Below are 57,671 nucleotides of genomic sequence, written 5' to 3'. Positions count from 1 at the left end.
TTAATAAAAGTTTTGCTATTGGGAATTCGTATTCTTTGGCCTTCTTTTATCACTGAGTGCCCAGAAATAGCCTTTTACATCTTCTACCCACTGATCATACATAAAGATAAGTGTAATTTCCTCAATAGTTTCCAAAACGCCTAAAACAATCATTACATAGAACAACCAATAAACTGGTCCAAAAAACAACAACCATAAAATAAAAATCCCTTGGGTAATGGCCGAAATTTTGGCCAAATAGGTATGAAATGCAGTTGCCTTTCCATATTTAACAAAGGCAATAAACATTTGAACCAGATATGGGACAAATGCCAAAAGTATTAGAAGATAATTTGCTTTGATAAAAGTATTTTCAAAAAAGACTAGACCGATCAACCCAATAATCAAGGTTATTTGATCTCCAAGAGAATCGAGTTGTGAGCCCCTGGCACTTGTAATTTTTAACCTCCTTGCCAAAAAACCATCAATTGCATCCGTACTATAACTTATAAGCAACATCCAACTAAACCATTCACGTTCCCCAACCCAAATTAGGCCAAGTAATATGGGAACGGCCATAATCCGATAGAAGGAAAACCAATCGGCGATATTGAAATATTTAAAATTATACATATTTATTAATTAGCATTCCGGAATCCGACTTTAAAATAACTACTGCGATGTATACAATTTTATTAACGGATTTAATTCATTAATGATTTTACCCACATACAAGGGAGTTTCATCCAAAATGGATTCCCCCGTAATTGCGTCTATTCCTTCCATTTTGTAAGTCCCTTCACCCGAGGTTGTCAGGACAACCATTTTACCCCTATCGTCTACGGTTCTGTCCATGAACGATTTTATAGATGCCGGTGGTTTCCACATCTCCCAGGTATGGATTATTAACAGGGCATTGTAATTGGTAGGATTAACATCTGCCAATGCCGAAACATCTATTATTTTAATATAAATAGACTCCGATTTATAATACTCCACAATAGCGGTAGTAATTGTATTTTTAAATGTACTGCCCTGTGTTGCGATAAGTAATTTGGAATTCTCCATGGGAGAATTTACCTCATACTCCTCGGCAATGTCCATGGCATATTCATTTTGATACCAAAGCATAAACAGCAAGAACACCACTACTATGGATAAAAATATGAGCGAAAACTTTTTTACCTTATTCATAATAATCCTTTAATTCAAATTCTACCCCTAATATTAGTTGTGATATATATCGTATCATAATCCGTTGCACATCCAATTATTTCATGAACTGGCTTAGATGCTTTCCTAAAACTTTAAATCATAAAGCTATTCCTTAACTGTACACCACCCTATGACCTTTGTCAGTTATAGTTGCACATGTAGAAATAGGAGCTGTACAACACAAGGATATATCCAAATAATAATCAGTAATAAAGGAGCATAGCAATGGTCAGATCCCTCTTATCAAAAAATTGAATATCAGCCATATAGGATATGATTAATATCATTTGATATTATTGGAATAGTGACTTTCTTTATTGGATAGGAATCATCCAAATAACGTATAAAAATGAAACCACTACATCTTTACGTCCTAGCACTTACCCTTTTTACTTCTTGTGTAAGCCAAAAAAAATATACTGCTATGCAAGATCGGGCCGCAAATTGCGAAAATGAATTAAATACAACCAAGAATCAAAATAATTTGCTTGAAGCCGGATTGGCCAATGAGAAAAACAGATCTAAATCCTTGGAGCAACAAATGGAATACTTCAAAAGTACCAATACGGACCTGTTGGCCAGACTTTCCGATCTTTCAGTTGTGAGCAAATCTGGAGCAGAAAGCATTAAAAAATCTTTGGAAGCCCTAAACGAACAGAATAAATACATAAAAGATCTTACAAGTTCCATACAGCGAAAAGACTCCATTAATTTAGTATTGGTGATGAACTTAAAAAGATCCTTGGACAATTTTGAAGATGAGGATATTAACATTGAAGTGAAGAAGGGAGTGGTGTATGTATCAATTTCAGACAAGATGCTTTTCCGTTCTGGAAGTTACAACATAAGTAACAGGGCGGAGGAAGTTATTGGTAAAATTGCCAAGATCATCAATGACCATAAGGAACTGGATATTTTGGTGGAGGGGCATACAGACAATGTTCCCATTTCTACCGAATGCATGGTCGATAACTGGGATTTAAGTGTAAAAAGGGCAACGTCCATTGTACGATTAATGCAAACTAAATTTGCTGTTCAACCCCTAAGAATGACTGCTGGAGGCCGTTCTGAATACCTTCCAAAAACTACCAATGCAACAACGGAAGGTAGAGCCATAAACCGCAGGACCGAGATAATTATTTTACCTAAACTAGATCAATTCTTTGAATTACTGGAACCGCCAACCACAAATGTCGAGGGCCAGGGAAAAGGATAGGAGACATAACAGGAAACAGGAAATTAAGCAATCCTATTTTCTTTTTTAAAAATCGAAAAAAAAACACACCCAACTGATATATATCATTCCGAATCCAATATGATAATTATATATTGGTATTATTATAAAGCAATAGTTCTTTGATAGATATTAAAATAAAGTTTCTAAGCAGTAATGCCTTAGCGACTATACTCCGGAGCCCATGTAACTTCTTGAGCCTAATCGCCCAAACACCCTGTTCGGATGTTGCAATTGCAACTCGCCGTCCAAGACTTGGATTAGTGTAAAAGAGCTACTTGCCCCGGACATAAAGGATTGGGATATTTAGATATCCCAATCCTTTTTATTATATAGAGTCCCTGTTATATAAAAGGTCCACTTTACCTTATTTATGGCATAGACCGAATTAAATGGATTAAAAAAATTGAATATTATTTACCAAGTTTGAAACCGGAGGCTTTTGCTTCCTATTCTTGTTTTTTAAAAACCCGATAAAAATATTATTATGGAGTATTATTTTAATAAAACAATTGGAAATATACCTTTCGACAAGGCAGTGGAAAAAACAAAATTGGCCCTACAGGAAGAGGGCTTTGGCGTGCTAACGGAAATAGATATGAAAGCTACCCTAAAGAAGAAATTGGACGTAGATTTCTATAATTATATGGTCCTGGGCGCATGTAACGCTCCCTTTGCCCACAAAGCACTACAGGCCGAAGATAAAATTGGTACCATGTTGCCCTGTAATGTAATTGTTATGGAAAAGGAACCAGGACTTGTGGAAATAGCAGCAGTAAACCCCATGGCATCCATGCAGGCCGTAATTAATTTGGATTTAATGAATATAGCGGATGAAGTGGGCGAGAAATTAAAGAAGGTGGTAGAAAAGATCCACTAAATTCTATGACCCATATTTCTTAATAATGGCCATTTGACCAGAATGATAGGTGGTATGGGAAACTATTCTTCCAAATGCCTCCGCCTTTGTCTTTGTTCCAAATTCTTTGGTTGTAATAGTTGTTTCCCAATCCTTATCTTCCTGCTTTTCTATTATAGTCTTTATCATTAAAAATGAATGTTGTACGTATTCCAATAATTCCTCCAAATTGGTCCACTCGCCCGTATCCTTTTGAGCAATGACCGTTTTTGCAATTACCTTTATATCCTGCGCTCCAAATACATTTTTGGCAAAAAGTAGTTCAACATCGCCTATATGTCGAATAAGAAATCCTATACTATTGGGGGCCGGCAATAACTTTTTGTTTAAATCGTCTTCCTTTAAATTGGACAATTGATTTGAAAACCGGGTTCTGGCTTCTTCCCACAACTCGATAAACAACTGTGTTTTTGATATCATGAAATATTAAATTAAAATATTTATCTTAAGGGATAAGGTAGGTTTTGGAAATAATTCAGGTTACTAGAGTCCAATTTAAAACATTTGCATCACACTTTTTCAAACTCTTCTGGAATACTTTTTTAACAAATAGGTTATTGAATAAATACTGGCATAAATAAAAAGAGCGATGTATAAGGTCATAATATTGGTTATTAGAATATTAAATTATTAAAAATCATTCCTTTAAGATTTTTTGGAAGGCTATCCCGGATGTCGGCCATTTCTCCTTGGGAAACATATTTTCGTAAATAAATAAAGGTAGTGTTTACATATTCTTCTGCCACTTCATCACTGTATTCAAAATCGTTTACTGCAGCTGGTCCGTCAAATTGTCTAACCAGGTCCAAGAATTCGGGCATGTTTTTAATTTTGGGTTTTTCTTGTTTTAAGGACCAACCAGTTACATAGACCCCTTTTAAAAACATGGGTAACTGCGCAATAAATTGCAGTGATTCTGCAACCGGAATAATTTCCCTTAAGGCATGGAGTATGGAGGTAAGAACCCGTCCGGCTTTGTCGGTATCCTTGCCCATATCCATTTGTTTAGTGTAATCTTTTAAGAAGGTATGTCCCTCTGTTGCATACTGATTAAAATTGAGTGCCATGATTGCTTAATTTTGGGATATATACAAAAATGGCTTTATCTTTTGGTTTGTAAAATGATCTTGGTCATATTGGTAATATTGATAACCTAAGTTAAATTGAGTTTTTACTGGAAATACCCCATCGGGCGACCAAAAATTCTCCTTTTCCTTAAAATAAGAGGCATAATTAATGTACGGAGAATCAATAAAATAGATAGTCGATTCCCTGCCTTAGGCAATATTAAGGGCAATATCTATCATGTCCTGAAAAGTGGTTTCCCTTTCTATGGAATTTGATTTTTGACCCGTCACTAAAGAATCCGAAATAGTCAATATCGTTAGGGCCTTAATATTAAACTTGGCGGCAATGGTATATAATCCGGCCGCCTCCATTTCTACACAAAGGACCCCGAATTTTGCCCACAATTTATAGGAATTTGGATCATCCTCATAAAATTCATCCGAAGAAAGAACATTACCTGCCTTAATGGCAATACCCTTTTCCTTTGCGTAAAGTGCAGCCTTAAGAAGCAAGTCAAAATCAGCGGTTGGGGCATAGTCGGCGTTAATAAATCTTGAATTATTAATTCCCGAGGTGGTGGAAGCTGCCATCGCTAATACGATATCACGTATTTTAACCTCTTTTTGATAAGAACCGGCAGTACCTACGCGAATTAGATTTTTCACCCCATAATCATTAATTAACTCCTGATAATAGATCAGAGCAGAAGGTATGCCCATACCGCTTCCCTGAACCGAAATACGTTTGCCCTTATAGGTTCCTGTATATCCCAACATACCACGAACCTGATTATAACAGATAGGATTTTCAAGAAAGCTATTCGCTATCCATTTAGCCCTTAACGGATCCCCTGGCAATAATACAGTTTCTGTAATTTCACCCTTTTTCGCTTCAATATGTACGCTCATATTTACTTCAATTTTTATATTCAAGCCAATTCCAGAGGAAAGTCAACTTTATTGGTCCGTTACTATAGCAACTCCAGAAGATGTCCCTATTCGGGAAACTCCTAAATCTATATATCGTTTGGCTGTGGCAGCATCTTTAATTCCCCCAGATGCCTTTATTTTGATTTTGTTCTTTATCACTGACTTCATCAGAACCACATCTTCAAGAGTTGCCCCTCCGGGACCAAAACCGGTTGAAGTCTTTACAAAATCAGCCTTGGCATTAACTGCCAATGTACAGGCCATCCTTTTTTCCTCCTCGGTTAAATAACAGGTTTCCAAAATAACTTTTAATACATCGCTACCCAGCACCTTTTTCACTTGGGTTATTTCATCTTCTACAACTGAAAATTTACCAGATTTAAGCCATCCAATATTTAGGACCATATCCAGCTCATCGGCTCCTTGTTCCATATAATCCTCCGCTTCCTGTACTTTCGCCCTAGTGGACATAGCCCCTAAGGGAAACCCTACTACTGCAACCAGCTTTACCTTAGTGCCTCTTAACAATTCTTTTGCAAGGGATAGGTAACAACCTTTGATACATACGGCATAAAACTTATAATTTAAAGCTTCGGCGCAAAGAAGCCTAATATCTTCCTCTGTTGCCGTAGGTTTTAATAGTGTATGGTCTATAAAATTTTCAAATTGCATATGGAAAAGTATATCATTTTGGTAATTCTGTGAATGGATAACACCCTATTTTACCAAAAGTAAACTTCTTTTCCATGTTATTTTATGACAAGAATCATCAAAAGGAAAGCCTGTAATAACTTCCAATTATCACCAATTCTTCTAGCAATGTAAAATTTGGCAATGATTGCCGTTGTCAACAATGACTCACTCGAAATTTTTTGTAAACGCCTTTGGGTATGGCTACGGGAAAGTTGCCACGTTAGTGTTACAAAAAAACATTTTTTAGTAATAATTAGGCAAGGGTTGTTTCACCTCTGCCTTCATTCTGCATATTTGGACTTAACGTGGAAAGAAATTTGAAATGTCTGATGGGGTAACCAATTCTCCAAAGTTCTTGTTTTACCTGTTCCAGTGCAATTGGACTGTAGTAAAAGAAAATAAGTCTTCCGGTATCAACCTCCAGATTTATTATTCTAATATCCATAATGCGACTCAGGTTGCGAAGAATTACTCTTTTATCACTTTCAGAGATTAGGTTTCCTATTTTTGCTATGGCTTTCATCAGGTCTTTGTTAACAACACTTATCAATTAAATTATTTGTTTACAACGATCAACAATATACGCTGGCAAATTGGTATCTGAAATGACCAAGATCAGTTAACATAAATTTAGGGCCAAGGATTCCCATAGGTATTCCGCACATAAGTTAGGATTTTTGAAAAGCGATTTTTTACCATATAAAGAATGAAAGGATATAATGGGTATGACCAATATCATTGTTATTATCAACAATAGCTTATAGTTTTAATCTTTAAACAAAGTAACTATGAAGACGATACTTTACGCCTCCGATCGCACAGAACACTCTGTACCGGCATTAAAATATGCATATCACTTAAGCAGAACACTTAAAGCTAAACTGCTGGTTCTCTATGTTCACGAAATTGATCCAATAAGAGTTTCCGTTTCACGCCCAACATCCCAAATTGAATATCATGTAATTAAGGAACAGACAGAAATTTTGGAATCTTATTGTGAAAAGCATTTGGGCGTATCCGTAGATGGAAACAAATTGCAGGTGGAAGCCGTTCACAACGACTCGGTTTCCAGTGCCATTCTTGAGAAGACCAAGGACATTTCTACCGATCTTATTATCATTGGCAGGAAGGATAGACATACGGACCGTGGCCTCTTTGTTGGTAATATAGGAAAGGGACTTCAAGAAAAAGCGCCTTGTCCCTTGCTTATTATACCAAACACTATCGAGGAAAAGTCCATTAAGAGTATTTTATATGCAACGGATTTTGAAGAGGCAGATGTGCTGGCTCTTAAAAAATTGGTCCCAATGGCAAAAGCGCTAGGTGCCAAAATACAAATGGTGCATATCTCAAAAGGGAAGGAAGATGCCGTAAATGAGCAGATGACATGGTTTAAAGACTTGGCCCAGCAAGAGATAAACGATTCCTCCATAGACTTTACCGTATTATACTCGGATATGATCGAAGAAAAACTTAAGGACTACGCCCGTACCATAGGCGCCAACCTATTGGTATTATTGGAAAGGGAAGAAACTGGGTTTTTTCAAAAAATATTCCACAAAAGCCTGGTAGCAAAAATTGAAGAACATATCGCTATCCCCCTGCTGAGTTATAATGAGGTTAATTTATAGTTTTCACTGAAATACAACCACAAGCACTTAGGTGATCCACGGCTGATAACGCTTACCGCTAATTGCCTCCACGTTTTTAAGGAATTTATTTAGGCGGAGTTTAAGAAAATAATAACGCTCAGTTTTTTAATATCTGCCCGTATAATTATAATTTCACTTAAAACTAAACAACATGAATGATTTAAAAAATAAAGTGGTCTATATTACAGGAGGTTCCAAGGGAATAGGATATGGCATTGCTTCCAAACTACTGGAGGCAGGAATGAAAGTAGCCATTAGTAGCAGGCTATTGGAAAGTGCCGAAAAAGCTGCAAAAAGCCTTGGATCGGCCGACAATGTACTGGCCATTGCCTCGGATGTTTCAAAAATTGGGGATGAAAAGTCGGCTGTAAAAAAGATTTTGGATAAATGGGGGAAATTGGATGTGGTCATCGCCAATGCAGGAGTTGGACATTTTGCTCCAGTAGATCAAATTTCCGACACTCTTTGGCACGAGATGGTAAACACTAACCTAAACGGAGTATTTCACTCACTAAAAGCTTCGGTAGAGGCCCTGAAGAAATCTAAGGGGTATTATATTACTGTGGCAAGTTTGGCCGGCACCAATTTCTTTGCCAATGGTGCAGGATACAATGCCACCAAATTTGGTGTAGTAGGTTTTACCCAAGCCGCCATGTTGGATTTAAGGCCTTATGATATTAAAGTATCTACAATAATGCCTGGTTCTGTAGCCACAAATTTTAATGATAATGAACCGTCCAAAGAGGATGCTTGGAAGATACAGCCAGAAGATATTGGCGAGTTGGTTTTGGATCTTTTGAATATGAATCCAAGGACGTTGCCCAGTAAAATAGAGGTAAGGCCTACACGACCTGATAAAAAATAACGCTATACCTCCTTTTCTGTAAATGGTACTAAAGGATTACCAATTTCAGAAATTAAAATTCTAATAGATTCCATAAAATGGGCAATAGTTTCTTGGGTAATGGAATTATCCTTGTTTCTACTGCCCTTCTTTTCTTTTACTGCAAATTTTAGCAGACCCGAACTTAAATTTTTAAATGAAATTATTCCTGCTTCTATTTTACCAATGGCTTGATCGTTGTTGTACATAATAGCATAGCATAACAATTGAAAGGCTTTGCTGTAGTTGTAGTCCTGTATGGCGTCCTCCCATTCCACAATTTCGACCTGGGGACTTGTCACGTTACCTGTTTTATAGTCGATTATTCTAATAAGTCCGTCTTTTTCATCTATCCGGTCCAGTTTTCCTTTTAGGACCACGGGAAAATCCAGTCCGGGAACAGCTATATTCATTCGAAGTTTTTCTTCTACCCCTAATATTTTAATTCGATGTTGTTTAACTTCTGCCAATTCCATCTTTAGGAAATTTTCTATGTACCTCACCACCACATTAAAGGCAATCAGGTTTTTTCCTCTGGAAATATCCCCTTCTGCGAAGCTCTTCGCAAAATGACCTATTACAGTAGTCTTTATCTTCTTTTTCATTTCTTGAAGCATGGACACTTCCAGATAGGTATTCAAATAAGGTTTGTAAAGGTCCTCCAGGGTGTCATGTACAATGGTTCCAAAAGTATTGTTGGCAACGGTTTCTTCCACTTCCATAACGTCGTCTATTCCCAACAGATTTCTTTTATAAAAATCTATGGGATTTCTGATATAATTACTCAAAGAGGTGGGTGAAAAACCTTTGGAAGCATGCTCCTTGATCAAATCCATAAGGTCCGCATCCTTTGTAATGGTCTGTAAAACCTTAACAGTTGGATTTATTTCGGGTGCGGCAATAATTTCGGTAATATCCGCCAATTTATTTTCATCGGTAAGGAGTTGGGTCAGCAACCTACTTCTCTCACCGCCTTCCAAAACATCGGCCTCGGTATTGTACACCAAATAGATGTTTTTTGCCCGTTGTAATAAGCGATAAAAATGATACGTATACACTGCATCCTTTTCCTTATAAGTAGGAAGTTTGTAATACTTTTTTAGATCGAAGGGGATAAAGGAATTATTGGACTTGCCGGAAGGAAGTATACCTTCGTTCACCGAAGTTAGAATAACGGTTTCAAAATCCAACACCCTACTTTCCAACATTCCCATTATTTGCAGTCCTTCCAAAGGTTCTCCTTGAAAATCCAGAGTTTCGTGCCTTACAATTTCCAAATAAAGGCTTTCCAATGATTGTAGGTCGTTAGCGAAAGCATATTGCTCCACCATGTCCTGAAGTTGATTGAATAAGGTATAAAACCTATACAAATACTCCAAACCAAGGGACTCTTTGGATAGTACAAATTTCTCCCTAAGTATTTGGATAATTTGATGACATTTATGTATAAAATTGGTTCCCGAAACCTTCTCCTGAAAAAACAGTAGACTAAGCAAGTGGTCATTTCCTTCTATTGCAGAACGTAAATTATTTGAGCTTATAAATGCCCAATTTTTCAATCTAATGGCCTCACTTATAATGGCAGCAATATTTTGCTCCTTTTCGGTACATAGAATTTGTATGTAAGGATGTGACAAAAAATCCAACAGCTGTTGAAAATACCACCCTTGGGAATCCTTTTTTAAGTGTAGTGAAAGATATTGGGAGAACAAACTGGCCAAGGGAGTACTTTTTAACGGATATCCCATAGTAATATTTACGGTGTCCAGCTCCGAGGGTATAGCGTTCAAAAGGGGATTCAACAGGGTTTCATCACCCAAAACTATAGCCGTGTTCTTGAGAATGTTGTCGTCCTCTTCTTTAAGTTTCAACAAAAGACCCCCTACATACTTTGTTTGGGAAACGTTTTTGGGTACACCTATTATTTTAATATTCTTTTGGGCCGTATAATTGCTTTCAATTCCTTTTAGTGCTTTCCCTTTAAGATAGGGCCAACTATTTTGATGCTGTCTAATAAAATAACTGGCATCGTGTATAGCGTCTTCCACAAAATAAGTATCGCAATCCCAAAAAATATCCCCTTTGGTTTTGGTCAATATTTCCTGAATAATATGGGACTCTGCCGTATTTAATGCGTTAAAACCTAGAAATATGTGTGTCTTGTTTTCATTATTTGCCAAATAATCTTTCAATTGTTCACAGGCCGTGCGATAAATTAAACCCTGATGACCCAATTTTTTGGCTTTCAGCAAATCATTAAAAGCCTTATATAACGGTTCAAGATTATTCCAGAATTTAATATAATTGGTAATTATTTCGGATTTTTCCTTCTGTAACGACCAATGGTTTATTTCCTGAATATTCGCCAAATAGGAAAATATATCTTTTGCATCAATTAAATATCTATCGATCTCATTAAAGTCCTGCAATAAGGTCTGACCCCATTTGGAAAAGGTAGAGAAATTATCCTTTTCGCCATTTTCCATTGCTGAATAAGCCTTGTATAGTGTAAAAAGTTGCTCCATATTTGAAGCGCCCTGTAGCTTTGAAATATGTTCCACAAAGCTTTCTATACTGTATATTTTAGGAGAAAATATTGTTTTATTGGCTGTTTTGGCCAAGGTGGTACGTAAAATAGTCCCTGCCCGTTTGCTGGGTAATATTAAGATTAAGTTGTCGAAGGAATCATAGGTCTTTAATAAATCATCAACTACCTGTTGGAGAAAACTTTTCATCGGCTATATCATCATATCTTTTAAAGTCGGAACCTGCCTGCCAATAGCAATCTGCAAATCATCGATCAAGTGTTGCCCCCAACAATCATCTGAAGTTACCTCCACCATACCTACCGGTTTCCTTAATAATAATTTCTTCAAAACATCCACTGGAACTTCAATCCCAAAATTCATTTTAGAAATTTAAAATTCTCTAAATACGGGGTAATTTAATTATAAAAAACAGAACGAAGGCATGCACTCCGTTCTATCCTGAAAAATATAATAATTTTTGGTTCGGGCTTATATTTTAGAGATTTATCCCTGTTCATTTAAAAACAAAAAAGAGCCCCGCTAAATAGCGGGGCTCTTATTTATAGTTTGAAAACTACTTGTAAATTACTTTACCAAGTTAATTTCAACTCTTCTGTTTTGCTTTCTACCAGCACTAGTATTGTTAGTAGCAATTGGCTTATCCTCACCGTAACCTATGGCAGATAATCTAAATTCCTCAATACCTTTATCTACTAGGAACGTTTTAACTGAAAGCGCTCTTGACTCTGATAATTTTTGGTTCAAAGAACTACTACCTACACTGTCAGTATGACCTTCTACAGTAAATTTAGCAGTAGGATACTCTTTAAGGATGGTAATAATATCAACCATTACAGAAGTAGATTCTGCTTTGATAGAAGATTTACCAGTATCGAACAAGATTGTTCTAGCGTATTCGTTCAATTGCTTCTGAACCTCTTCAGTAACTTCAGGACAACCCTGGTTAGCTACAGTTCCGGCAACATCTGGACATTTATCATCTTTATCCAATACACCGTCACCATCTTTATCTTGGTAAGGACATCCTTTGTTAGCGGCAGGACCAGCTTCGTTAGGACAAGCATCATCTTTATCAGCAATACCGTCACCGTCTGCATCTGGACAACCAGCTAAAGCAGCAAGACCAGCTTCGTTAGGACAAGCATCATCTTTATCGGCAACACCATCACCATCTGCATCTGGACATCCGTTCATTTCTTTAGAACCAGCCTCATTAGGACAAGCATCTTTGCTATCCTCGATACCATCACCGTCTGCATCTGGACATCCGTTGAAAATCTCAAGACCAGCAACTTCTGGACAAGCATCATCTTTGTCATAGATTCCGTCACCATCTGTATCAGTACCACCAAATTTGATAGCAATACCGGCCATATGTTGGAAATGCTTAGCTAAGTAATCTTCAAAAGCATGCTTGTAAGACGTTTGTAAGGTTAAACCAATGTTTTCAGTAAACCAAAGGTTAAGTCCAATACCACCATTAACGGTACCGGCACCAATTTCGTCTATCCAAGTATAACCACCACCTATTTCGATGAATGGATCGATTACTGTACTTTTTAAGAAATTATATTTGATTGTACCATCAAGACCATAGTGAGACAAATCGTCTACACTAACATCTCCCAATTTTTCAATACGGTTCAAAGAACCTCTTGCACCAATTGAGAAGCCACTACCTACATACTTAGATACGGCAACATAAGAAATAGATGGAAGGATGTTCCAATGGTCTGTTGCATTAAAGAATTCGTCCCCAAAATTTCCGGCCATAAAGCCATGGTTCATTAAGGCGTCAGTATCTCCTGAAGGATAAACGTCAATTGCGTTAGCTCCGAAACTTACTTGCCAAGGGTTATTCTCGTCTTGCGCTTGTACGTTGTTAAAACCTACAATAAGTAAGGCAACAACCAATAATTTGCTAAGATGTTTCATGTTTAATTTTTTAAGTTTAAGTGTTTATTAGCTGCAAATGTAAGTTGTTAAAAATTATTAACAAAATCATTTTCTTAATTTTTTTAACGTATTTCATGCGAAAAAAGACGCATTTAATCGATATTTAATGCAGTGCCTACCATGGTAAAACAGTTATTTAACCACCCACGTGTTCCATACCTTTGGTCCAAGCCCTGTTATAAGGTTTCCTTTAAGTTTCACAGAAAGCAATAATCCACTTACATAAATAGCAATTTCAGACATTATTTTGGTCATTTTCCTCCTTATTTAGGCATCGTTCAGCAAGATTTAGGACCAAAAACGGGGGTGAAACATTCAATTAAATCGCTGCCAGCCCATTTCAAAGTTAATTTTTCATCGTCTTTGTAAGGTAAAAGCCTTAATACCAACTAGATAAAGTCCAGCGTAATTTCCTCATTGATATATATGAGGATTTTGTTTTCAATTTCATATCCCATTGCTCCCAAGGCGTCCGCATAGGAATAGATTTGTTCGTGGTAGGCGGGATTCTTTTTACCCGTCTTATAATCTATTATTGTCGCCCTGTTATCCTTTATAACTATCCTATCGGGGCGAAGTATCTTCCCGTTTTTGGTAAGGATGTCCTGTTCATTCTTTATAAGGTTTCCTTTGTCATAGTAGCTGTCCAGTTTTGGATGATCTACAATGGCCTTTATCCTTTGAGCCATCCCCATGCTATCCTCTTGGGAAAGATCACCATTTCTTATTAACCCATCTATAGTACGGTCTATATCCTCATTGGTCTCTATTAGCCCCATTATAAAATGCAATAAATTTCCTTTACTAATGGCAGTTCCCCTTTCGGTATCCCATAGAGCGCCCGACTTGGTTAAAATCCGAAACTCTGGTCGCTCCTTAAAGCTGTATAAATGGGATATCTTTTCCTGATGTTCCCCCTGGGACGGTTCATCCTGAATTTCAAGATTTCCGAATTGATAGCAAGTCTTGGTCTCCTCCCAAAAACCCTTTTCCTTTAAATAGTGTATGAATAATCCGGAGTATAAATTTGGTTTGTGCTCACCTTTTGGTGTTAGGTCTTTTTTAGAGATCACATATAGGCCCTTTATAGCCCTGGTCAAGGCTACGTACAATAAATTAAAGGCATCCAATTCCAATTTATGCTGTTCCTCATTATAAAGTGCTTCCGCTTCTGCACCATAGCTAATCACCTCCTGCTTTTTATTGATAAGAATCTCTTCAAAACCATTAAAGGCAATAGGATTAACAGGCAGCCATAATTTAGCATCCCTTTCTTCATATATATTGGTATTGGCAAAAGGAAAGATTACAATTGGAAATTCCAAACCCTTGGATTTATGTACGGTCATTATCTGAACGGCATCAACATTTTCCGGTGCAGTTACACTTAAGCTTTCCTTTTTCTTTTCCCAATGAGCCAAAAAAACCTGGGTATTGGCACCTTCCTTTTGTTCCACTTCCAAAACAACATCCAAAAAATACGTTATATAGGCGTCAGAAATGTCTGCCAATCCAAATTTTTTAATAGCATATTCCAAACCGTCATAAACGGAGGACTGTCCCAGCATTTTTACATTAAACCCGTAGTTCTCCTGGAGCAATTGGGCTACCCTATTAATATTGGAATTTATAAATTGATGTCTCTTTTCCTGGGCCTCGGAAAGAAAGCTAAGGATTTCATAACACCTCTCCTTCTCATTAGGCTGAAGACTAAAATGTAATAAATTAACCAAGAACCTTACCTTGGGATTACTGTTTAACAGCAGAGTTTCAGACGAAATAATAGGAACATTATTTTGCATTAGGAAATCTGCCAATAAAATACCGTGTTTTTTCTTGCGGGTAAGGATACAAATATCCCTAAGAGAATAGTTCCTTTTTAGAGCTTCTTCCAAAGTGTTCAATACCGAATTACAGTATTCCTCGTCTTCATCACTGGATTCCTCAACATCAATAAATGAAAGTTGTACCAAACCACCTTTCTTACTATTGTAGTGTTGACTATTTCCCTCCAGGAACAATTTATTATAAACACTGTTCTCCAAAAATGGACTGGTAACCGTGAAAAAATCGTTATTAAATTTAATTACTTCCTCATGACTACGGTAATTGGCAGGAAGATTTGATGTGGTTGGTGGAATTACAAACGGATTTTCCTTTAGGTTGATCAGATTTAAAAACTGTTCGGCCTTTCCGCCTCTCCAACGGTATATAGCCTGTTTGGCATCGCCTACCAAAAGCAATGAACCTATTCTTCCTTGGTCGTCCACACTTTCCAATGCGTTCCCGATCAAAGGTATTAGATTGTTCCATTGCATCTCGGAAGTATCCTGGAACTCATCCACAAAATAATGACGGTACTTTTCACCAATACGTTCATAAATAAAAGGGGCTGGTTGATCTTTAATTTCCTTGGAAATTATACTATTGAACGACGATATGGGCAGCAGATCCCGCTCCAATTCCAGATTCTTAATTTCACCTTGTATAGCGCTAAGAACCGTTAGTGGAACAATGTTGTTATAGCCGTTCTTGAGGAGGGACAAAACAATGGAGTTTTCCTTTATTTCATTAAACAGACTTATAAATCTCGGATGTAGTCCGTCCAGTATATCTTTAATATCCTGGCGGCAGGCCTTGGCGTATAAGGGGTCTTTTTCAAAATTTTGTTTCCAGCCGGAATTGAAATCTATATTCAAATCTCCATCAGCTATTTTAGCAATAAATTTTGGAAAATAGCTTGCTTTAAAATTATTGAATTCCAGATTATTATCCTCAATTATAGTTAGGGTTTCCTTTGCCCAGTCTATTATTTTCATTTCATGGGCCTGGATTTGCAGTACCAATTCCTTTTTTAAATCTACAAAATCCTCTATACTCTTTCCTTCCAGTTTCTTTAAATGTGGAGTCTGATTTTCATTGAATAATAACGTGCCTATTTTTTGTAGGTCAAAAGCAATATCCCAACTTTTATCACTGTCGATTTTTTCCAAAGCAAAATCAATCAACACCTTGGTCAATTGAGCATTGGCACCAGCCTTATTGATGAGTTTGGCGATAGCCTCATCCAACAATAATTTGGTATCCAAGACCACCTCAAAATTTTGGGGAAGTTTTAGATCTTTTGCAAAAGTTCTAATTAGCCTATGGGTGAATTTATCAATTGTAGAAACATCAAAAAAGGCATAATTGTGAAGGATCTCCTTTAGCACCTTCCTGGATCTATTACGCAGTGTACCTATATCGACCCCTAATTCCAGGGATATATCGGCCAGCATTGGAGGAACTTCATAATTATCCGACAGTTTTCCAAAATTAAAAAGACTGCCCAAAATTCGCTGTTTCATTTCGTTTACAGCTTTGTTGGTAAACGTAATGGCCAAAATACTGCGATAGTTCTTATTAAAATCGGAGGAAAGGATTATTTTTAAATACTCTTTTGCTAGGGTGTAGGTCTTGCCAGAGCCAGCAGAGGCGTTGTAAATTTTGTAAGGAGCGTCCTGCACGTTATTTTAGTCGCAAAATAAGCAATATTAAACAGTTCTTAACAAATTATTAGTTGAATTTCTATCATAAAACCGTAATTTTGGGAAACAACATTTTTTAACATAAAAACTATAACATTATGGCTTTTGAATTACCTAAATTACCTTATGCGTACGACGCTTTGGAACCACATATTGATGCCAGAACCATGGAAATACATCACACCAAGCATCACAACGGGTACACTACCAATTTAAATAACGCTATTGAGGGAACGGATTTGGCAAAAAAATCCATTATGGATATTTTGACCAATTTAGACATGTCCAATGCTGCTGTAAGAAACAACGGAGGAGGTTTCTACAATCACTCTTTATTTTGGGAGATAATGTCCCCAAATGGTGGCGGACAACCTTCCGGAGATCTTGCAGATGCTATAAATTCCACTTTTGGTTCTTTCGAATCTTTTAAGGATGCTTTTTCCAAAGCCGCGGCAACAAGATTTGGCTCTGGATGGGCTTGGTTATGTGTTCATAAAGGCGGAAAACTGGAAATATGCTCCACTCCAAACCAGGACAACCCTCTTATGCCCGGAACTGGCTGCGAAGGTTTTCCAATTTTAGGCTTGGATGTATGGGAACACGCCTATTACCTAAATTATCAGAATAGAAGACCAGACTACATCAATGCATTTTTTAATGTAGTCAATTGGGATAAAGTAGCCGCTTCCTTTAAGGCTAATAAATAACGGATAATTTTCGGTTGCCTTCTTAGGCGATCCACGCTAAAATTAAAAGTCCGCTCATTAAAATTTTAATGAGCGGACTTTTTTGTTTTCATAAATAGAAAAGGGTGGAGAAGCCTCCACCCTTTTCGTCCCAAATCTTACCATAAACTTAACCTACTTATGCTATGGCGATACTAAAATACTGGTATTGTGAGAAATAACAAAAATAATTATGACCTTTTATCCATAATTATTTTCATTGATGATCAACTATTATCGTTAAAAGTGACAAAATATTGGTTAAAATACTGATTTTCAGCAATAAAAAAGGCGAAGCTAAGCTCCGCCTTTTTTCCCCAAATCTTACCATGAACTTAACCTACTTATGCTATGGTCCTCCAAAAGTAACTTAAAGGCAGTGGCGTAAAAAAGGTTTTAGACAAACTTCCCAATTATAGGTTGAAATACTTTTGTTACGGGGTACTGAACCTTTTGTAGGGATGTAATTAAAATAATAAATTATCTGGGATCACCAATTTTGAAGTATCTGGGCAACCCTATCCTGTAATACCGGTACCACCTCAGTTTGAAACCAAGGATTTTTTGTCTGCCAAAACCTATTTCTGGGAGAGGGATGGGGCAGAGGAATATATTTGGGTAGAAACTCCCGATAGCACTTCACCGTTTCGGTCAAGGTTCTTTTTGCGCTCTTACCTAAGTAATAATTCTGGGCATAGTTGCCAATTAGAATAATCAATTCCAAGTGAGTCATCTTTTCCAGCAATCCATTGTGCCACAAAGGGGCGCATTCCGGTCTCGGAGGCAAGTCTCCCCCCTTACCCCTACCAGGATAGCAAAAGCCCATTGGCATCAGTGCTACTTTACTTTCATCATAAAAATCGGGATCTGAAATATTGAGCCATTTTCTCAACTGCCTACCGCTGAGATCATCCCAAGGAATTCCAGTTTCGTGTACCTTGGTTCCGGGAGCCTGGCCAATAATGATAATCCTGGCCTTGGGGTGTGCGGCTACTATGGGTCTAGGGCCCAAGGGCAAATAAGCCTTACATACTTGGCAACTTCTTATTTCCGATAAAAATCGTTCCATTACTTTTTACCAGACACCACAATAACGATCTCACCCTTGGGCGGATTATCAGTATAATGCCGCAAGACCTCTTTTACCGTGCCCCTTATAGTTTCCTCATACATTTTTGACAACTCCCGTGAAACCGAAACCAACCTATCAGATCCAAAATAAGTCTCAAAATGGGACAAGGTCTTAACCAACTTATGTGGGGATTCGTAGATTATGATCGTCCTGGGTTCCTCGGCCAATAAAGTCAGTCTAGTTTGCCTTCCTTTTTTTACGGGCAAGAACCCTTCAAAAACAAATTTATCGTTGGGTAGACCACTATTTACCAATGCAGGGACAAATGCAGTTGCCCCGGGCAGGCAGTCTACCTCAATGTTGTTTTCCACACAGGCACGGGTAAGCAAAAAACCAGGGTCGGATATGGCCGGGGTTCCGGCATCCGATATCAATGCAATGACCTCCCCAGCTTGCAATCGTCTTACAATACCCTCTACCGTCTTATGCTCATTGTGCATATGGTGACTTTGCATTGGGGTTTCTATATTGTAATGATGCAATAATTTGCCACTTGTTCGGGTATCCTCTGCCAAAATTAGGTCTACTTCCTTGAGCACCCTGATAGCGCGTAACGTAATATCTTCTAAATTACCTATTGGAGTAGGTACTATATATAATTTCCCCATCAATTGTATTAAACACCCACTTTTTTTGAAATTGCAGGCAAGAAGTGGCAAAAATAATGAAAATCATTGCTCCATAATTCTGTAAGCGACAAGATATACCGATTTACGAAAATTTGCGGGCAATTACATTCATAAAACGCTGTTCGTACTCTTCCTTGCCTTCCCAATGGTTGTAGTCCGGCTTTACCATGTTAGTAATAAATGAAACAGAACGTTCTTCACTGTCAATAGTACTTAATTGGGACAATACCCTGTTATAATCTTCCATATTATTATTGAAGAGATGCTTTACAAATGCCAAGCGATCGTTTAAATCCACTTTTAGCACTTTTTGAGAACCGTGTTCCACCGATTGGGCCGTTCCACCAGCTTTTACGGTTTTCACTTCTTTGGGCATAAATAAGTCCTTATCGTTCTTTATCAAATCCGGCTTGTTGGTAAATTGTGACAAAACCTCGTCTATGGTCGTGGCACCGGGCATTTCGGATATCATGTCCTTAATGGTATCGATACCGGGAATAATAATATCCTCTTTGTGTGGGTTACTTTCCGGTACAGATGAATTTGCATTTAAAACCGAATTCGCCATGGTTTCAAATTTGGCGGCAATGGCATTCTTGGAAACATCAATCTCTACCTCGTTTAATTTCTCTTCAATATATTTAAGAACTGCCAACTTTTCATATAACTCCCTGGCAGTTTCATATAAGGCCGAGAAATCGTTTAAATTTCTCGAGGTTATTATTTCTGTTGATAATTTTCTCAATTCCTCTTTAAGTCTCTTTTTCATCTGAATATATTTTTAATTAGTTGGAGCTCAATTTGAGTGCCAAAAATAACAATTCCTTATAGGTAATAATACTAGGCTATACAATCACGTAATTAAGAATACCAACTTTTACCTATATTAATACCAGAAGGATTATTTTTTTAATAATTTTATCCCTTCTAAAAAACAAACGGAAAACAAATTACTTTAGTCTAAAATTACAAAATGTTTCTCGAAAATACTGTTAACCCTAAAGAACAATTCGGTTGGATCGAAGTAATCTGTGGTTCCATGTTCTCTGGCAAGACCGAGGAACTGATCCGGAGGTTGAAAAGAGCCACATTTGCAAAACAAAAAGTGGAGATTTTTAAGCCCATGGTAGATAAAAGATATCACGAGGAAATGGTAGTTTCCCACGATGCCAACGAAATAAGATCTACGCCGGTACCTGCAGCTGCAAATATTCGTCTCTTGGCGGATGGTTGTGACGTGGTGGGGATTGATGAGGCACAATTTTTCGATGATGAAATCGTAACGGTTTGCAATGATCTGGCCAACAAGGGTATCCGAGTGGTAGTGGCCGGATTGGATATGGATTTCAAAGGCAATCCGTTTGGACCTATGCCCGCGCTTATGGCTACTGCGGAATACGTTACCAAAGTACATGCCGTTTGTACACGAACAGGCAATCTGGCCAACTATAGTTTTAGAAAGGCCAACAATAATAAATTGGTGTTTCTGGGAGAAACCGAAGAATATGAACCCCTTAGTCGCGCTGCATACTACAAAGCCATGCTAAAGGAAAAAGTGAGTGCCATTGAAGTTACTTCAGAGCAAGTACTCCCCCCTCAAAAAAAATCGAATGACTAAGGTTGGAGAAACCGTTCTGGAAATCGACCTAAGGGCACTTGAACACAATTATCATTATTTAAGATCAAAAATTAATCCCAGCACTAAATTTCTAGGAGTGGTGAAGGCATTCGCCTATGGTAGTGATTCCATTGCCATTGCCAAAAAATTGGAATCCCTTGGAGCAGATTACCTAGCGGTAGCCTATACTTCAGAAGGAGTGGCCTTGAGGAACGCAGGTATAAAATTGCCCATTTTGGTACTTCACCCCCAACAGGTAAGTTTTGCCACTATGATAGAAAAATGTCTGGAACCAAGTCTTTATTCCCCTGCTATTTTCAGCTCTTTTTTGAAATTGGCAAAGCAATTGGGTCAAAAGAATTACCCAGTACATATAAAATTCAATACTGGTTTAAATAGGTTGGGGTTTGGAGAAAAGGATATAGAATTTATTGTTAGATCGCTTGTTGGAGTAGAACAGATAAAAATTAGCTCTTTGTTTTCCCATTTAGCGGCCTCCGAAGATTTAAATGAGAAGGAGTTTACATTGGCACAGATACAGCTTTTCGAAAAAATTAGTTCTCAACTTATCCCCAAATTGAATTACAAACCATGGAGGCATATGCTGAACACTTCCGGAATCCTAAACTATCCGGAAGCGCAGTATGATATGGTAAGAAGTGGAATTGGTATCTACGGTTTTGGCAACGAAGCCTCCGAAGATGAAAAATTAATTCCTGTAGCTACCCTTAAAACGATTATTTCACAGATTCATAAAGTTGAACCGAATGAAAGCGTAGGGTATAATAGGGCATTTGTGTCCAATACGTCCATTGTAACCGCAACACTTCCTTTGGGACACGCCGATGGAATTGGCCGACAATACGGCAATCGGGTTGGACAGGTTTCCGTACATGGTAAGTTGGCGCCCATTATTGGGAACGTATGTATGGATATGATTATGGTAGATATCACAGGAATTGATTGTAAGGAAGGGGACGAGGTCGTTATTTTTGGCAAGAAACCCAGTGCAGAATCTTTAGCCTCTTCTGCCAAAACGATAACTTATGAGCTTCTTACCGGAATTTCACAGCGGGTTAAAAGGATATATATTGACTAGTTTTCCACCACACAACTTCCCCAGAATCATCAATGAATACTACCAATTAAAAAGTATACGTTTTGTATAGAAAATTATTTTAACATTTTGTTAGGATTGCTTTTTAAGTTACATTGCAGATACTATTAATTAATTAAAACACTAGTTATGTTCAAAGAATTTAAGGAATTTATAATGACAGGTAATGTCATTGATTTGGCTGTTGCAGTTTTATTGGCTAGCGCCGCAGGCTTGGTTGTCAGTGGATTTGTCAATGATATTATGATGCCTATAGTGGGATATTTTACTGGAGGCGTTGATTTCTCCGATATGCAAATTGTCCTTTCGGAGGCGGTCATGGCTGCGGACGGAACAGTTGAAAAACCAGCAAGTGCCATCCGTTACGGGGCATGGGTAAATTCTATAATCAACTTGATTATTGTTGGGTTTGTTCTTTTTGTAATTGTAAAAGCCTATAACAAAACCAAAAAGCCTAAAGAGGCGGCTCCCGAAGCACCAAAAGGCCCAAGTCAGGAAGAGCTATTGACTCAAATCAGGGATTTATTAAAAAAATAATATCATTAAAAAACATATTTGACTTTGAAGTCTATTCAAGGTCTAACCGCTTCACTACCAACTAACCAACAAAAACCGTCAACTAAGATTCGCTATCCCAGTTGACGGTTCTTTTTTACAACAATGTGTTATTTGTAACAATTTGTTATATTTTTAATACATTCTGATTTATGTATTGTTTAATACCCTATTATCTGTACATTTGCCAACTGAAATTTTAATTTAATCGTAATGAAAGTAGCTGTAGTTGGTGCAACAGGGATGGTAGGGGAAGTGATGCTAAAAGTATTGGCAGAACGTAATTTTCCTGTAACTGAATTATTGGTAGTAGCCTCTGAAAGATCTGTAGGCAAAAAATTAACCTTCCAAGGTAAGGAACATACTCTAATTGGCCTTGAAACTGCGGTAGCCGCTAAACCGGACATTGCCATATTTTCTGCGGGAGGAGACACTTCTTTGGAATGGGCCCCAAAATTTGCAGCCGTTGGTACCACCGTAATAGATAATTCTTCGGCATGGCGTATGGATCCCACCAAAAAATTGGTGGTTCCTGAAATAAACGCCGGCGAATTGACCAAGGAAGATAAAATAATAGCAAACCCAAACTGTTCCACTATTCAGATGGTATTGGCTCTGTCTTCCTTACATAAAACATACAAAATGAAAAGGGTGGTAGTTTCTACCTACCAGTCGGTTTCGGGAACAGGGGTAAAGGCCGTTCAGCAACTGGAAAATGAAATAGCAGGAATACAGGGTGAAATGGCATATCCTTATCCCATCGGAAAAAATGCATTGCCACATTGTGACGTATTTTTGGACAATGGCTACACCAAAGAAGAGATGAAGTTGGCCAAGGAGCCACAAAAAATATTCAATGACAAAACGTTTTCCGTAACGGCAACAGCTGTACGTATCCCAACAGCTGGAGGTCATTCAGAATCGGTTAACGTAGAATTTGAAAACGATTTTGAACTATCGGAAGTAAGGAGACTATTAAATGAAACCCCAGGGATCGTAGTTCAGGACAACACGGATACCAATACTTACCCAATGCCAATTTATGCTCATGGTAAGGATGATGTTTTTGTAGGTAGAATTAGAAGGGATGAAACACAATCCAATACTTTGAACATGTGGATCGTGGCTGATAACCTAAGAAAAGGAGCGGCTACGAACGCAGTACAAATTGCAGAATATTTGGTTCAGAACCAATTAGTGTAATTTGTTCACTTAATACCTTAGGTATATATCCAACTCCTCCGTTAGGAGACCAAGAGTGGAGGATAAGATGTTAAAACCTTTGTAACTACTAATTACAAAGGTTTTTTTTATGCTATTTTTGGCATAAGCGCACCCCCATTCATGAAGAAATCTATAATAATCCCACTTGCAGCTATACTCAATTCTGGTTGCGAGCCCAGTCCAAAAAAAGAAGCAATCGTTTTGAATTATCCCACTACAAAAAGAGTTGATACCATAGACACCTATTTTGGAACAAAGGTCAATGACCCGTTCCGTTGGTTGGAAGACGATAGAAGCACGGAAACCGAAAATTGGGTAAAGCAACAAAATAAGACCACTAACATTTATTTGGACAAAATCCCATTTCGGCAGGATTTGAAAAATCGTTTGGAACAATTATGGAACTACGAGAAGCTGGGATCTCCGTTCAAGGAAGGCAATTACACTTATTTCTTTAAGAACGATGGCTTGCAAAATCAGAATGTATTGTACCGGAAGAACGGAGATGACGGGGAAGCAGAAATATTCCTGGATCCCAATTCCTTTTCCGACGATGCAACAACCTCTTTAGCGGGAATAAATTTTTCCAAGGATGGCACTATAGCCGCATATTCCATATCGGAAGGCGGTAGCGATTGGCGCAAAGTACTCGTAATTAATACCGAGAACAAATCCATAGTAGAAGATACTTTGGTAGATATAAAATTTAGTGGGGTTTCCTGGAAAGAAAACGAGGGTTTCTATTACTCTAGCTATGACAAACCCAAAGGCAGTGAATTATCTGCCAAGACGGACCAACACAAACTTTACTATCACAAACTGGGAACCCCCCAGAAAAGCGATAAAGTGGTATTTGGTGGTATTCCATCAGAAAAACACAGGTATGTTGGTGGTTATGTTACAGAAGATGATAACTATCTAATTATTTCGGCCGCAATATCTACCTCGGGCAATAAGCTATTTATAAAAGACTTAAACCAAGCTGGAAGCGATCTAATCACCATTTTGGATACACCTGACACGGATAGCCACGTTATACACAATGTAGGGTCAAAACTGTTTATATTGACCAATAGAAATGCACCCAATAAGAAAGTTGTTTCCGTGGATGTACAAAATCCAACTCCGGATCATTGGACCGATCTAATACCAGAAACGCAAAATGTTCTATCTGTGGGCACTGCCGGGGGATATTTCTTTACAGAATATATGGTAGATGCCATTTCCAAAGTGTACCAATACGACCATGAAGGAAATATGATCCGCGAACTTGCACTTCCAGGACTTGGAAGTGCCGCTGGTTTTAGCGGAAAAATGAAGGAAACTGAACTCTACTTCTCATTTACCAACTACAATACCCCAGGATCCTCCTATAAATACAATATTACTACCGGAGAATATACGTTATACTGGAAACCTGAATTGGATTTCGATCCAGAAGAATATGAATCCAAACAAGTCTTCTACTCCTCAAAGGACGGCACTGGGATACCCATGATCATCACGCATAAAAAAGGATTGGAATTGAACGGCACAAATCCGACCATACTTTACGGTTATGGTGGATTCAATATTAGCCTAACGCCCACATTTAGTGTTACCAATGCGGTTTGGATGGAACAAGGTGGAGTCTTTGCTGTACCCAATTTAAGAGGAGGTGGCGAATATGGTAAAAAATGGCATGATGCCGGTATCACAACCAAAAAACAAAATGTCTTTGACGATTTTATAGCTGCCGCTGAGTATCTGATTGACCAAAAATATACCTCAAGCGACCATTTGGCCATTAAGGGAGGTTCCAATGGTGGACTTTTGGTTGGCGCTGTCATGACCCAAAGACCAGATTTAATGAAGGTAGCATTACCAGCTGTAGGCGTTTTGGATATGCTTAGATACCACACTTTTACTGCAGGTGCGGGCTGGGCCTATGACTATGGGACCTCTGAAGACAATCAGGAAATGTTTAATTACCTAAAGGGATATTCCCCCGTCCATAATGTTAAGGCAGGTGTACAATACCCTGCAACCCTTATTACCACTGGCGATCATGACGATAGGGTAGTACCAGCACATAGCTTTAAGTTTGCTGCGGAACTGCAGGAAAAGCAATCGGGGAACAACCCTACTTTAATACGTATTGAAGTTAATGCCGGCCATGGAGCAGGAACTCCGGTGAGCAAGACCATTGAGCAAAATGTGGATATTTATGGATTCACATTGTTCAATATGGGTTATTTGGAACTCCCCAACAAGGGAGTTTTAAAAGATTTTAAGGATTAGTTAAAAAAAATCAATAATTTTGTTTTAAGTCCGTTTCTTTTAGAAATGGACTTTTTTTATCCCCAAAAATTATATTTATAGTTTTAGCCCATGTTACAAGTCAATTCTCTTTCGTTCGCTTATGATAAAATACCGGTATTGACCGATATTGGTTTTAAGGTGTCCAAAGGTGAACACATTTCCATAGTAGGAGAAAGTGGGTGTGGAAAAAGCACCTTGCTCAAAATTATTTACGGCCTACTTCAACCCGATCAAGGCGATATATTCTGGGGAGAGAAACAGGTATTGGGACCTGATTTTAATCTTGTTCCAGGTGAATCCTACATGAAATACCTGTCGCAGGATTTTGACCTAATGCCTTTCACTACTGTGGCGGAAAATGTAAGTCAATTTCTATCTGTTTTCTATCCTGAGGAATTAAAGGCAAGAACAGCTGAATTGTTGGAAATGATAGACATGGTCCCCTTTGCCAAAGTTAAGGTCAAAAACCTTAGTGGTGGCCAGCAACAGAGAGTAGCATTGGCCAGAGTCCTGGCACAAAAACCGGAACTACTGCTTCTGGATGAGCCATTTGGCCATATAGACAATTTTAGGAAAAATCAACTGAGAAGAAATCTCTTTGGATATTTAAAAAAGGAAGAGATCAGTTGTATCACGGCCACACATGACTTCCAAGATATTCTTCCTTACGCCAATAGGATCATTGTTCTTAAGGATCAAGAAATAATGGTAGATGCCAATACCAAAAACCTTTATAACAACCCAAAAAATATATATACAGCCACCTTGTTCGGGGAAGCCAACCATATTCCTATAAACATTATAAAATCCTATGGCGATGTGGAGCGGAAAATTATTGTTTACGCACATGAATTTAGAATCTCGAATAAATCTGGAATTCCAACAACTGTAGAAAAATGCTATTTTATGGGCAGTCATTTTTTAATAGAAGGATTGTCCGGAGAGAATAGAATACGGTTTAATTCCGATGAATTCCTAACCGAAGGAAAACAGGTCTTTCTAAACATTGCTCTAGAAACCATTAACCAACGTCTAAAACCGTAATAGCCAATTGAACAGGGAAGGCATCATTCAGGAGTTAAAATTTAAAGCAGTGCGAAGCAGCGGTGCCGGGGGGCAAAATGTAAACAAAGTTTCCTCCAAAGTGGAACTGACTTTCGATCTGGAAAATTCCAACGCCCTTACTGAATTGGAAAAATATAGACTCCGCAAAAAACTGTCCTCCAAGCTAAGTAAAGAAAACCTTCTTTTAATGCAATGCGAGGAAACCCGTAGTCAACACAAAAACAAGGAACTGGTCATTCAAAAATTCCTTGAAACGATCCAAGTAAATTTGATCGTCCCAAAAAGAAGAAGAAAGACCAAACCCACCAGATCGGCTATTGAAAAACGATTAAAGAGCAAAAAACGGGCTGCCCTCAAAAAAATAAACCGCAGTAAGCCTAAATTGGATTGATCCCTTTGCATTTACCTATAAGAACTATGCTCCAAAAACCGTAACCAATCCAACAATTTAGTGCTATATCTTTATTACCAAGGATTGCGCCGGAAACAGGATAACACAAGACTACGCAATTTGCCGTATTTCAATCTCCTTTGTATTAAAAACAACAATATCACCTACTACTTTCCCCATTAACAATTTCCCCACTGGTGTATTGGGTGCAATGGCATAAAAGGAAACTCTGTCTACTTTTATTTCCCCCGCACTTATTCCCAAATAATAATTTTGTTTATCGGTATATACTACACTTCCCAATCCTATGTGGGACAAATTGGTCTTTAGGGGTATCTTCTTAAACAACTCTTGAAGTAAATTTACCTCCGCAAGCTGATTCCCCAATTTCTCACGCTCCAACTGAATCATTGCCCTACCAGTTTCATGCTTGTCACCGGCACTGCTTTTCGTCTCCGAGCTCAAGGCCTCCTGTAAGGAATCAATATTTTTTTGAATCCGCGCTAACCGACTCTCAATAAACAATTGACAAAACCCATATAGTTGTTGTTTCGGTGGTTGGTCCATTTAGAAATACATTAATTTAAACTTTTAAGATATTCGCCATTTTTTACCTTCTGGCTACTTCGCCAAATTGGCCAATTCCTTTCCTATTAAACTACCGATGGCAATACCCATTCCCCCCATTCTAACCCCGCAATATACATTATTGCCCAAGTGTTTTACAATGGGTTTCTTTTGTTTACCCATACCCATAATACCACTCCATCTTAGGTCTATTTCAAAGGGCGTATTGGGTAAAATTACGGTCCGCAATATATTCTCAAGACTATTCTGTACCAAAGTGGTCTCTCCAAAAGTGCTGGTTTCTTCACCTTTAAAATCCAGATTTCTTCCCCCTCCAAATAGAATTCGGTCTTCAATGTTCCCAAAATAATAATATCCTTCATCCAAATGAAAAGTACCTTTGATATTCAGGTTATGTATAGGTTTGGTAATCAGCACCTGTGCTCTGGCGGGTTTTACCTTTTCCCGAATTAATTGGGATGCAAAACCATTGGTTGCAATGAATAGCTTGTTGGTTCTGAATTCGAAATGATCGGTTTTAATCATGACATGGTCTATATTTTCTACAAAGTTCTCCACCCTAATGGAATTTAGGATCGTTACACCACTATTTTGCACCTTATCCAATAAGGTTTTCATCATTTTACCGGTGTTGATCTGCCCTTCGAACGGACTGGAAATATAGTTCTCCTGAATCCCCTTAAAACCAAAGCTATTTGGGAGCGTTTGGAAAGCGTCCGCCTTGAATACAGGTTTTAAAAGGGAATTAACCCTATCCAAATTATCCAGACAATCTTCATAAAGACCCTCTTGATCCTTCAAAAAAACCTCATTCCCACCGTGGTTTTGATAATCTATTTGTTCATCACCAAGATTTTTCCGAAGTAATTGCACACCCTCCCAACGCTTTTTTACCAATTGCAGCACCTCTTTCTCGGTATGCTTCCGCAAGTCCGATAAAATCTCCGATACACTACCGAAACATGCAAATCCAGCATTTTTTGTACTTGCCCCTTGAGGCAGAAGGCCTCTTTCCAATACTAAAATCTTAGCTTCAGGAAATTGTTTCTTTAAATATAGCGCACAATTAAGCCCTACTATCCCACTACCTACAACAGTGAAATCTATGTTGGATAACCACGTTTTATATTCCCAATAACTTAGGTTCATAGAGGGTAGGTGTATTTATAATCAATATAACAATAGTGGAATAAAGGTATTATTTCTTTGGCGATAAATGGAATCAAGGGCAAAAGCTTGTTGCAATAATCGCTTTAACTAAGAAGGCGAAGTAATCTGTTGGTATACTACAGATTACTTCGCCTTCTTAGTTAAATAAATTTTCTTTACACTTATCCGTTATTCCACTGGCTGTGGTGCCATTACAAAGTCTTCCATAAACTTGGTAGTGTAATTGCCCGCCAAGTAATCTGGGTGATCCATAAGCTGTCTATGGAAAGGTATGGTTGTCTTAATTCCTTCAATAACAAACTCATCCAAGGCACGCTTCATTTTATTAATGGCTTCCTCCCTGGTTTGCGCCGTGGTAATCAGCTTTGCAATCATGGAGTCATAATTAGGAGGAATGGTATAACCACTATAAACATGTGTATCCAATCTAATCCCATGCCCCCCTGGGGTATGCAAAGTAGTGATTTTTCCAGGAGAGGGCCTAAATCCGTTGTAGGGATCCTCGGCATTTATCCTGCATTCTATAGAGTGTAGCTTTGGAAGATAATTTTTCCCTGAAATAGGTACCCCACCAGCAACCAATATTTGCTCGCGTATAAGGTCGTAATCTATTACCTGTTCTGTTATGGGATGCTCTACCTGAATCCTGGTATTCATTTCCATAAAATAAAAGTTCCGGTGTTTATCCACTAGAAATTCTATTGTACCAGCTCCTTCATATTTAATATATTCAGCAGCCTTTACTGCTGCTTTCCCCATATCGTCCCTTAACTTATCTGTCATAAAGGGCGAAGGCGTCTCTTCCGTTAATTTTTGATGGCGTCGTTGAATAGAGCAGTCCCTTTCTGAAAGGTGACATGCCTTGCCGTATTGATCTCCTACGATCTGGATTTCTATATGGCGTGGTTCTTCTATCAGCTTTTCCATATACATACCGCCATTTCCAAAAGCTGCTGTAGCCTCTTTAACCGCACTGTTAAAAAGATCCTCCATCTTGTCCTCGGACATTACCGCACGCATTCCCTTACCTCCACCACCAGCGGTAGCTTTGATCATAACGGGGTAACCCATCTTTTTAGCCACTTTTTTGGCATCGGCTACATCTTTTAGCAAGCCTTCAGAACCGGGCACACAAGGTACGCCAGCCTTTTTCATGGTCTCCTTGGCCGTGGCCTTATCTCCCATCTTGTCTATGTGGTCCCCTGTGGCCCCTATAAATTTTATATCGTGCTCCGCACAAATTCTGGAAAATTTGGAGTTTTCGGAAAGAAAACCATACCCAGGGTGAATAGCATCGGCATTGGTAATTTCGGCCGCAGCAATAATATTTGGAATCTTCAGATATGATTCACTACTTGGAGGTGGACCTATACAAACCGCTTCGTCCGCAAAACGAACATGCAAGCTTTCCTCATCCGCTTTCGAATATACCGCTACCGTTTTAATACCCATTTCCTTACAGGTCCTGATAATACGAAGCGCTATTTCTCCCCTATTTGCAATAAGTATCTTTTTAAACATCTTTTGAAATTTTAAATTTTGTAATCTAAATTTTAAATGGTTCGGAATAACCATAGAAAATCGTCATCCGACATTTAACATTTAAAACTTCCTATGATGGATCTACCAAAAATAATGGTTGATCAAATTCTACAGGTGAACTATCATCTACAAGAACTTTCACGATTGTTCCGGAAACTTCAGACTCAATATCGTTAAATAATTTCATCGCCTCTATGACACATAGCACGTCACCTTTATTTATTGTGTCTCCAACTTCAACAAAATTAGGTTTGTCCGGTGAGGGTTTCCTATAAAATGTTCCAATAATCGGGGATTTTATGGTAATATATTTTGAATTTTCATCAGCTTCCTTTTTTACCTCTACTTCTACCGAAGGAGAGCCAGTAGGCGATGCAGCCATATGCTGTTGCATAGGGTTCCCCATAGGGATGTGCTGAACATAAGTTGGTTCTTGGGTATGACCAGCTGCCCCGGTACGGATGGTGATTTTTATATCTTCCATCTCCAATTTTACTTCACTAGCCCCAGATTTGGCTACAAATTTAATTAAGCTTTGAATTTCTTTAATATCCATAGAGTTCGTTTTAGTTTATAGGTTGCCTCAGATTTATGAATTGTATGCCCATTTTAAATAAATGGAGCCCCAGGTGAAACCACCACCGAAGGCTGCAAAAACCAAATTATCACCTTTCTTAAGCTGGGTTTCATAGTCGCTCAATAAAAGTGGCAGAGTTGCGGATGTGGTATTACCGTACCTCTGTATATTCATCATTACTTTGGAATCTTCCAATCCCATTCTATTGGATGTGGCGTCAATAATTCTTTTGTTGGCCTGATGAGGTATTAACCAATCAACATCATCATGCGACAAATTATTTCGCTCCATAATTTTGGCTGCGGAATCCGCCATATTGGTCACCGCAAATTTGAAAACCGATTTTCCGTCCTGATAAATGAAATGCTGACGGTTTTTAACGGTTTCTTCCGAGGCGGGGAGCAAAGAGCCACCGGCATCCATTTTAAGGAAATTTCTTCCCACGCCATCCGATCTTAAGTATTCGTCCTGCAGCCCTAGACCTTCGGTGTTAGGTTCAAAAAGCGCCGCCCCTGCACCATCCCCAAAGATTATACAGGTAGTTCTATCAGTGTAATCTATTATTGAAGACATCTTATCTGCCCCAATAAGCAATACTTTTTTATATCGGCCGGATTCAATATAACTGGCGGCCGTGGACATTCCATATAAAAAACTGGAACAAGCGGCTTGCAAATCATAGGCAAAGGCATTTGTTGCTCCTATCTCCGAACCCACATAGGCAGCAGTTGCAGCAACCATCATATCCGGAGTTGCGGTAGCCACAATAATGAGATCGATCTCCTTAGGATCCAATTTCCGTTTTTCCAGAAGTTGCTCTGCAGCTTTTATGGCAAGATAGGACGTTCCCAGTCCTTCTCCCTTTAAGATTCTCCTTTCTTTAATACCAGTTCTGGTCGTAATCCATTCATCGTTGGTATCCACCAAAGTTTCCAAAATCTTATTAGTCATTACAAAGTCTGGTACATAAGACCCTACAGCAGTAATTGCAGCTGTTATTTTGCTCATCTAAATTTGATTTTTATCAATAAATCTTCAAAAACAATTGAAAATTTGTGAAAATTAGTGATTTTCTGCGACTTTAAGTCCAAAAATACCTTGTTTTTGAATTTTACATCAGCCTCATAAAAAAACTCCCACTCTTAAGAAGTGGGAGTCCAAATTATATTGTGCTAACGTAAATTATGCTACTGCTTCTTCAGTTTTGTCAATCAAAACCTCTCCACGATAGTATAATTTGCCCTCATGCCAATGAGCTCTATGAAACAAATGCATTTCTCCAGTGGTTGGGTCTTTAGCTACAGTAGGAGCTACCGCCTTATAATGCGTTCTTCTCTTGTCTCTTCTGGTTTTGGAAATTTTTCTTTTAGGATGTGCCATTATGAAACTTATTTATCCGTTAATAATTTTTTTAGTGCGTCCCAACGGGGATCAATATCTTCTTTGTTTTCCTTTGTTTCTTTTGGTTGCAGTTCTTCCAGCTTTGCCAACACCTCTGATTTCAGAGTGCCGTCCAAAACTCCTGGATGAACTTTTTTAAGTGGTACCGACAACACCAACATTTCATAAACATATTGTGCAATATTGATCTGGTATTCGCTGTGCGGAATAATCAATATTTCATCATTGTCATTGTTGTACTCATCACCAAACTTAACAACCAATTCCAAATCGGCCTTAACTTTCTGATCATAAGGTTCGCTGGTGAGATCACAAATAACGTTTACCGTTCCCAGCGATTTCATTTCCAACTCCATCATCGTACTCATTTTGTTCAAGGTAACGTTTAATTTAATATCCGCACCGTTAAACTCATCATACTCAAAAGACTCAAAGAACGTATTGTCAAAAGTGTACTCAAACTCGTGTTTTCCCTGTTTCAGTCCCGAAAAAGGAATAATAAACTCCTTATGCTGCATCATGATCACACTAGTTTTAACGTACTCGCCGTAATAATGGCGGGTGCAAAGATACTATTATTTTATAAAAAGCCAACAAATAGAACGAAATAAATATTTTCCGATCAAATTCCCTTAAATCATTGACATAATGTACAGTAGGCTCTCTTATTTAAGCAAGACTAAGCCCCTCTTTTTAATTTATGTTTTTTTAAGGGATTAGCTATTAACTCTTTATATTCCTCTCTATTCTTAAATATCTGTAAGGCCATAAAAACCGCCTCCTTAAAAGAGCTATGGTCCGCTTTGCCTTTTCCAGCAATTTCATAAGCAGTACCATGGTCAGGGGAAGTACGCACCTTATTAAGGCCGGCCGTATAGTTTACCCCTTTGCCAAAAGATAAGGTTTTAAACGGTATAAGTCCTTGGTCATGATACGCCGCCAAAATAGCATCAAAATTCTTATAATTGTCCGACCCGAAAAAACTATCGGCAGAATATGGCCCAAATACCAAATGCCCCTTTTCCGACATTTCCTTGATAACAGGCTTTAACACCTCATCATCTTCTTTACCAATTACCCCATTATCCCCACTGTGAGGGTTTATCCCCAAAAGGGCAATTTTAGGTTTTCTAATTCCAAAATCCATTTTTAGGGAGTTGGAAATAGTGGCGATTTTTGAGCGAATAAGTTGTGGTGTAATACTTGCGGCAACATCCTTTACCGCAACATGATCGGTAAGCAAGCCTACCCTTAAATCATCCGATACCATAAACATTAGGCTTTCACCTTCCAATTCCTGGGCCAAATAGTCTGTATGCCCTGGAAATTTAAAATCATCTGCCTGTATATTGTTCTTGTTTATTGGTGCCGTAACCAAAACATCTATCTCATCATTTTTCAAGGCAGCAACCGCCGCTTTAAGGGATTGAATGGCGTATTTTCCACTCTCCGGTGTTGGCTCTCCAAAATTAATAACCGGTGTTTCTTTCCATACATTTACAACATTGATCTTGCCATCTATAGCCTTAGAGGCATCTTGGATACCGTTATAATTGATCTCAAAGCCCAAATCCGTTTTTTGGTGGGAGATGGTTTTATTGGATGCAAAAATAACCGGTGTGCAGAAATCCAACATCCGGGAATCCTCAAACGTCTTAAGCACCACTTCGCACCCAATCCCATTTAAATCCCCTATGGATATCCCCAATTTGATCTTTCCAGTTTCCTGCATTTCCTGTTTTCGTTTAATATGAAATAAACCCTTAAATTTACAACACAAAACTACTTAATTTAAACGACACATGTTTACTGGGATTATTGAAACTTTGGGAGAAGTAATAAAATTGGAAAAAGAGGGAAGCAATCTTCATATTACCCTAAGATCTGAGATTACCCAAGAACTAAAAATAGACCAAAGTGTTGCCCATAACGGAGTATGTCTAACGGTCGTGAAAATAGCATCCGATCAATATACTGTAACCGCTATTGATGAGACTTTGAACAAAACAAACTTGAACGACCTTGAGGAAGGGGAGTCGGTAAATCTGGAACGAGCCATGGTACTAGGCGCCAGATTGGACGGACATATAGTACAGGGACATGTAGACCAAACAGGTAAATGCATAAATATTGAAGAAAAGGATGGTAGCTGGTTCTTCACCTTCAGCTATGATTCCAAACAAAATAATGTTACCATAGAAAAGGGATCCATAACCATAGATGGGACCAGCTTAACCGTAGTTGATTCCCAGAAAGACAGCTTTAGCGTTGCCATAATACCTTATACCTATGAGCATACACGATTTGGAAATTATAATGTAGGGACAAGGGTTAATCTTGAATTTGATGTAATAGGCAAATACGTTTCCAGACTATTGGAACTCAGAAATTAAAACTGTAAAGACCAAGAGATAAATTCCCAGATTCCTAGAGCGACTTTTGAAAAAATTATGCCAATTGCAATCACCTACAACACTACAAGGATTAATTCATATGCTTTACGCACTTATTGGAACGGGGCTTCTTTTCATTGCCATTGCATTTCCCGTTGCTAAAAACAATGCAACAAATCTTCTTTCCGGATATTATACTTTGAGGGAAAGCACTAAATATTGGAAAGGATACTTTAAAACCAAGGAAGGGGAGAAAGTACAATTGATTCTGAACTCTGACAGCAAATCATACTGTTTTTTTCAAAAATGCCTTCCCTAAGCAAGTTAAGAATTAATAGATCAATTCTCCCAAGATTGTTCCAGCCGTAATTGGACAGGTTAAATACTTTTTTAAATACAATATTAATTTCAAGAATCGTTATACTTGCAAGATTTGAAGTTATAATATGCAGTTTAAAAGTGATTATATTAGTTTGAAAGGAAGCGTTTTTTCTTTCAATTTAGATAGAAACGTAGCCTTTAGATTGGTTGCGCCGCCAAACTACAAAGAATCACCAACTCCATTTCCTGTATTATTAATGAATGATGGCCAGGATTATGTGGGTTTGAATTTAGAAAAAACCCTGTCCGAAGCCTATAGGGACAAGAAAACTATTCCCTTTGTTTTCGTGGGAATTGAAGCCGATAAAAATAGACTTTACGAGTACGGAACTTCAATTTCCGCCGATTTTAAAGGTAGGGGGAACAAGGCTTTAAAATACTCCAAATTTATCATAGAGGAATTCGTGCCCTTCCTATGCCAAGAATTTAAAGTCTCCCCTCCTGTTCAAAATTGGGTCTATTGCGGTTTTTCCTTAGGAGGACTTTCCGCTTTCGACATTGCATTCAATAACTCCCAATTTTTTGGTAAAATAGGCGTTTTTAGCGGTTCCTTTTGGTGGCGTAAGAAACCTTACCAGAAGAACGATATGAAGGATAGGAGCCGAATAACTTTGGACATGATCAAGAACGCGGATCAATTATCCCCCATACAATACTTTTTTCAATGTGGCACGGCGGAAGAGACAGATGATCGTAACAATAATGGTATTATTGATGTCATAGACGATACCATGGACGTGATAAACGAATTGCAGTTAAAGGGTTATTCCTATCCTGGGGATATTTACTACAAAGAAATTGAAGGGGGAAAGCATGATCTATACACATGGAGCGCAGTCCTGCCACAATTCTTAAAATGGGCTTTCCAAAAGGGCTGAATTATACCTTAATGAATATCTTTTTTCTATAAAGAATATATCCCAGAAACACATAAAAAGAGACTACCGAGAGTCCATACAACAATGAAGAGGTCTGCATTGCCATAAAATCCTGAACATAAACGGTTTTAAAAAGCCAGCCGTGCAGAGAAGTATCCCCGTCTACCTTTAACATGCCCATAATTTTACTTATAAAACTGGAAAGAAAATACAGGACAATGGCATTGGCCCCGGCATATTTAAATATACTTCCAAACTTAATTCCCTTTACATCGGACACGTAATAAATTAGTCCCAGAATTATATTAGCCCAACCAGCCGTTACCATTACAAAACTACTGCTCCACAAGGCCTTGTTGATAGGGAAAAATAAATCCCATATATAACCTACCAACAACATTGCAATTCCTATGCCGAACAGAAACATTTCCTTTTTTGCCCTTTTGGAGCGTAAAATAAGACCTGTAAAGACCCCCATTAATGCGGTAGCTATTGATGGTAAAGTACTTAACAAGCCTTCGGGATCATAATCCGCCTTATAGCTATGGGATCCAAAAATGAGGACATCCAAAAAATTTGCCAAATTGTTCGGGGCACGTTCAAATGTAGATGCCATTCCGTTGACCGGTACAAAACCCATCACTAACCAATAGCCTATTAATAAAAAGGCGCAAATACCAACCAATGATTTCCAATTAAAATTGATGAACAAAATTGAGGCAAAGAAAAACACTATGCCAATACGCTGTAGCACCCCTGGAAAACGAATGATATCGAAATCCTTAAAGAAAGGGAAGTGAATGGTAAATGCTCCCAAGAACAACCCCAAACCTATTAGTTTCAAAGCCCTAATCGTAATTTTTTTATAAGTGCTTGAATCTACGGCCTTATTTTGATAAGAGAAAACAATGGAACAGCCTACGATAAACAGAAAGAAAGGAAAAACAAGATCCGTAGGAGTATATCCGTGCCATGGAGCATGTAAAAAAGGACCGTACACATGGGACCAGGTACCAGGTGTATTTACCAATATCATAAGGACAATGGTAAGCCCTCTAAAGATATCCACGGAAACTATTCTATTCTGAATATTCATTCTTGCCTGGTTACTGACCAGCTATTTATTGCAAATCACCTAAGTCTACAAAATATGATCCTTCATTTTATTCCATGCCCGTGCCAACAATAATCCGGACACAATGGCCACACCGGTCAAAATAAGTGCACTGGTGGTTTTTCCATAGATCCAGTAGCCTGTAGCGAACATACAGGAATAAATTAGCACACAACCTAATAACATGGCCGTAATTCCTGCGGGAACACTCCATTTTTCTTTAGTGTTCACTATCTCAACATTTTCATCTTTTGCATCCTTGATCACCTTGGACCAACCTGGTCCACCCGGTTGAATTTTTTTATAAAAATCCTGCAATACCTGCTTAGATTCCGGTTGTGTCATAAATGTTGCCCCCAACCAAATTATGCTGGTAACCAAAACCACGAAAGGATATTCCGCCCAATCTGGTAACACCCCGGTTTCAGTAGCAAATAAGAAAGGCCCTACAGCTGTTAGTTTTAATATTATGGAGATGATTCCCGAAGCAAACATAGCGGTAATTTCACTCCAGGCATTGATTCTCCACCAAAACCATCTCAAAATAAAAATAAGTCCGGTACCAGCACCAAACACCAAAAGCACTTCAAATAACTGTAAGGCATTTTGTAAAAGCAAGGCCAATGCAGCGCTGAAGACCATTAGGATCACTGTAGATATTCTACCAACTGCTACCAATCTTTTTTCTGAGGCATTGGGATTTATCTGTTGTTTATAGAAGTCATATACAATATAAGAGGAACCCCAATTTAGTTGGGTAGAAATGGTACTCATATAGGCCGCTATTAAGGAAGCCAAAACCAAGCCCAATAATCCACTTGGCAATTTGGTCAACATAGCGGAATAAGCCAAATCATGACCCAATTTATCTACAGCTACATTAGGGAAGGCCTCATGAATACTAGCTATGTCCGGATATACAACTAAAGATGCCAATGCCACCAAAATCCATGGCCATGGGCGTAAGGCATAGTGCATAATATTGAAGAAGAATGTTGCTCCAATAGCATGATTTTCATTTTTTGCCGCCAACATACGCTGGGCTATGTAACCTCCACCTCCCGGTTCTGCTCCGGGATACCAAGAACTCCACCACTGTACTGCCAGCGGTATTATAAATAGGGTGATTAACGCTTTTTTATTGCTGAAGTCGGGCAAGATAGATAGCTTATCCACTACATTTTCGTTAGCCATTAAGGCTTCAATTCCCCCAACTTCTGGAATATTGACCAAATAGTACGCTGCTCCAATGGCACCTCCCATAGCTACAAAGAAAAGTAGAAAATCAGTATATACCACTCCTTTAAATCCTCCCAAGGCACTAAATGTAACGGTTATCAATCCTGCGCTCACCACGGTTACCCATGGTTCCAAGCCCAACATAATACCTCCTATTTTGATTGCCGCCAATGTAACGGCGGACATGGTTATCACATTAAAAATTACTCCTAAATAAACAGCCCTAAATTTTCTCAAAAAGCTTGCTGGTTTACCGCCGTAACGCATTTCATAAAATTCCAAATCCGTACTTACGTTGGATTTCCTCCAAAGTTTTGCATATACAAAGACGGTAAGTAGGCCGGTCAGCAGAAAGGCCCACCATACCCAGTTTCCCGAAACCCCATTGGTACGCACAATATCGGTAACTAAATTGGGTGTATCTGTAGAAAAGGTCGTGGCCACCATAGAAAGGCCTAACAGCCACCATGGCATGGTTCTACCGGAAAGAAAATATTCTGAAGAACTTGCCCCAGATTTTTTAGAGACATAAATTCCGATAAATAAAACGATTGAGAAAAAAACAATAATAAAACTGTAATCGAGGGTACTTAATTCCATCAGTTTGGCTTTGGTTTTAGAATTAAGAGCTAAAGATAAATTTTTTTGGGATACTTTTGCCCTTTGTTCGCCAAATGTCACATATGATGCTCTCAACAACACTGGATATAACCACAACGGCCTGGGCACTTGCCTTAACCGCTGCATTTGTAATAGGAATTTCCAAGGCCGGAATAAAAGGAATAGCCATCATCAATGTTACACTAATGGCATTGGCCTTTGGAGCCAAAGAATCAACGGGACTCATTGTCCCCCTGCTTGTTGTGGGGGATGCCTTTGCCGTTGTTTACTATAACAGACATGCCCAATGGAAGTATATAGTCGCTTTTTTGCCATGGATGATATTAGGCATATTTATTGGCACTGCCATTGGAAAAGATTTACCGGAAACCACCTTTAAGATTAGCATGTCCGTAATTATACTCGGAACCGTAATAATGATGTACTGGTGGGATAGAAAAAAATCCAAAAACGTTCCTACGCATTGGGCATTTGCAGGTTTTATTGGAACAATGGCAGGTATTACTACCATGATTGGCAACTTGGCCGGGGCTTTTTCCAACATTTATTTTTTAGCCATGAGACTGCCTAAAAACGAATTTATTGGAACCGCAGCCTGGCTCTTTTTTATAGTAAATATTTTTAAACTGCCCTTTCATATTTTTATATGGAAGACCATTACTCCAGAGACCTTATTAATTAATCTAAAATTAGTGCCCGGAATTATTTTGGGAATTATTGTTGGCATACGAATGGTAAAAATTATTAAAGAACAATTCTATCGCAAGATGATTTTGATTCTTACCGCGGTTGGTGCCTTCCTAATTCTTTTCAGGTAATGAGCTAAAAAAAGCTGGTGCAGTGCACCAGCTCTTCAACTAGACTAACTCAAACTAATACTAACTCAAACTTTTCGAAACAAAAATCGCACTAAAAAACCAGGTAAAAGTTAACTAAACTTCAAGCTAACATTACCATAAATAAAAGCCTCCTCGTCCTAAGGATATGTGCATTATCCAACCCCCTAATTACCAGCTATATGTTTTCTCCATTTCCTGATAATTATCATATTCTAAGAAGGTATTTCGCCTAAAATTTGTCGATTCATATTTGGACTATACCATGACAAGTAGTTATCCCATAATTGGATACCTCTTATGTAAATTATAGAAGTAACACTTTAAGGGTCCAACAAAAATTGAAAAATGAAAAAACATAGCTTTCATATACCGGTTATGGGAATTGGTTTTACCATAGATACTCCCTTAAAAGTTTCCCACCTAGGTATAGATTCGGTAATTTCTTTGGTTGATGACATACTGATTGAAAAATTAAGGAAAATGTACTGTGAAAAATTTGAACTTCCCTACCAGGAAATTTCAGATAAATTTGAAGATTTCAGAGCCAAAAGAATTACCAGTTATCTAAACTTGATCAATGATGTGGCGCACAAAAAATTTGTGGAATTGATTAATTCTGCCCATAACACCGGTAAAGAGATAAAGGAATACTTGAGTCTCCTTCCAAATGCTTCCCATCTAAAGGAAGAATTTGAAAAACTTACCTCAAATGATCTCAATTCTTCCGAAATTAAAAAATGGTTAAAGGAGAATTTGTCCATGGGCAGTATTGACGTAAACATTATGACCAAGGTGGACAAGGAAAATTATACAAAAAATGACAAATTGCCCACCGAATTTAATGATGCACATGCCGCTTTACGTGGATATGCCAACAGCGAACTAAATTCCTCCGTAATTCTTTCTGCCGGGATGAATCCCCGATTATATAGTTATATGGAAAATTTTGATGATTTTTTTCCAGATGAAAATGGCAATATTAAAAAGAAGATAGTCTTAAAGGTAAGCGATTATAGGTCTGCATTGATCCAAGGCAAATTTTTGGCCAAAAAAGGAATTTGGGTATCGGAGTATAGGATAGAATCAGGTTTAAATTGTGGTGGACATGCCTTTGCTACCGACGGGTATTTAATGGGACCCATTATGGCCGAGTTCAGGGACAACAAACAAGCATATATAGAGGAAATCCATGACATTTTAATTCCGGCACTTGCCAACAAGGGCCGCGAGATACCCAAACAAAATCTATCCCTAAAAATTACGGCCCAGGGCGGTGTTGGCACCCTTGAGGAACACGAGTTTCTATTGGATCATTACAAGGTGGATTCTGTTGGTTGGGGAACGCCATTTCTATTGGTCCCGGAGGCCACTACTGTGGATAAGGCTACATTGGAAAAATTGGTAGCAGCGAAAGAAGAGGATTTGTACTTAAGTGACATTTCCCCATTGGGAGTACCCTTCCATAACCTTCGAGGTAACACCAAGGATTTGGAAAAACTGCAAAATATAGATAAGGATCGACCAGGAAGCTCGTGTCCAAAGAAATTCGTGGCCTTGAACAAGGATTACTCTGACAAAGGTCTCTGTACTGCATCCAGGCAATACCAACATTTAAAAATTAAGGAATTGGATAGCCAAGATTTAACAGAAAAGGAATACGCAGGAAGGTTAAATAAAATAACAGAAAAATCATGTACCTGTGTTGGTCTCGGCACCTCTGCCCTGTTGGCTTACGGCCTTGATACAAAAACTGAAGGGCCAGGAGTGTCTATCTGCCCCGGACCCAATATGGCCTATTATTCCAAAATAATGACCTTAAAAGATATGGTTGACCACATTTTCGGGCGTGGCAATGTTATTTCCAGAACCGATAGACCACATATGTTTATTAAGGAACTGGGTATTTACCTTGATTATCTTAAAAATAAAATTGAAGAATCCCGGGATTCCATGAATAAGAAACAAGAAAAATATCTGCGAACATTTACCCAAAATTTAAATGAAGGCATCACCTATTACCAACATTTATTTGGCAGCCTTAAAGGACAATTTGAAGGTGTAAAGGTTGCTGTTCTAGCAGAATTGACCCAAGGTTTAAAAACATTGGAAGGTTTTAAACTAGAGATAGAAACATTTTCTTTATCGGAGGTGTAATCTTACTCTTTTAAAAATTATTACACTAGAGTCATGAAAATTAGTTAGAATATCAAAGGGCCTTCTCTTGCCGGTTGTCCTTCATCGCTATAACCGTCACTCTCTCTTTGTTGAAAATATAATAAACAGTTGTATTTTTATGTATGACTGCTCGCCTTAAAAGTTTTTGACTTTTTGATTCAGGATATAATGTTGGGAAATTTGAAACCGTTAATTCAAATTGCCGAAGTAAACCTTCAAATTTGGTGACCTCCTTTACAGTGAACTTTTGAATCAGGTAATGTTTAATGGAAATGGCATTGTGCAATGACCTTTTTGTCCATTCCACCTTACAAGGTTTATCCATTGTTTAAACCTTCCCAGAATTCACTGGATTCCATTGTTTCACCTTGCTGATATTCTTTGATGCCACTTAGTATATTAATCCTATCCGTTTCTGTAAGTTCTTCCCACCAGTCTACAGATTTGTCCTCACTAGACAATTTAACAGAATTAAGGAGACTTAAAATAGAATCATCGGTTAAAGATTGAATCCATCCTACAAGCTCTTTTTTGGTTTTGTTTAATTCTGCCGTGCCCATTTAATCATTTTAAAATAAAGTTACAAAAACTATGCGATTATGAATTAATTCAAATACCAATAATTTTTTTCTCCGCGTTTGTCCTTAATTTGAAATTTAATCTAAAAAGATAGTCCTAAAATACCCAGCTTTAACATTAATTGGTCTCAAATGTAGCGGTAGATGACCAGTCACTCCAATTTAAATTTTGATCCCGGTAACGGACCCTCCAGAAATAGGTAGTGTTGGGGTTTAACCTATTGGTTTTTTCATCGGTAAGGTCATCATCCTTTTGCCTGTTTTCCTTGTAGTACCAATTTTCAAATTGTTTCCAGCTATCAAAAATTGGCTTTTCAAAGTGGTTGCTCTCTGCAATCTGCCAATGGGAAGCAGCATGGAATGCATTGCTGAAGCTGCTATTAAAATCCCCTGCTTTTAGGGTAGTTCCTGTAAAATTAACCGTTTCGTTATTGGGCGAGATAACACTGGGTACTTCAGGTTTTCTTTCGTTTTTATAAATTACAAGGCTGTCCCTAAGTTCGTTTTTACGCTCCAACTCCTCGTTCCCCTGGCTAATTCTCTTAATGGTAAACTTAGGGTCCTCCTGACTGGCATCAACTTCCACCATCACAAAACCATACTCGTCCTGGGTTACCGTAAATTCATCGTAATCCCTGCCTTCAAATTCCCCCCAATTATCAATGCCCCCTCCTGCAGAGGCAACATTGATCCATAAATGCTTATGATCCTTGGACTGACCTCTGGAATAACCGTGGGTATGTCCAAAAAAGTGTATGCTCGGCTTCCCCGTCTTAGTGGTAAAGGCTTCCAAAAGATCTACCACCTTTCCTGTAAAATCTTCTTCTCCTGGAATCCAAAGTTCCGATTTATGGGGATGGTGCAATTGAGCAAAAACAAAATCCACCTCTTCATTTTTGGCCGTTTCGTCCAACAGCTTTTGCAACCACTCATACTGATCCCTACTATTATTGTAGCCGTCGTTGGAATTGAGCCCAATGATCCTGGTATTGCCATAATACTTGAACCACCAGTGTTCCGCATAGGCCGGCGTGCCGTTTTCTGGAAGACTGAAGTATTTAAAATAAAATACCGAATTTTTTTCGTGGTTCCCCAATACTGGGTAGACCGGTACCTCCGCAAATAATTTTTCGGCGGGATTAAAAAAATGGTCTTTCCACTGGTAATATTTGGTGCCATTCTCCACCAAATCGCCTGGTATCATCACCATAGCCAAATTATTGGGAAGTTTGCCCCCAAACTCCTTTTCCAAATATTGCAATATACCATCATTGACTACTTCCGAAAACTTATTGGGATTATTATGGTCTATTTGCATATCGCTCATAGCCACAATTTTAAAGGACTCATGGTCACTGGCAAATGGTGGGGTCTTAAATTGGAATATGTCCGACACTATCTTTCCCGTTTTCACACGGTAGTAGTATTCCGTAAATCGCTTCAATCCTTCCAATTTAACCTCGTGGATCCGCGATTCACTAAAATTGATATCATAGGCAATGCCCTGGGTCTTTTTACCCAGTTTTGGCGTTTATCCCCACTCCACCAAACTTTCCTCCCCCAATGAAGTTTCCCACATAATCTTTATGGAATTGGGTTCTGCGTCCTGAAGATAGGGTTGAACTAAAATTTCTCCAGTCACATTTTGGGCACCTCCCATAAAATGAAATGCCATGACAAAAAACAATACTACTTTAATCCTAATTTCCATTTTTTGATCTATGTATTTTAACTACGAATGTACAATGGCCAAACTTTCATCAAGAATATTTAAGGCCGAATCCAATTCCTTTCTACTTATGGTTAATGCCGGTGATAATTGAAGCACATTGCCCGCGGAAACCTTATAGCTAAGGCCCATCTTTAGGCATTCGTACATGACCACTTCGGCCTCATTGATAGCCTTTTCCTTTGTTTTTTTATCCAATACCAATTCCACTCCCCAAAGCAATCCCATGCCCCTAACATCGCCTATTAAAGGATATTTTAACTGTAAAGCGGCTAGGGAAGATCTTAGGTATTTTTCATCTGCCTTGACCTTGTCCAATATTTTTTCATTTTCCAAAAAGGCTATGGTACCTAGCCCTGCTACGGCACCCAGCGGACTTTTTTCATGGGTATAGTGACCAAGGGAGATATCCCCAAATTTGTTGTATTCATCCCTGGTAATTATTGCGGCCTGCGGGAAGATACCGCCTCCCAATCCTTTGCCGATACATAATATATCCGGTTCAATTTCATAATGTTCAAAAACGAACATTTTGCCGGTTCTACCCAAGGCTATCGGAATTTCATCCAAAATCAACAATACCCCGTATTTGTTGCAAAGTTCCCTTGCTTTCTTCCAAAATGTTTTGGAAGGCAATTGTACATCCGTATTCCTAATAGTTTCGGCAATAAAAGCCCCAATATCTCCTTCCTTGGAAAACACATATTCCAAATATTCCAAACATTTATCCTCATTGTCCTCAAATATTCCGCGGTAGGTTACTGGCGGTGGAATGCGCTCTACGCCCGGCATTAAAGGCCCCATAGATTCCCTAAAAACGGATTCCCCACCTACACTAATGGCATCCAAGGAGGCCCCATGAAAAGAATCCCAAAAGGAAACCACTTTAAATCTTCCTGTAACAGCCCTAGCCAACTTTAAAGCAATCCCTATAGAAGAGCTACCATTTGGTGTAAGAAGTACCCTATTCAGGTCGGATGGCATTAAAGAGGCCAATTTTTCGGCAAAATTAATGGCAGGAATATTGGTATAACGTCTTGGGGAAAAAGGTAAAACCTTTAATTGTTCAATGATTTTTTCTATCAGTTGTGGATTGGCGTAGCCCACTTGGTGCACATTATTGCCATGGAAGTCAAGGTATTTTTTTCCTGATATGTTCTCAATATAGGACCCTTCACAACCTTTTAAGACATCCAAACAGGGTGTGGACATGGACTGGTGCAGAAAATATCTGGCATCCCTTTCCAATATTTCCTTGGTCTCCTCGTTAATCTGTGAGTCCATCCAGGCAGCCCGTGCCGGAGTAAAATTTATATCCCCTTCTGTCTTTTTGTTTTGGGCATCAACCCCTAAATTATCTTGCTTCATAAGGTCCATATTTTGCTATTATAAATCGTTTGGGAGGAACAAGAAGATTGAATACTGGGCTTCATTGAAAATCTTTTATCCAACACTACAGATTACTTTAATATTGATGTAGGTAGCACTTGCTTAGGAATGGTATTGGTTTTATAATCCACATTCAACCATCCATTACCACCCCCATTAAACCAAATTACCTCTAAAGGATAGGTCCCTGGCTTAAGGGTAATACTACCATTCTTTTCAATGACCCCATGGTCCCCATCATTGTCCACTACCAATTCATTATTTACCCATAATTTACTGCCATCGTCAGAATTGGTATAAAAGGTAAATCTATCCTCGTTTTCAACCCGAAGGGTAGTCCTGAATCTTACCACTGTATTGCTTTTAATTTCTTCCTTTACCTCATCTGATGTAATTTCAAAACAAGTTCCCTTGGCATCCGGTCTTTTATTATCCAAACTAGGAATGCTGGTCAAGTTTTCCAAATAAAATACCTCATAAGAAATGGGTGGGGCCATTGTCTTATTTTTTATTCTAAAAAACGCTTCCGAAACGGTACTGACAATTTTCCCTTTGTTAAAAATAGCGCTTTTAACAACCCCATTATCGGAAGTCGTAACTGCTTTTGTATATAATGTTGAATTTGCATTGGGCATGGAACCGTCCGTGGTGTACCTTATTTCTCCCAAGGTGTTGGGATTCTCCATAACAATGGTTGCGGATTCATTAAATAATCCACCGGCCTTTTTGTTCAATTCCGCTGCAGGTAATATAACAGGTCCCTTTACCCGTACAGTAGTGGGATAGTCATCGTTAAGATCAAAACCTTCAAAGGCATTTTTTACAGGTTTGCCAATCCATGCCAAAGGTATTTTTATTCCCAAAGCAAAAGCGACAGTGGCTGCATTGTCGTACTGATAAACCGGATATTTTAGCACATGGTTCTTCTTAACAGATTTCCCCCAAAGTATAAAAGGAATTTCTATCTCCTCTAAAGATTCCCCTCCGTGTCCTTTGCCGAATCCCCCATGATCGGCACTTATGATGACCAAGGTTTCATCTGCCATTCCAGAGGCCTGTATAGCTTCCATTACCTCAGCAAGCAATTCATCCGCTTTTTCAACGGATTTGTAATATTCTGGACTTCCATGGCCATATTCATGTCCGCCATGATCTACATGATCAAAATGGATAAAAGTGAAGGTTGGTTTTTTATCTTTTATATAGGCACTTGACAAGGCCGCCGTTTTATCTTCGGAATCAGGGCTTATGTCATAATCAACAGCACCTTTTTCAAACAACCTGCCAAATCCGGTCCAATGATAAATAGCGCCAATTTCCGCATCTTCCTGATGGTCATTGATCAATTGAAAGATGCTTGGAAAAAGGAAATCCTCACTCTGAGTAATCGTGGGCAATACAAAATTATTCTTCTCCCAGCTATTGGATGTAATCCCATGCTGCTCCGGCCCGGCACCCATAATCATGGAGGCCCAATTGGTACTGGAACTTGTAGGCAAAACTGCCCTCGCATGCATTGTGGAAGCCCCTTCACTTATTACCATATCAAAGTTTGGCGTATTGGCATTTTCCAATCCATCCGGACTCAATCCATCAAAACCAATAACAACCACATGCTTTACCGAGGGAGATTGTTCCTGTTCAGAAGTGGAGCAGGACCATATCGAACACGATAGCGCGAACATTACAAGAGCCTTTGACAGGTGCATTTTATGGATTATTCTACGCAAGGTGTCCTCCATGGTAGAAATATAATGGGGTTTCAGCACAAAATTGGCTTTGATCATTTTGCTTGGTTTTAATTTTTGATTGACGAAGAAGTGTAAATATCATGTAACTAAGTTAAGTTAAATAGTTAATAATATTAAATTTTTGTAACTATAACTATAATTATGTGATATGGAATACACACCATAACACTTTATTTAATCCTCTCGACTTTGGCGACTTCCAATTCTAGTTCAGGTAATAAATGACAAGGCCACAGCAGAAGTTTGCTATGGCCTTGGGCAAATTATTGAAGAGACTAGGTTTTGTATTGCCAAACAATATTGGCATTTTGCTTCTATGCCCTTAATGATGCTGAAAATTATTCCAACCACCAGGTTATTTCACGAATCTTATCGTTCCCAGCTCCAAACTGTCTTTCAATGGCTGCAGCTACATTTGCAGCATTGTTGTTGTACTCAGAATTGGGGTAGATCCATCGGGTTGGAGGCGTGGCTCCCGGTAATTGTGCAAATTCCGGATAACCCGTCCTTAAATGATCAAAATATGCCCTCCAGCCTGTTTGCAAAAAGGAGGTAAAATATTTCTGGGTCAGAATGAGCTCCATTTTCTCTTCTGTGGTCAAGCTGTTATCAAAGGCCACCTCCGATACCAAAAGATAGGCGTCGGCATCCGTTGGCTCTACATAGGTTTCAAAATTCTTGGCATAGGTATTATAAAAATCAAAAGATGATTTTACCCCATTTTCATAATGTTCCTTGGCATCGGTAGCGATCCATCCACGAACGGATGCTTCAGCCAAAATAAACTCCAATTCCCAATACCCCATTAGGTTGTGCGGCTCGGTTGTAGGGTCTGTAGTATATCTCAGGTTTACCTTGGAGACATCACCTGCAGCCGCCTTATCGTTAACCTCGGCATAAGGCGCCAAGGGATCTCCCCCTTCGTAGGCCATAAAATCATCAATGGCCAATCCTGCTTCCTTGGCATTTTTGGTCTGTCCACAATAAATGAACAGCCTAGGATCCTGTCTGTCCTGAAGCCTTTCAATGAAGGTTGAGGACATGTACATTCCCGACCCGTAACCGCTAGAGTTGAATTCTGTATACCTACTTCCTTCCTTGTCTAAAAAGACCAACTGGCCATTGTCCTCGTTAGACACCATTATAGGTTCATTATTGTAAATACTGGCAAAGGAACTTATTACGTTCAAGTCCGCATCGCTCACCTTTTTGGAAAGGGTCATAAGCACCTTTAATCTAAAGGAATTGACCAATTTTTGCCATTTGGTGGTATTCCCGCCAAAAATTATATCCCCTGCAATTATGTTGGTATTCCCTTCCAATAGATCATTGGCTTCCGACAATTCCTTTAATATCCCAACAAAAACTTCTTTTTGGGTATCATACTTGGGCAGATACTGCTCCCCGGTCTCCCCTTTAAGGGCTTCGCTATAAGGTATATCGCCAAATGTAAGGGTCAGGTTATAGAAGTAATATGCCCTAAAAAATTTGGACAAGGCAATATATTCATCAATTTCTATTCGTTCTGCCTCCTGCATCATTTTGGTAACCTCCCCCAACATATTATAGTCATCAAAACTAGCACGGTCCCAGTTATAGTATTGATTGTTGTTTTCCCCATCGGTCTGCACCAAAATACGGGATGCGTACAAAGCCCCCGTACCATCGACCTCAAAAGCATTGCTTGCAATATTGGTCAATAATAATTGTGGGTGTGTTTCACTGACATTATTTGGGTTGTCGTTTAATTCCGTCAGATCTTGACAGCCTATAAGGGCTATCAATACTGTTAGGCTAAATAAAATTCCTATTTTTTTCATTGTGTGTCTTTTACTAAAATTTAACATTAACGCCTATACCAATGTACCTAGTGGAAGGATCCTGTAAATTATTGTCGTTCCCAAAATCCGGATCAATGATATCCGCCTTCTTCCATACCAATAAGTTATAGCCGCTAAGGGTTACATCAAGATTTTTTACACCGTTGATATTGGCCAGTTCTGTGATATCATATTTAAAGGAAAGGGTCCTCAATTTAAAGAAGCTTCGATCGAAAATATTGGCAAACTTCTCACTTTCCTTGTAGGTCACAGCTGCCCTGTACGGATAGTTCTGCGACCAGGTCTGCCAGCTCACCGCAGAAGTATTCTGGGTGTATGTACGGGTATCGGAAATAACATCCCCATTTACGTCCTGTACCAGGTCACCGCCCGTAACCTGTACCCCGTCAGGCACATACACCGGAACTCCGGCCGCGTACTCCGCATCCCTATATTCGGTAGAATTGGGGTGCTTACCGCCCCACCACATTTTCTCAACGGTCAAGGAACGAATCAGACCGCCCCATCCGCCGTCTATTCCAACATTTACGGTAAGGTTCTTATATTTAAAACTATTCTGAAGACCCAGGGTCCAATCTTGATCGTTATGTCCCAAAACTTGTGGGAAATTATCCCTGATAGGCAATCCATTGGCGCCCAAGATTAGATCGCCATCCGCAGACTTCTGCCACACCGTTGCATAGTAGCTATCTGCCCTATCGTTCAACCTTAAGTTGTTGTAAGTGGCATTATCCCCGTATATTTCGGTGATTCTCTGAACCTTTCTGCTCCAGTTGGCAGTTAGGTTCCAACTAAAGTCCTCTGTAAGGATAGGTTTGGCATTAAGTACCACTTCCAGACCATTGGTAGTATATTCATTGCCATTTACCTTTCTATTTTCAAATCCAGATGTGTTTGAAATTGGTAGATCTATAATCTGGTTGGTGTCCACCACGTTATAATAAGTAAGATCTATTGCCAGCCTATTCTTTAAAAAAGCAGAACTTAGACCAAGCTCGAACGAATTGGAACTTTCGGGCTCTATGTTGGAATTTACCAAGCCGTTAGGATATTGCAATTTTATATTTCCTCCAAAAACACCACTATTGGTATAATAAGATTCCGTGCTATAAGGATCAAGATCACTGGAAACCTGTGCCCATGATCCATAAAGTTTTAAATAATCCACAGCTTTTGGCATGGAAACAAAATTGGAGACCACCGTACTTAAGGACACGGATGGATAGAAATAGGAGCGGTTCTCCTTAGGAAGCGTGGAAGACCAATCATTTCTTGCCGCAGCTGTTAAAAACACTGCATTGTATAGGTCCAGTCCCAAAGTGGCATAGACACTATTGGTTGCCCTCTCTTGAATATAAGTACTCGCAGCCACATTACCACTTGTGTTGTTAAGGCTATACACAAAAGGAACTACAAGGCCATCGGTTGAGTTATATTCCAGCTGATATTTTCTATAAAAGGTAGAAGCACCGGCATTGACGTCGAAAGAGATATCCTCTGTCAAGGATTTGGTATAGGAGGCCAGAATATCATAATCTACGGTCAACCTTTTGGAGTTCCAGGTCTTATAGTCTCCTTCCCTGGCATCGCCATAATTTAAATAGGTCTTAGGACTTTGTCTGTCCTCAAAAATATCCTGTATAACGGCCGAGCCCCTTCCTTGCAGATTTAAACCCTCGGCTATATTGTACTTCAGCACCATCTGTGCATTGATTAGATCTGCATCGTATTTTTGGTTCAGTTCATTGGCCGCAAAATACACGTTGTTGTACCAGGCATAGTTAAAGTTGGCCTGTCTATAACCTTCCTGTCCCGGAACATACATATGTTCTTTTAAATCCTGGCCATCAACATCGTCCCCCATCCAAATTAGAATGGTATACATGTGGTTCTTTGGTCCGTATCCGTGTCTTGGGTAGTTGGGGGAGTACACCTTATTATAGGAAAGTTTGCTATCCAGAGTAAGTGATTTGGAAAGGTTGGTGGTAGATTTAAAAGTTAAACCCCCTGTTTTAAGACCGGAATTGGGAACCCTATCCTTTTGGTCGGAATAATTTCCTGACAAACGGAAGGAGCCTTTTTCGGACTTACTGGATACAGAGAAATCCGTACTGGAAATATATCCAGTTTCCATGAAATCCTTTAAGTTATTATGATATTCCCAAGGCGTTGGCACTCTGGAATAACGGGATTTATCGTCGTATTGTGTACCATAGACATCTCCCCACCAAGGGATGGTTTCCCCGCTAACGTTATCCAATATGGGACTGTTCCATTGGGAGACCATAACCCCAGGTTCAAACTTGGGACCCCAGATCATATCCCCATCGGAAATACCTCCATCCTTACCGTCCCAGAATTCATATTTCCCGTTGGATCCGTTACCATATTCTGTCTGGGTTTCCGGAAATACGGTAAAGCCTGCAGATACCATTGTATTATGGGACACCATAATTTCCAATCCGTCTACATTGGCGTTCTTGGTGGTGATCAATATGGCACCGTTTCTACCCCTAGATCCATAAAGCGCCGAGGCCGTAGTTCCCTTTAGCACGTTTACATTAGCTATGTTATTGGCGGAAACATCATAAAAATCGGTCTCGACAGGGATCCCATCAATAACGATCAAGGGCGATTTGCCCCGTAGGGAAAATGAGGGCTTTTGAAATAGCCCCGTGGGATTGCTTACACTTAGTCCAGCAACCTGCCCTGTAAATAGATTCCCCACGTTGGGGGCATTAATTTCCTCGATTATCTCCACATCCATTTTTTGGGTGGCATAACCAATCTTCTTCTCCGCCCTTGTAATCCCCAAGGCGGTTACCACCACCTCATTCAATTTTTCAGAATCGGGAAGAAGTACTATTTCCGCTGATGTTTTACCAGAGGTAGCAATTTCGGTTGGAATATATCCTAAATAGGTAACTAGGAGAATATCGTTCTCCGAATTTAATTCAATTTGAAAATTTCCGTCAAAATCGGCAGCTACGCCTTTGGAACTACCTTTAATGACCACCGATGCCCCTGGCAAAGGCGCATTGCTTTCATCCAAAACCTTTCCCGAAAATACTCCTTGGGAATGGCCCATGATAAATGCAAAAAAGGCAAATACCATAACAAGACTTGTTTTGTTCATTCTTTTTAGTTTGATTTTTTTAATTATTTAGTGAGCGTAAATATCCTTGGCATAGGTTAACTAAACCCTCAATTAATATTAAAAGATTGCAATGAAATATTCCTATTTGTTAAAGCAACGTTAACAAAATTTTTAGGACAAAAGAATGAGCGCAAAAGTATTTAAGGCAAGCCTAAAAAGGCTGATCTCCTGAAGTAGGGAGTTGATATATGGGGAATAAACAGGAATTAAATTATGCTTCCACCAATTGTATTTCCGACTTTTCCACCAATAAATTCTTCTTGTATTTCCGTTTAAAGAAGAAAAGTGAAACTAAAGTAATAACAGACCCCAAAACCGCGATTAAATAAGTGCTGGCCATAAAGAAATTGAGCCAAGAAAGGGTACTCTGACCAAAATTCTTATAAAGAAGTACTCCCATGCTACCTAAATAACCAAAGGCATCCGCAATATATATTAGGTAACCTGCATTACCCTGTATACGGAAGGTGGCAATCATCCGGTCGAAAAAAATGCAGTTAAAAGGTACATAACATATATAGAGTCCAAAGCCAACACTGATCATCCAAAGTATTGGTGAAATCACAGTCATTTGAAACAACAGCGTAGACAGACCAATAGTCACTGTACCAAAAAGCAATAAATAATGATAGGAAACAAAAGCCTTATAATTGTTCTTGATCACCCCTAAAAAACCGATGATTAGCAGTACCAATATGGCAATTGGCAGTTCGGATATGGTATATATGGCTGCATCGCCTTCAAAGCCCAAGGCGTCCCATATCTCTCTTGAAAAATTATCCCTGAAATCTCGCAATGCCGTTAAAAAAGTGTAAAAAAACACCAAGATTATGATGGGGAAAAGGAAGGCAAGAAAAACCCTTTTTCTATCCTTCCCTGTCATTGGTTTCCTTTCTGTTCTCAGTTCCTTATCCTCCGCTGTAGGTTGCGGCATTTTATTCAATAACCAAGCAAAAAATACAAAAGGAACAAAAAAAATGGCTCCTGTAACCGATGGCATCCAAAATTGGGACACCTGCCAATTTTCCATTACCAAAAGACCGACCGATTTTACCGCGCCACTGGAAACAATAAAACTGGAACATAAAGCCACTCCCAAAAATTCCGTAAACTTTCTTCCTTCCAAATATGAAAACACTATTCCCCATACCATCCCTAGGGGAAGTCCGTTTAAAAACATAAACACAATATTATAAGGAGACAGAGTAATGGCGAACAAGAGAAGACTTGCCTCTGCAGCAAGAATAAGACCTAGAAGATAAAATATTCTTTTGTTGGGCTGTAGTTCCGAAATTACCTTGATGCCAATAAATTTGGAAAGCATGTATCCCAGTACTTGTGCTATAATCAAAATTATCTTGTAATCCACCCCAGCGAACGACAGGTCTTCAAATGTGGCTACCGTAAAAGGTTTGCGAAAAGCATACATGCAGAAATAAGTGCCAAAAGAGGCAAAAGCCCCATATAGCAAAAACGAAATATCTTTTTTTACTAGCTTCAAAAATGTTGGTAGTTTGGTTGTAAATTTTTATAAAAGATAAATATTATAAGGCAATATTGCCGCCTTTTTAAGTTTAAATGAATTTTTTACAGTTATATGATTGTTAAGGGAAGATTAAATAATTTAAGGACTGCATATTTTATCAAATATCTAAACTAGGGAAGTTTCTAAGCACACTATTGTACAAAATATTTTGGCTGGGTATCACCACCATAAAAGGAGATCAATCCCTACAATTGTGGGACTCACTAAAAAAGGTGGAACAATACCACGTTCCTTTAGTGTATTGTTCATTTTCTAAATCGCCAAAAAACGAACTAAAAAGGGCCTTATTCGATAAATTTATTCCGGCATTACCTCTACGATCATTTCAATTTCCACAGCAATATTACCAGGAAGGGACCCCATACCTACCGCAGCCCGGGCGTGTTTCCCCCTTTCTCCAAATACGGCAACCATTAAGTCCGAATACCCATTGATCACTTTTGGATGGTCTGTAAATTCCGGAGCCGCATTTACCATGCCCAATACTTTGACCACCCTGACTACTTTATTTAAATTTCCAAGTTCCGATTTTAAAACGGATAGCTGATTAATCCCCGTAACTCGGGCAGCCTCATACCCTTGCTCAATAGTTAAGTCCACTCCTACCTTACCCTCTATATTTTCACCATTACTTTGCAAGGGTCCTTTTCCAGAGAGAAAAATTAGGTTTCCTGACCGTACAGCGTTTACATAATTGGCCACAGGAGCACTGGCATCCATTAACGTTACGTCCAATTGCTTAAGTTTTTCCTCGGGATTGTAATTGGCAGGAATTACTGGAGTTTCTTTCTTCAATTCCATCTCTGTTTGTTCTTTTTTAGTATTGCAGGAAATGGTCATAATTACAATTAAAGGGACTAAGAAAAATTTAAAATTCATAAGGTTATTTTTAATATTGATTAAATTCATTATACATTCTCCAATACTTCTTTTACTCGTTTGGCCACAATCCTTTCCTGTCCCGGATCCATCATCCAAGTAGTAATGCCAATAGATTCCTTATCGCCAACCGTAGCTATTGCAGGATGCCCTTCCATTAACCATTTTCTGGCTTCCTCAGGGGTAATCTTGACTATTTTGTTGTCCCATGAAATTCGTAATGATGGAACATGATTGGCATATGGTGGGACATGAATTTCTGTTTCCACGCCTTTTACGGATAAAGCACTATCGCTGATAAGTTTTATTTGATTCTCCCATAGCTTCCATTCCTTCCCATGGTCTTTAGCCAAATACATTTCCAAGGCCACCAACATCCCCAAAACTTCCTCTTTATTTACTTTCATCCCTCTGCCAATAGTGGATCCACGTGGGGGGGTATGGATTCGTGCCGCTTTGATAAGGTCTTTTCTACCTAGTAATAATCCTGCACTCTGAGGGCCCCTAATACCTTTTCCTCCTGAAAATGCGACTAAATCGAACCCCATCTTGGTAAACTTAAATAGATTCTCAACAGGCGGCACGTCAGCGGCACAATCTATGAAGGTTGGGATTTTATACTTTTTGCCGAGTGCAATGAACTCGTCATATTTAACTTCCCCATTGTCCGTATTGGCATTTAAAAACCAAAGCATGGCCGTATTTTTATTAATAGCCTTTTCCATTTCCTTCTTCGTTTTTACTACCACCAATTTGGCGCCAACGTTTAAAAGGGCATGTGTATAACCAATGTTATGGCTTTCCTGAATTATTACCTCATGTTTTAGCCCGGTAGTATCAGGTAGTTGCGCTGCTATATCGGAATCCATTCCTGAAATAACCCCTGCAAGACCAATGGACATTGCACCGAACGCCCCAGAAGAAACCGTAGCATATTCACATTCCAACAATTCCGCTATCCTTCCCCCAACCTTGTCCTGAAGCTCATCCAAATCTACATATTCCGAAGCTCCAAACACAATGGCCGAGGTAACCTCTTCGGACATTAATGAGCCGGTCATGGAAGTATAGGTTCCCGCAGCATTTATGAATGTACGAATCCCCAATTCCTTGAAAAAATTTCGTCTTGCCGGTTTGGTTACTGCGGCACTCAGCAATTGTGGCGTTAATAGCCCAGTACCTACCAATCCGCCCACCACCGGCACACTGGATAAGGTCTTTAATAATTTTCTCCTACTTAGCATAATTCAATTTTTATAGATTAATCCCAATCAACGATACAATATTTTTCCACTAAGATATTCCCAGCATGCTCGCTTTAGGGAGCAACGGCCATTCTTGGAAGCCACTTACTTAGCATCCCACATAGGTCTGGAAATTCCGTTAAGATCCCATACCACATCACCCTCCCTTAGGGTAAGTTCACATTCCAATTTTTGGTCGCCCATCATTTTTTTCCCTTGTGTATCAATAAACCCAAAATTCCCTTTTCTTAGGTTTAAAATAGTCAAGTCCGCAACAGCTCCAACAGTTAGGTGCCCCAAATCTGTACGTTTAATATATTGGGCAGGATTCCAGGTGGTACATTCAATTACCTGCTCCACTGGCATCCCCATATTGATAAATTTTGACATAATATTGAGGATATCCTTCATTCCACCATTCATACTTCCCGTATGCAGATCCGTGCTAACCGAATTAGGTAAAAAACCTTGCTTTATGGCCGGAATTGCCTGCTCAAAAACAAAACTGCCACCTCCATGGCCTACATCAAAAACAACCCCCCTTTTTTGCGCGTCAAAAACATACTTCCTTACTTTACCATTTTCGTCGACCACAGGAGTTCTCCCTTTTACATGCGCATACGTATGGGTAAAAATGTCCCCGGGTCTTAGTTTTTCCATGAGCAGGGTTTCCAGAGACAACTCGGGTTCGCTCCCCCCAAAATCGATCATAACCGGAATGTCTGCCAAGGTACCCGCTTCAACTGCCCTATTTACAGGATCCCAATCAAAACCGCTGTAATGGGCCAATTTTACACCCACTATGGTTCCTTTGTGCTGCATGGCAACATAAGCGGTCATTTTAGGGTTCATATCCTCTATATTTTGCTCAATGGCACCACCCTTCATTCCCGATCCAATGATATTGAGGAATGACAATACCCTTGTTTTTGAATTATCTATCGTCTGCTCCTTAAAGGTTTTAAAATTTTTCCATCCAGCGCCACCTACATCAACAATAGTGGTAACGCCACTCCTAAAGGTAAAACCATCAGGGGGCAAGGCGCTAAAACTATTACTTAAATAAGCATCCTCCTCGGTCCCAAAAAAATTATGTCCATGTATATCAAGTAGTCCTGGTGTAACTATTAACCCCTTTGCATGAACGACCGTTTTAGCCTGATTTTCTGGAATACTGGAATTGACTTTTGCTATTTTTCCATCCTTTATGGCTACATCCATCACTTGGTTCAAATTATTTTTTTTGTCGATCAAATGCCCCCCCTTAATCAGGATGTC

The 57,671-nt window shown here is 38.9% G+C and carries 52 protein-coding genes (2 of these 52 running past the window's edge); 16 read left to right on the top strand and 36 right to left on the bottom strand.

Annotated features, from left to right (window positions below; translation table 11 throughout):
• The 3 genes in view from MWU78_RS14285 to MWU78_RS14275 are tightly spaced (at most 39 nt apart) and all read right to left on the bottom strand, a layout consistent with a single transcriptional unit that may run on beyond the window.
• Nucleotide 1: a 1-nt sliver of a metallophosphoesterase gene (locus tag MWU78_RS14285; protein ID WP_246998865.1), read on the bottom strand. The gene continues 1,220 nt to the left of window position 1, outside the view; a 1-nt sliver of its 1,221-nt coding sequence is all that appears in the window; only part of the start codon is in view: it crosses the left edge, with 1 base visible at nucleotide 1; its stop codon lies off the left edge, out of view.
• A 14-nt stretch (nucleotides 2-15) separates the two neighbouring features.
• Nucleotides 16-612 (bottom strand): CDP-alcohol phosphatidyltransferase family protein, encoded by a 597-nt coding sequence (locus MWU78_RS14280; RefSeq protein ID WP_187581417.1) that lies wholly within the window; start codon nucleotides 610-612, stop codon nucleotides 16-18.
• A 39-nt stretch (nucleotides 613-651) separates the two neighbouring features.
• Nucleotides 652-1,173, bottom strand: a complete 522-nt coding sequence (locus MWU78_RS14275; RefSeq protein WP_187581418.1) for a hypothetical protein — start codon at nucleotides 1,171-1,173, stop codon at nucleotides 652-654.
• A gap of 370 nt (nucleotides 1,174-1,543) precedes the next feature.
• Here MWU78_RS14275 and MWU78_RS14270 point away from each other — a divergent pair, with 370 nt between their 5' ends.
• Nucleotides 1,544-2,410 carry an OmpA family protein gene (locus tag MWU78_RS14270; protein ID WP_246998863.1) on the top strand — a complete coding sequence of 289 codons (867 nt, stop codon included), beginning with the start codon at nucleotides 1,544-1,546 and terminating at the stop codon, nucleotides 2,408-2,410.
• Between the two features lie 505 nt (nucleotides 2,411-2,915).
• Nucleotides 2,916-3,308 (top strand): DUF302 domain-containing protein, encoded by a 393-nt coding sequence (locus tag MWU78_RS14265; RefSeq protein WP_187581420.1) that lies wholly within the window; start codon nucleotides 2,916-2,918, stop codon nucleotides 3,306-3,308.
• A gap of 3 nt (nucleotides 3,309-3,311) precedes the next feature.
• Here the strand turns inward: MWU78_RS14265 and MWU78_RS14260 are convergent, their stop codons facing one another.
• From MWU78_RS14260 to MWU78_RS14240, 5 genes are all read right to left on the bottom strand, one after another.
• Nucleotides 3,312-3,767 (bottom strand): DinB family protein, encoded by a 456-nt coding sequence (locus tag MWU78_RS14260; protein WP_246998861.1) that lies wholly within the window; start codon nucleotides 3,765-3,767, stop codon nucleotides 3,312-3,314.
• Nucleotides 3,768-3,961: 194 nt separating this feature from the next.
• Nucleotides 3,962-4,414, bottom strand: a complete 453-nt coding sequence (locus MWU78_RS14255; protein ID WP_187581422.1) for a DUF2267 domain-containing protein — start codon at nucleotides 4,412-4,414, stop codon at nucleotides 3,962-3,964.
• A gap of 210 nt (nucleotides 4,415-4,624) precedes the next feature.
• The gene (gene deoD / locus MWU78_RS14250; protein WP_246998859.1) at nucleotides 4,625-5,323 is read right to left on the bottom strand and encodes a purine-nucleoside phosphorylase; all 699 of its coding nucleotides are present in this window, start codon (nucleotides 5,321-5,323) and stop codon (nucleotides 4,625-4,627) included.
• Nucleotides 5,324-5,371: 48 nt separating this feature from the next.
• Nucleotides 5,372-6,016, bottom strand: coding sequence for a deoxyribose-phosphate aldolase (deoC, locus tag MWU78_RS14245; RefSeq protein ID WP_246998857.1), 645 nt, complete (start codon nucleotides 6,014-6,016; stop codon nucleotides 5,372-5,374).
• Between the two features lie 274 nt (nucleotides 6,017-6,290).
• Nucleotides 6,291-6,560, bottom strand: a complete 270-nt coding sequence (locus MWU78_RS14240; RefSeq protein ID WP_187581425.1) for a hypothetical protein — start codon at nucleotides 6,558-6,560, stop codon at nucleotides 6,291-6,293.
• Nucleotides 6,561-6,825: 265 nt separating this feature from the next.
• On the opposite strand from MWU78_RS14240, the gene MWU78_RS14235 reads away from it, so the two are divergent.
• Together MWU78_RS14235 and MWU78_RS14230 are read left to right on the top strand one after the other, a co-directional pair.
• Complete coding sequence (locus tag MWU78_RS14235) at nucleotides 6,826-7,668, top strand: universal stress protein (RefSeq protein ID WP_246998855.1); 843 nt, start codon at nucleotides 6,826-6,828, stop codon at nucleotides 7,666-7,668.
• 172 nt (nucleotides 7,669-7,840) lie between these two features.
• The gene (locus tag MWU78_RS14230) at nucleotides 7,841-8,554 is read left to right on the top strand and encodes an SDR family oxidoreductase (RefSeq protein WP_246998853.1); all 714 of its coding nucleotides are present in this window, start codon (nucleotides 7,841-7,843) and stop codon (nucleotides 8,552-8,554) included.
• Between the two features lie 2 nt (nucleotides 8,555-8,556).
• On the opposite strand, the gene MWU78_RS14225 is transcribed toward MWU78_RS14230, so the two are convergent.
• From MWU78_RS14225 to MWU78_RS22585, 4 genes are all read right to left on the bottom strand, one after another.
• A complete protein-coding gene (locus tag MWU78_RS14225; RefSeq protein WP_246998850.1) occupies nucleotides 8,557-11,307 on the bottom strand; it encodes a PD-(D/E)XK nuclease family protein in 2,751 nt (916 codons plus the stop codon).
• Nucleotides 11,308-11,310: 3 nt separating this feature from the next.
• Complete coding sequence (locus MWU78_RS14220) at nucleotides 11,311-11,481, bottom strand: hypothetical protein (RefSeq protein ID WP_246998849.1); 171 nt, start codon at nucleotides 11,479-11,481, stop codon at nucleotides 11,311-11,313.
• Between the two features lie 204 nt (nucleotides 11,482-11,685).
• On the bottom strand, nucleotides 11,686-13,056 hold the full coding sequence (locus tag MWU78_RS14215) for an OmpA family protein (protein WP_246998847.1): 1,371 nt from the start codon (nucleotides 13,054-13,056) through the stop codon (nucleotides 11,686-11,688).
• A gap of 410 nt (nucleotides 13,057-13,466) precedes the next feature.
• The gene (locus MWU78_RS22585) at nucleotides 13,467-16,583 is read right to left on the bottom strand and encodes a UvrD-helicase domain-containing protein (RefSeq protein WP_246998845.1); all 3,117 of its coding nucleotides are present in this window, start codon (nucleotides 16,581-16,583) and stop codon (nucleotides 13,467-13,469) included.
• 119 nt (nucleotides 16,584-16,702) lie between these two features.
• Here MWU78_RS22585 and MWU78_RS14205 point away from each other — a divergent pair, with 119 nt between their 5' ends.
• A complete protein-coding gene (locus tag MWU78_RS14205) occupies nucleotides 16,703-17,311 on the top strand; it encodes a superoxide dismutase (protein WP_246998843.1) in 609 nt (202 codons plus the stop codon).
• A gap of 508 nt (nucleotides 17,312-17,819) precedes the next feature.
• Here MWU78_RS14205 and MWU78_RS14200 read toward each other — a convergent pair.
• The 3 genes from MWU78_RS14200 to MWU78_RS14190 form a co-directional block, all read right to left on the bottom strand.
• A complete protein-coding gene (locus MWU78_RS14200) occupies nucleotides 17,820-18,398 on the bottom strand; it encodes a uracil-DNA glycosylase family protein (RefSeq protein ID WP_246998841.1) in 579 nt (192 codons plus the stop codon).
• Entirely contained in the window at nucleotides 18,398-19,069 is a 672-nt protein-coding gene (gene rsmI / locus MWU78_RS14195) for a 16S rRNA (cytidine(1402)-2'-O)-methyltransferase (RefSeq protein WP_246998838.1), read from the bottom strand. Before rsmI ends, MWU78_RS14200 begins: the two co-directional genes overlap by 1 nt.
• A gap of 103 nt (nucleotides 19,070-19,172) precedes the next feature.
• A complete protein-coding gene (locus tag MWU78_RS14190; protein ID WP_246998836.1) occupies nucleotides 19,173-19,859 on the bottom strand; it encodes a hypothetical protein in 687 nt (228 codons plus the stop codon).
• A 204-nt stretch (nucleotides 19,860-20,063) separates the two neighbouring features.
• Here MWU78_RS14190 and MWU78_RS14185 point away from each other — a divergent pair, with 204 nt between their 5' ends.
• The 7 genes from MWU78_RS14185 (at nucleotide 20,064) to arfB (ending at nucleotide 27,361) form a co-directional block, all read left to right on the top strand.
• A complete protein-coding gene (locus MWU78_RS14185; protein WP_246998833.1) occupies nucleotides 20,064-20,708 on the top strand; it encodes a thymidine kinase in 645 nt (214 codons plus the stop codon).
• Complete coding sequence (gene alr / locus MWU78_RS14180) at nucleotides 20,701-21,807, top strand: alanine racemase (RefSeq protein WP_246998831.1); 1,107 nt, start codon at nucleotides 20,701-20,703, stop codon at nucleotides 21,805-21,807. The genes MWU78_RS14185 and alr overlap by 8 nt, the downstream gene beginning before the upstream one ends.
• Before the next feature lie 147 nt (nucleotides 21,808-21,954).
• Complete coding sequence (gene mscL, locus MWU78_RS14175) at nucleotides 21,955-22,362, top strand: large conductance mechanosensitive channel protein MscL (protein ID WP_246998829.1); 408 nt, start codon at nucleotides 21,955-21,957, stop codon at nucleotides 22,360-22,362.
• 231 nt (nucleotides 22,363-22,593) lie between these two features.
• Nucleotides 22,594-23,583 carry an aspartate-semialdehyde dehydrogenase gene (locus MWU78_RS14170; protein ID WP_246998826.1) on the top strand — a complete coding sequence of 330 codons (990 nt, stop codon included), beginning with the start codon at nucleotides 22,594-22,596 and terminating at the stop codon, nucleotides 23,581-23,583.
• Nucleotides 23,584-23,724: 141 nt separating this feature from the next.
• Nucleotides 23,725-25,884, top strand: coding sequence for a prolyl oligopeptidase family serine peptidase (locus tag MWU78_RS14165; protein WP_246998817.1), 2,160 nt, complete (start codon nucleotides 23,725-23,727; stop codon nucleotides 25,882-25,884).
• Nucleotides 25,885-25,974: 90 nt separating this feature from the next.
• A complete protein-coding gene (locus MWU78_RS14160; protein ID WP_246998815.1) occupies nucleotides 25,975-26,949 on the top strand; it encodes an ABC transporter ATP-binding protein in 975 nt (324 codons plus the stop codon).
• A gap of 7 nt (nucleotides 26,950-26,956) precedes the next feature.
• Nucleotides 26,957-27,361, top strand: a complete 405-nt coding sequence (gene arfB / locus MWU78_RS14155) for an alternative ribosome rescue aminoacyl-tRNA hydrolase ArfB (RefSeq protein WP_246998813.1) — start codon at nucleotides 26,957-26,959, stop codon at nucleotides 27,359-27,361.
• Between the two features lie 111 nt (nucleotides 27,362-27,472).
• Here arfB and MWU78_RS14150 read toward each other — a convergent pair whose 3' ends face one another.
• From MWU78_RS14150 to pdxA, 8 genes are all read right to left on the bottom strand, one after another.
• Complete coding sequence (locus tag MWU78_RS14150) at nucleotides 27,473-27,928, bottom strand: 3-oxoacyl-ACP synthase (RefSeq protein WP_246998811.1); 456 nt, start codon at nucleotides 27,926-27,928, stop codon at nucleotides 27,473-27,475.
• A 54-nt stretch (nucleotides 27,929-27,982) separates the two neighbouring features.
• Entirely contained in the window at nucleotides 27,983-29,098 is a 1,116-nt protein-coding gene (locus MWU78_RS14145) for an FAD-dependent oxidoreductase (RefSeq protein ID WP_246998809.1), read from the bottom strand.
• Nucleotides 29,099-29,287: 189 nt separating this feature from the next.
• Nucleotides 29,288-30,640: an acetyl-CoA carboxylase biotin carboxylase subunit gene (accC, locus tag MWU78_RS14140; protein ID WP_187581445.1), complete on the bottom strand. Its 1,353-nt coding sequence runs from the start codon at nucleotides 30,638-30,640 to the stop codon at nucleotides 29,288-29,290.
• Between the two features lie 91 nt (nucleotides 30,641-30,731).
• Nucleotides 30,732-31,217, bottom strand: a complete 486-nt coding sequence (gene accB / locus MWU78_RS14135) for an acetyl-CoA carboxylase biotin carboxyl carrier protein (protein ID WP_246998807.1) — start codon at nucleotides 31,215-31,217, stop codon at nucleotides 30,732-30,734.
• A 33-nt stretch (nucleotides 31,218-31,250) separates the two neighbouring features.
• Nucleotides 31,251-32,246 carry a beta-ketoacyl-ACP synthase III gene (locus tag MWU78_RS14130; protein WP_246998805.1) on the bottom strand — a complete coding sequence of 332 codons (996 nt, stop codon included), beginning with the start codon at nucleotides 32,244-32,246 and terminating at the stop codon, nucleotides 31,251-31,253.
• A 174-nt stretch (nucleotides 32,247-32,420) separates the two neighbouring features.
• On the bottom strand, nucleotides 32,421-32,618 hold the full coding sequence (gene rpmF / locus MWU78_RS14125; protein ID WP_103439312.1) for a 50S ribosomal protein L32: 198 nt from the start codon (nucleotides 32,616-32,618) through the stop codon (nucleotides 32,421-32,423).
• Nucleotides 32,619-32,626: 8 nt separating this feature from the next.
• A complete protein-coding gene (locus MWU78_RS14120) occupies nucleotides 32,627-33,160 on the bottom strand; it encodes a DUF177 domain-containing protein (protein ID WP_246998803.1) in 534 nt (177 codons plus the stop codon).
• Between the two features lie 158 nt (nucleotides 33,161-33,318).
• Nucleotides 33,319-34,371: a 4-hydroxythreonine-4-phosphate dehydrogenase PdxA gene (pdxA, locus tag MWU78_RS14115; RefSeq protein ID WP_246998801.1), complete on the bottom strand. Its 1,053-nt coding sequence runs from the start codon at nucleotides 34,369-34,371 to the stop codon at nucleotides 33,319-33,321.
• Between the two features lie 70 nt (nucleotides 34,372-34,441).
• On the opposite strand from pdxA, the gene MWU78_RS14110 reads away from it, so the two are divergent.
• Complete coding sequence (locus MWU78_RS14110) at nucleotides 34,442-35,032, top strand: riboflavin synthase (RefSeq protein WP_246998799.1); 591 nt, start codon at nucleotides 34,442-34,444, stop codon at nucleotides 35,030-35,032.
• Between the two features lie 446 nt (nucleotides 35,033-35,478).
• A complete protein-coding gene (locus MWU78_RS14105; protein ID WP_246998797.1) occupies nucleotides 35,479-36,291 on the top strand; it encodes an alpha/beta hydrolase-fold protein in 813 nt (270 codons plus the stop codon).
• A gap of 1 nt (nucleotide 36,292) precedes the next feature.
• Here the strand turns inward: MWU78_RS14105 and MWU78_RS14100 are convergent, their stop codons facing one another.
• Entirely contained in the window at nucleotides 36,293-37,387 is a 1,095-nt protein-coding gene (locus MWU78_RS14100; RefSeq protein WP_281503848.1) for a heparan-alpha-glucosaminide N-acetyltransferase domain-containing protein, read from the bottom strand.
• Nucleotides 37,388-37,432: 45 nt separating this feature from the next.
• Nucleotides 37,433-39,244 carry a sodium:solute symporter family protein gene (locus tag MWU78_RS14095; protein WP_246998795.1) on the bottom strand — a complete coding sequence of 604 codons (1,812 nt, stop codon included), beginning with the start codon at nucleotides 39,242-39,244 and terminating at the stop codon, nucleotides 37,433-37,435.
• 83 nt (nucleotides 39,245-39,327) lie between these two features.
• Here MWU78_RS14095 and MWU78_RS14090 point away from each other — a divergent pair, with 83 nt between their 5' ends.
• Both MWU78_RS14090 and MWU78_RS14085 read left to right on the top strand, forming a co-directional pair.
• The gene (locus tag MWU78_RS14090; RefSeq protein WP_246998793.1) at nucleotides 39,328-40,083 is read left to right on the top strand and encodes a sulfite exporter TauE/SafE family protein; all 756 of its coding nucleotides are present in this window, start codon (nucleotides 39,328-39,330) and stop codon (nucleotides 40,081-40,083) included.
• A 366-nt stretch (nucleotides 40,084-40,449) separates the two neighbouring features.
• Nucleotides 40,450-42,258 carry a hypothetical protein gene (locus MWU78_RS14085; RefSeq protein WP_246998791.1) on the top strand — a complete coding sequence of 603 codons (1,809 nt, stop codon included), beginning with the start codon at nucleotides 40,450-40,452 and terminating at the stop codon, nucleotides 42,256-42,258.
• A 338-nt stretch (nucleotides 42,259-42,596) separates the two neighbouring features.
• Here the strand turns inward: MWU78_RS14085 and MWU78_RS14080 are convergent, their stop codons facing one another.
• The 11 genes from MWU78_RS14080 to MWU78_RS14030 form a co-directional block, all read right to left on the bottom strand.
• The gene (locus tag MWU78_RS14080) at nucleotides 42,597-42,839 is read right to left on the bottom strand and encodes a hypothetical protein (RefSeq protein WP_246998789.1); all 243 of its coding nucleotides are present in this window, start codon (nucleotides 42,837-42,839) and stop codon (nucleotides 42,597-42,599) included.
• 136 nt (nucleotides 42,840-42,975) lie between these two features.
• A complete protein-coding gene (locus tag MWU78_RS14075; RefSeq protein WP_348647091.1) occupies nucleotides 42,976-44,346 on the bottom strand; it encodes a metallophosphoesterase family protein in 1,371 nt (456 codons plus the stop codon).
• Between the two features lie 42 nt (nucleotides 44,347-44,388).
• Nucleotides 44,389-44,568 carry a hypothetical protein gene (locus tag MWU78_RS14070; protein WP_246998779.1) on the bottom strand — a complete coding sequence of 60 codons (180 nt, stop codon included), beginning with the start codon at nucleotides 44,566-44,568 and terminating at the stop codon, nucleotides 44,389-44,391.
• A 21-nt stretch (nucleotides 44,569-44,589) separates the two neighbouring features.
• Nucleotides 44,590-45,954, bottom strand: a complete 1,365-nt coding sequence (locus tag MWU78_RS14065) for an aspartate aminotransferase family protein (RefSeq protein WP_246998777.1) — start codon at nucleotides 45,952-45,954, stop codon at nucleotides 44,590-44,592.
• A gap of 92 nt (nucleotides 45,955-46,046) precedes the next feature.
• Entirely contained in the window at nucleotides 46,047-47,762 is a 1,716-nt protein-coding gene (locus tag MWU78_RS14060) for an alkaline phosphatase family protein (RefSeq protein ID WP_246998776.1), read from the bottom strand.
• Between the two features lie 302 nt (nucleotides 47,763-48,064).
• A complete protein-coding gene (locus MWU78_RS14055) occupies nucleotides 48,065-49,546 on the bottom strand; it encodes a SusD/RagB family nutrient-binding outer membrane lipoprotein (protein WP_246998774.1) in 1,482 nt (493 codons plus the stop codon).
• Between the two features lie 13 nt (nucleotides 49,547-49,559).
• Entirely contained in the window at nucleotides 49,560-52,703 is a 3,144-nt protein-coding gene (locus tag MWU78_RS14050) for a SusC/RagA family TonB-linked outer membrane protein (RefSeq protein ID WP_246998772.1), read from the bottom strand.
• A 232-nt stretch (nucleotides 52,704-52,935) separates the two neighbouring features.
• Nucleotides 52,936-54,225, bottom strand: coding sequence for a DUF5690 family protein (locus MWU78_RS14045; protein ID WP_246998770.1), 1,290 nt, complete (start codon nucleotides 54,223-54,225; stop codon nucleotides 52,936-52,938).
• Nucleotides 54,226-54,567: 342 nt separating this feature from the next.
• Nucleotides 54,568-55,149 (bottom strand): RidA family protein, encoded by a 582-nt coding sequence (locus MWU78_RS14040; protein ID WP_246998768.1) that lies wholly within the window; start codon nucleotides 55,147-55,149, stop codon nucleotides 54,568-54,570.
• Between the two features lie 29 nt (nucleotides 55,150-55,178).
• Complete coding sequence (locus MWU78_RS14035) at nucleotides 55,179-56,393, bottom strand: aminotransferase class V-fold PLP-dependent enzyme (RefSeq protein ID WP_246998766.1); 1,215 nt, start codon at nucleotides 56,391-56,393, stop codon at nucleotides 55,179-55,181.
• 105 nt (nucleotides 56,394-56,498) lie between these two features.
• Nucleotides 56,499-57,671 carry the 3' portion of an amidohydrolase/deacetylase family metallohydrolase gene (locus MWU78_RS14030; protein ID WP_246998764.1) on the bottom strand. It continues 81 nt past the right edge of the window, so only the last 1,173 of its 1,254 coding nucleotides appear in the window; the start codon falls outside the window, past its right edge; its stop codon occupies nucleotides 56,499-56,501.

The sequence above is a fragment of the Arenibacter sp. F26102 genome, assembly GCF_023015865.1.
Classification (GTDB): Bacteria; Bacteroidota; Bacteroidia; order Flavobacteriales; family Flavobacteriaceae; genus Arenibacter.
Note: the sequence above shows the minus strand (reverse complement) of the source record. Positions and strands in the feature narration are given on the sequence as shown.

Coding starts and splice junctions, on each gene's coding strand:
- MWU78_RS14280 (WP_187581417.1), bottom strand. CDS start 612: ATGTATAATTTTAAATATTTCAATATCGCCGATTGGTTTTCCTTCTAT.
- MWU78_RS14275 (WP_187581418.1), bottom strand. CDS start 1,173: ATGAATAAGGTAAAAAAGTTTTCGCTCATATTTTTATCCATAGTAGTG.
- MWU78_RS14270 (WP_246998863.1), top strand. CDS start 1,544: ATGAAACCACTACATCTTTACGTCCTAGCACTTACCCTTTTTACTTCT.
- MWU78_RS14265 (WP_187581420.1), top strand. CDS start 2,916: ATGGAGTATTATTTTAATAAAACAATTGGAAATATACCTTTCGACAAG.
- MWU78_RS14260 (WP_246998861.1), bottom strand. CDS start 3,767: ATGATATCAAAAACACAGTTGTTTATCGAGTTGTGGGAAGAAGCCAGA.
- MWU78_RS14255 (WP_187581422.1), bottom strand. CDS start 4,414: ATGGCACTCAATTTTAATCAGTATGCAACAGAGGGACATACCTTCTTA.
- deoD (WP_246998859.1), bottom strand. CDS start 5,323: ATGAGCGTACATATTGAAGCGAAAAAGGGTGAAATTACAGAAACTGTA.
- deoC (WP_246998857.1), bottom strand. CDS start 6,016: ATGCAATTTGAAAATTTTATAGACCATACACTATTAAAACCTACGGCA.
- MWU78_RS14240 (WP_187581425.1), bottom strand. CDS start 6,560: ATGAAAGCCATAGCAAAAATAGGAAACCTAATCTCTGAAAGTGATAAA.
- MWU78_RS14235 (WP_246998855.1), top strand. CDS start 6,826: ATGAAGACGATACTTTACGCCTCCGATCGCACAGAACACTCTGTACCG.
- MWU78_RS14230 (WP_246998853.1), top strand. CDS start 7,841: ATGAATGATTTAAAAAATAAAGTGGTCTATATTACAGGAGGTTCCAAG.
- MWU78_RS14225 (WP_246998850.1), bottom strand. CDS start 11,307: ATGAAAAGTTTTCTCCAACAGGTAGTTGATGATTTATTAAAGACCTAT.
- MWU78_RS14220 (WP_246998849.1), bottom strand. CDS start 11,481: ATGAATTTTGGGATTGAAGTTCCAGTGGATGTTTTGAAGAAATTATTA.
- MWU78_RS14215 (WP_246998847.1), bottom strand. CDS start 13,056: ATGAAACATCTTAGCAAATTATTGGTTGTTGCCTTACTTATTGTAGGT.
- MWU78_RS14205 (WP_246998843.1), top strand. CDS start 16,703: ATGGCTTTTGAATTACCTAAATTACCTTATGCGTACGACGCTTTGGAA.
- MWU78_RS14200 (WP_246998841.1), bottom strand. CDS start 18,398: ATGGAACGATTTTTATCGGAAATAAGAAGTTGCCAAGTATGTAAGGCT.
- rsmI (WP_246998838.1), bottom strand. CDS start 19,069: ATGGGGAAATTATATATAGTACCTACTCCAATAGGTAATTTAGAAGAT.
- MWU78_RS14190 (WP_246998836.1), bottom strand. CDS start 19,859: ATGAAAAAGAGACTTAAAGAGGAATTGAGAAAATTATCAACAGAAATA.
- MWU78_RS14185 (WP_246998833.1), top strand. CDS start 20,064: ATGTTTCTCGAAAATACTGTTAACCCTAAAGAACAATTCGGTTGGATC.
- alr (WP_246998831.1), top strand. CDS start 20,701: ATGACTAAGGTTGGAGAAACCGTTCTGGAAATCGACCTAAGGGCACTT.
- mscL (WP_246998829.1), top strand. CDS start 21,955: ATGTTCAAAGAATTTAAGGAATTTATAATGACAGGTAATGTCATTGAT.
- MWU78_RS14170 (WP_246998826.1), top strand. CDS start 22,594: ATGAAAGTAGCTGTAGTTGGTGCAACAGGGATGGTAGGGGAAGTGATG.
- MWU78_RS14165 (WP_246998817.1), top strand. CDS start 23,725: ATGAAGAAATCTATAATAATCCCACTTGCAGCTATACTCAATTCTGGT.
- MWU78_RS14160 (WP_246998815.1), top strand. CDS start 25,975: ATGTTACAAGTCAATTCTCTTTCGTTCGCTTATGATAAAATACCGGTA.
- MWU78_RS14150 (WP_246998811.1), bottom strand. CDS start 27,928: ATGGACCAACCACCGAAACAACAACTATATGGGTTTTGTCAATTGTTT.
- MWU78_RS14145 (WP_246998809.1), bottom strand. CDS start 29,098: ATGAACCTAAGTTATTGGGAATATAAAACGTGGTTATCCAACATAGAT.
- accC (WP_187581445.1), bottom strand. CDS start 30,640: ATGTTTAAAAAGATACTTATTGCAAATAGGGGAGAAATAGCGCTTCGT.
- accB (WP_246998807.1), bottom strand. CDS start 31,217: ATGGATATTAAAGAAATTCAAAGCTTAATTAAATTTGTAGCCAAATCT.
- MWU78_RS14130 (WP_246998805.1), bottom strand. CDS start 32,246: ATGAGCAAAATAACAGCTGCAATTACTGCTGTAGGGTCTTATGTACCA.
- rpmF (WP_103439312.1), bottom strand. CDS start 32,618: ATGGCACATCCTAAAAGAAAAATTTCCAAAACCAGAAGAGACAAGAGA.
- MWU78_RS14120 (WP_246998803.1), bottom strand. CDS start 33,160: ATGATGCAGCATAAGGAGTTTATTATTCCTTTTTCGGGACTGAAACAG.
- pdxA (WP_246998801.1), bottom strand. CDS start 34,371: ATGCAGGAAACTGGAAAGATCAAATTGGGGATATCCATAGGGGATTTA.
- MWU78_RS14110 (WP_246998799.1), top strand. CDS start 34,442: ATGTTTACTGGGATTATTGAAACTTTGGGAGAAGTAATAAAATTGGAA.
- MWU78_RS14105 (WP_246998797.1), top strand. CDS start 35,479: ATGCAGTTTAAAAGTGATTATATTAGTTTGAAAGGAAGCGTTTTTTCT.
- MWU78_RS14100 (WP_281503848.1), bottom strand. CDS start 37,387: ATGAATATTCAGAATAGAATAGTTTCCGTGGATATCTTTAGAGGGCTT.
- MWU78_RS14095 (WP_246998795.1), bottom strand. CDS start 39,244: ATGGAATTAAGTACCCTCGATTACAGTTTTATTATTGTTTTTTTCTCA.
- MWU78_RS14090 (WP_246998793.1), top strand. CDS start 39,328: ATGATGCTCTCAACAACACTGGATATAACCACAACGGCCTGGGCACTT.
- MWU78_RS14085 (WP_246998791.1), top strand. CDS start 40,450: ATGAAAAAACATAGCTTTCATATACCGGTTATGGGAATTGGTTTTACC.
- MWU78_RS14080 (WP_246998789.1), bottom strand. CDS start 42,839: ATGGGCACGGCAGAATTAAACAAAACCAAAAAAGAGCTTGTAGGATGG.
- MWU78_RS14070 (WP_246998779.1), bottom strand. CDS start 44,568: ATGGAAATTAGGATTAAAGTAGTATTGTTTTTTGTCATGGCATTTCAT.
- MWU78_RS14065 (WP_246998777.1), bottom strand. CDS start 45,954: ATGAAGCAAGATAATTTAGGGGTTGATGCCCAAAACAAAAAGACAGAA.
- MWU78_RS14060 (WP_246998776.1), bottom strand. CDS start 47,762: ATGATCAAAGCCAATTTTGTGCTGAAACCCCATTATATTTCTACCATG.
- MWU78_RS14055 (WP_246998774.1), bottom strand. CDS start 49,546: ATGAAAAAAATAGGAATTTTATTTAGCCTAACAGTATTGATAGCCCTT.
- MWU78_RS14050 (WP_246998772.1), bottom strand. CDS start 52,703: ATGAACAAAACAAGTCTTGTTATGGTATTTGCCTTTTTTGCATTTATC.
- MWU78_RS14040 (WP_246998768.1), bottom strand. CDS start 55,149: ATGAATTTTAAATTTTTCTTAGTCCCTTTAATTGTAATTATGACCATT.
- MWU78_RS14035 (WP_246998766.1), bottom strand. CDS start 56,393: ATGCTAAGTAGGAGAAAATTATTAAAGACCTTATCCAGTGTGCCGGTG.